The 56,604-nt window shown below is 72.5% G+C and carries 54 protein-coding genes (1 of these 54 only partly in view); 31 read left to right on the top strand and 23 right to left on the bottom strand.

Annotated features, from left to right (window positions below):
• Positions 1–274, top strand: partial view of a spore-associated protein gene (locus ABZ386_RS12560; RefSeq protein WP_351333187.1) — the 3' portion only. Its footprint begins 176 nt before the window's first position; the window shows 274 of its 450 coding nt (coding positions 177–450); its start codon lies off the left edge, out of view; it ends in the stop codon at positions 272–274.
• A 92-nt stretch (positions 275–366) separates the two neighbouring features.
• On the opposite strand, the gene ABZ386_RS12555 is transcribed toward ABZ386_RS12560, so the two are convergent.
• The 6 genes from ABZ386_RS12555 to ABZ386_RS12530 are packed head-to-tail and all read right to left on the bottom strand — an operon-like array spanning position 367 to position 5,708.
• A complete protein-coding gene (locus ABZ386_RS12555) occupies positions 367–1,353 on the bottom strand; it encodes an ABC transporter substrate-binding protein (protein ID WP_358964705.1) in 987 nt (328 codons plus the stop codon).
• A 38-nt stretch (positions 1,354–1,391) separates the two neighbouring features.
• Positions 1,392–2,156, bottom strand: a complete 765-nt coding sequence (locus ABZ386_RS12550; protein WP_358964704.1) for an amino acid ABC transporter ATP-binding protein — start codon at positions 2,154–2,156, stop codon at positions 1,392–1,394.
• The gene (locus ABZ386_RS12545; protein WP_358964703.1) at positions 2,153–3,118 is read right to left on the bottom strand and encodes an amino acid ABC transporter permease; all 966 of its coding nucleotides are present in this window, start codon (positions 3,116–3,118) and stop codon (positions 2,153–2,155) included. Before ABZ386_RS12545 ends, ABZ386_RS12550 begins: the two co-directional genes overlap by 4 nt.
• Before the next feature lie 3 nt (positions 3,119–3,121).
• A complete protein-coding gene (locus tag ABZ386_RS12540; RefSeq protein ID WP_358964702.1) occupies positions 3,122–4,072 on the bottom strand; it encodes an ABC transporter substrate-binding protein in 951 nt (316 codons plus the stop codon).
• Positions 4,069–4,584 carry a GNAT family N-acetyltransferase gene (locus tag ABZ386_RS12535; protein WP_358964701.1) on the bottom strand — a complete coding sequence of 172 codons (516 nt, stop codon included), beginning with the start codon at positions 4,582–4,584 and terminating at the stop codon, positions 4,069–4,071. Before ABZ386_RS12535 ends, ABZ386_RS12540 begins: the two co-directional genes overlap by 4 nt.
• Positions 4,581–5,708, bottom strand: coding sequence for an LLM class flavin-dependent oxidoreductase (locus tag ABZ386_RS12530; protein WP_358964700.1), 1,128 nt, complete (start codon positions 5,706–5,708; stop codon positions 4,581–4,583). The genes ABZ386_RS12535 and ABZ386_RS12530 overlap by 4 nt, the downstream gene beginning before the upstream one ends.
• Positions 5,709–6,298: 590 nt before the next feature.
• On the opposite strand from ABZ386_RS12530, the gene ABZ386_RS12525 reads away from it, so the two are divergent.
• The 10 genes from ABZ386_RS12525 (at position 6,299) to ABZ386_RS12480 (ending at position 16,762) form a co-directional block, all read left to right on the top strand.
• Positions 6,299–7,306 (top strand): amino acid ABC transporter permease, encoded by a 1,008-nt coding sequence (locus ABZ386_RS12525; RefSeq protein WP_358964699.1) that lies wholly within the window; start codon positions 6,299–6,301, stop codon positions 7,304–7,306.
• Positions 7,303–9,327 carry an FAD/NAD(P)-binding protein gene (locus ABZ386_RS12520; RefSeq protein WP_358964698.1) on the top strand — a complete coding sequence of 675 codons (2,025 nt, stop codon included), beginning with the start codon at positions 7,303–7,305 and terminating at the stop codon, positions 9,325–9,327. Before ABZ386_RS12525 ends, ABZ386_RS12520 begins: the two co-directional genes overlap by 4 nt.
• A gap of 297 nt (positions 9,328–9,624) precedes the next feature.
• Positions 9,625–10,854 (top strand): acyl-CoA dehydrogenase family protein, encoded by a 1,230-nt coding sequence (locus tag ABZ386_RS12515; protein WP_358964697.1) that lies wholly within the window; start codon positions 9,625–9,627, stop codon positions 10,852–10,854.
• Between the two features lie 69 nt (positions 10,855–10,923).
• Positions 10,924–11,823, top strand: a complete 900-nt coding sequence (locus ABZ386_RS12510; RefSeq protein WP_355724356.1) for a TauD/TfdA family dioxygenase — start codon at positions 10,924–10,926, stop codon at positions 11,821–11,823.
• 91 nt (positions 11,824–11,914) lie between these two features.
• On the top strand, positions 11,915–12,373 hold the full coding sequence (locus tag ABZ386_RS12505) for an Rrf2 family transcriptional regulator (protein WP_351333215.1): 459 nt from the start codon (positions 11,915–11,917) through the stop codon (positions 12,371–12,373).
• Between the two features lie 138 nt (positions 12,374–12,511).
• On the top strand, positions 12,512–12,613 hold the full coding sequence (locus tag ABZ386_RS12500; protein WP_351333218.1) for a putative leader peptide: 102 nt from the start codon (positions 12,512–12,514) through the stop codon (positions 12,611–12,613).
• Between the two features lie 200 nt (positions 12,614–12,813).
• Entirely contained in the window at positions 12,814–13,920 is a 1,107-nt protein-coding gene (locus ABZ386_RS12495; protein ID WP_356502477.1) for an aliphatic sulfonate ABC transporter substrate-binding protein, read from the top strand.
• Positions 13,921–14,121: 201 nt separating this feature from the next.
• Positions 14,122–15,090 carry an ABC transporter ATP-binding protein gene (locus tag ABZ386_RS12490; RefSeq protein WP_351333223.1) on the top strand — a complete coding sequence of 323 codons (969 nt, stop codon included), beginning with the start codon at positions 14,122–14,124 and terminating at the stop codon, positions 15,088–15,090.
• A complete protein-coding gene (locus ABZ386_RS12485; RefSeq protein WP_351333226.1) occupies positions 15,087–15,938 on the top strand; it encodes an ABC transporter permease in 852 nt (283 codons plus the stop codon). Before ABZ386_RS12490 ends, ABZ386_RS12485 begins: the two co-directional genes overlap by 4 nt.
• A 62-nt stretch (positions 15,939–16,000) precedes the next feature.
• Positions 16,001–16,762 carry a ZIP family zinc transporter gene (locus ABZ386_RS12480; RefSeq protein WP_355724363.1) on the top strand — a complete coding sequence of 254 codons (762 nt, stop codon included), beginning with the start codon at positions 16,001–16,003 and terminating at the stop codon, positions 16,760–16,762.
• Between the two features lie 56 nt (positions 16,763–16,818).
• Here the strand turns inward: ABZ386_RS12480 and ABZ386_RS12475 are convergent, their stop codons facing one another.
• On the bottom strand, positions 16,819–17,484 hold the full coding sequence (locus tag ABZ386_RS12475; protein WP_351333232.1) for a TetR family transcriptional regulator: 666 nt from the start codon (positions 17,482–17,484) through the stop codon (positions 16,819–16,821).
• A gap of 197 nt (positions 17,485–17,681) precedes the next feature.
• Here ABZ386_RS12475 and ABZ386_RS12470 point away from each other — a divergent pair, with 197 nt between their 5' ends.
• From ABZ386_RS12470 to ABZ386_RS12460, 3 genes are all read left to right on the top strand, one after another.
• Positions 17,682–19,004, top strand: a complete 1,323-nt coding sequence (locus tag ABZ386_RS12470) for a UDP-glucose/GDP-mannose dehydrogenase family protein (RefSeq protein ID WP_356502479.1) — start codon at positions 17,682–17,684, stop codon at positions 19,002–19,004.
• A 74-nt stretch (positions 19,005–19,078) separates the two neighbouring features.
• Positions 19,079–20,290 carry a glycosyltransferase gene (locus tag ABZ386_RS12465; protein ID WP_358964696.1) on the top strand — a complete coding sequence of 404 codons (1,212 nt, stop codon included), beginning with the start codon at positions 19,079–19,081 and terminating at the stop codon, positions 20,288–20,290.
• Positions 20,291–20,381: 91 nt separating this feature from the next.
• Positions 20,382–21,998 (top strand): MDR family MFS transporter, encoded by a 1,617-nt coding sequence (locus ABZ386_RS12460; protein ID WP_351333240.1) that lies wholly within the window; start codon positions 20,382–20,384, stop codon positions 21,996–21,998.
• A gap of 4 nt (positions 21,999–22,002) precedes the next feature.
• On the opposite strand, the gene ABZ386_RS12455 is transcribed toward ABZ386_RS12460, so the two are convergent.
• From ABZ386_RS12455 to ABZ386_RS12440, 4 genes are all read right to left on the bottom strand, one after another.
• The gene (locus ABZ386_RS12455; RefSeq protein WP_358964695.1) at positions 22,003–24,018 is read right to left on the bottom strand and encodes an FtsX-like permease family protein; all 2,016 of its coding nucleotides are present in this window, start codon (positions 24,016–24,018) and stop codon (positions 22,003–22,005) included.
• 30 nt (positions 24,019–24,048) lie between these two features.
• A complete protein-coding gene (locus tag ABZ386_RS12450) occupies positions 24,049–24,732 on the bottom strand; it encodes an ABC transporter ATP-binding protein (protein WP_351333245.1) in 684 nt (227 codons plus the stop codon).
• A gap of 20 nt (positions 24,733–24,752) precedes the next feature.
• On the bottom strand, positions 24,753–25,124 hold the full coding sequence (locus tag ABZ386_RS12445) for a DUF4333 domain-containing protein (RefSeq protein ID WP_351333247.1): 372 nt from the start codon (positions 25,122–25,124) through the stop codon (positions 24,753–24,755).
• 166 nt (positions 25,125–25,290) lie between these two features.
• Entirely contained in the window at positions 25,291–26,679 is a 1,389-nt protein-coding gene (locus ABZ386_RS12440) for a glycoside hydrolase family 43 protein (RefSeq protein WP_358964694.1), read from the bottom strand.
• Between the two features lie 242 nt (positions 26,680–26,921).
• Between ABZ386_RS12440 and ABZ386_RS12435 the strand changes: the two genes are divergently transcribed.
• The 4 genes from ABZ386_RS12435 to ABZ386_RS12420 all read left to right on the top strand — a co-directional run bounded on the left by ABZ386_RS12435 (position 26,922) and on the right by ABZ386_RS12420 (position 30,677).
• A complete protein-coding gene (locus ABZ386_RS12435) occupies positions 26,922–28,346 on the top strand; it encodes an amidase (protein WP_358964693.1) in 1,425 nt (474 codons plus the stop codon).
• A 20-nt stretch (positions 28,347–28,366) separates the two neighbouring features.
• A complete protein-coding gene (locus tag ABZ386_RS12430) occupies positions 28,367–28,585 on the top strand; it encodes a hypothetical protein (protein ID WP_114257754.1) in 219 nt (72 codons plus the stop codon).
• A gap of 133 nt (positions 28,586–28,718) precedes the next feature.
• A complete protein-coding gene (locus ABZ386_RS12425; RefSeq protein WP_351334187.1) occupies positions 28,719–30,188 on the top strand; it encodes an SPFH domain-containing protein in 1,470 nt (489 codons plus the stop codon).
• 42 nt (positions 30,189–30,230) lie between these two features.
• Positions 30,231–30,677 carry a type II toxin-antitoxin system PemK/MazF family toxin gene (locus ABZ386_RS12420; protein WP_114256738.1) on the top strand — a complete coding sequence of 149 codons (447 nt, stop codon included), beginning with the start codon at positions 30,231–30,233 and terminating at the stop codon, positions 30,675–30,677.
• Here ABZ386_RS12420 and ABZ386_RS12415 read toward each other — a convergent pair.
• Positions 30,662–31,603 (bottom strand): TIGR02452 family protein, encoded by a 942-nt coding sequence (locus tag ABZ386_RS12415; protein WP_358964692.1) that lies wholly within the window; start codon positions 31,601–31,603, stop codon positions 30,662–30,664. The two genes, ABZ386_RS12420 and ABZ386_RS12415, sit on opposite strands and share 16 nt — an antisense overlap.
• Before the next feature lie 292 nt (positions 31,604–31,895).
• On the opposite strand from ABZ386_RS12415, the gene egtA reads away from it, so the two are divergent.
• From egtA to ABZ386_RS12390, 5 genes are all read left to right on the top strand, one after another.
• The gene (gene egtA / locus ABZ386_RS12410) at positions 31,896–33,209 is read left to right on the top strand and encodes an ergothioneine biosynthesis glutamate--cysteine ligase EgtA (protein ID WP_358964691.1); all 1,314 of its coding nucleotides are present in this window, start codon (positions 31,896–31,898) and stop codon (positions 33,207–33,209) included.
• On the top strand, positions 33,206–34,543 hold the full coding sequence (gene egtB / locus ABZ386_RS12405; protein ID WP_356502489.1) for an ergothioneine biosynthesis protein EgtB: 1,338 nt from the start codon (positions 33,206–33,208) through the stop codon (positions 34,541–34,543). The genes egtA and egtB overlap by 4 nt, the downstream gene beginning before the upstream one ends.
• Entirely contained in the window at positions 34,543–35,322 is a 780-nt protein-coding gene (gene egtC, locus ABZ386_RS12400; protein WP_351333259.1) for an ergothioneine biosynthesis protein EgtC, read from the top strand. Before egtB ends, egtC begins: the two co-directional genes overlap by 1 nt.
• Positions 35,319–36,281 (top strand): L-histidine N(alpha)-methyltransferase, encoded by a 963-nt coding sequence (gene egtD, locus ABZ386_RS12395; RefSeq protein ID WP_351333262.1) that lies wholly within the window; start codon positions 35,319–35,321, stop codon positions 36,279–36,281. Before egtC ends, egtD begins: the two co-directional genes overlap by 4 nt.
• Positions 36,282–36,394: 113 nt before the next feature.
• Complete coding sequence (locus tag ABZ386_RS12390; RefSeq protein WP_031120079.1) at positions 36,395–36,610, top strand: dodecin; 216 nt, start codon at positions 36,395–36,397, stop codon at positions 36,608–36,610.
• Between the two features lie 13 nt (positions 36,611–36,623).
• On the opposite strand, the gene ABZ386_RS12385 is transcribed toward ABZ386_RS12390, so the two are convergent.
• Both ABZ386_RS12385 and ABZ386_RS12380 read right to left on the bottom strand, forming a co-directional pair.
• Complete coding sequence (locus tag ABZ386_RS12385) at positions 36,624–36,872, bottom strand: hypothetical protein (RefSeq protein ID WP_351333266.1); 249 nt, start codon at positions 36,870–36,872, stop codon at positions 36,624–36,626.
• Positions 36,873–36,961: 89 nt separating this feature from the next.
• Positions 36,962–37,456 carry a hypothetical protein gene (locus tag ABZ386_RS12380; RefSeq protein WP_351333269.1) on the bottom strand — a complete coding sequence of 165 codons (495 nt, stop codon included), beginning with the start codon at positions 37,454–37,456 and terminating at the stop codon, positions 36,962–36,964.
• A 102-nt stretch (positions 37,457–37,558) separates the two neighbouring features.
• Between ABZ386_RS12380 and ABZ386_RS12375 the strand changes: the two genes are divergently transcribed.
• The 6 genes from ABZ386_RS12375 (at position 37,559) to ABZ386_RS12350 (ending at position 44,867) form a co-directional block, all read left to right on the top strand.
• The gene (locus tag ABZ386_RS12375; protein ID WP_351333272.1) at positions 37,559–38,758 is read left to right on the top strand and encodes a right-handed parallel beta-helix repeat-containing protein; all 1,200 of its coding nucleotides are present in this window, start codon (positions 37,559–37,561) and stop codon (positions 38,756–38,758) included.
• Positions 38,759–39,096: 338 nt separating this feature from the next.
• Positions 39,097–39,552, top strand: coding sequence for a DUF485 domain-containing protein (locus tag ABZ386_RS12370; protein ID WP_355723815.1), 456 nt, complete (start codon positions 39,097–39,099; stop codon positions 39,550–39,552).
• Entirely contained in the window at positions 39,546–41,141 is a 1,596-nt protein-coding gene (locus tag ABZ386_RS12365) for a cation acetate symporter (RefSeq protein WP_356502493.1), read from the top strand. Before ABZ386_RS12370 ends, ABZ386_RS12365 begins: the two co-directional genes overlap by 7 nt.
• 105 nt (positions 41,142–41,246) lie before the next feature.
• Complete coding sequence (rpmF, locus tag ABZ386_RS12360; RefSeq protein ID WP_031120085.1) at positions 41,247–41,417, top strand: 50S ribosomal protein L32; 171 nt, start codon at positions 41,247–41,249, stop codon at positions 41,415–41,417.
• 91 nt (positions 41,418–41,508) lie between these two features.
• Complete coding sequence (locus ABZ386_RS12355; protein WP_358964690.1) at positions 41,509–42,507, top strand: LLM class flavin-dependent oxidoreductase; 999 nt, start codon at positions 41,509–41,511, stop codon at positions 42,505–42,507.
• 11 nt (positions 42,508–42,518) lie between these two features.
• Positions 42,519–44,867, top strand: coding sequence for an excinuclease ABC subunit UvrA (locus ABZ386_RS12350; RefSeq protein ID WP_358964689.1), 2,349 nt, complete (start codon positions 42,519–42,521; stop codon positions 44,865–44,867).
• A gap of 91 nt (positions 44,868–44,958) precedes the next feature.
• Here the strand turns inward: ABZ386_RS12350 and ABZ386_RS12345 are convergent, their stop codons facing one another.
• From ABZ386_RS12345 to ABZ386_RS12325, 5 genes are all read right to left on the bottom strand, one after another.
• Positions 44,959–45,774: a lysophospholipid acyltransferase family protein gene (locus ABZ386_RS12345; protein WP_351333289.1), complete on the bottom strand. Its 816-nt coding sequence runs from the start codon at positions 45,772–45,774 to the stop codon at positions 44,959–44,961.
• Entirely contained in the window at positions 45,774–46,541 is a 768-nt protein-coding gene (locus ABZ386_RS12340; RefSeq protein WP_351333291.1) for a GNAT family N-acyltransferase, read from the bottom strand. Before ABZ386_RS12340 ends, ABZ386_RS12345 begins: the two co-directional genes overlap by 1 nt.
• 191 nt (positions 46,542–46,732) lie before the next feature.
• Positions 46,733–47,482, bottom strand: coding sequence for a succinate dehydrogenase/fumarate reductase iron-sulfur subunit (locus ABZ386_RS12335; protein WP_356672815.1), 750 nt, complete (start codon positions 47,480–47,482; stop codon positions 46,733–46,735).
• On the bottom strand, positions 47,479–49,428 hold the full coding sequence (locus ABZ386_RS12330; protein ID WP_355726544.1) for a fumarate reductase/succinate dehydrogenase flavoprotein subunit: 1,950 nt from the start codon (positions 49,426–49,428) through the stop codon (positions 47,479–47,481). Before ABZ386_RS12330 ends, ABZ386_RS12335 begins: the two co-directional genes overlap by 4 nt.
• A 1-nt stretch (position 49,429) precedes the next feature.
• Positions 49,430–50,098, bottom strand: a complete 669-nt coding sequence (locus ABZ386_RS12325; RefSeq protein ID WP_114256722.1) for a succinate dehydrogenase — start codon at positions 50,096–50,098, stop codon at positions 49,430–49,432.
• A gap of 119 nt (positions 50,099–50,217) precedes the next feature.
• On the opposite strand from ABZ386_RS12325, the gene ABZ386_RS12320 reads away from it, so the two are divergent.
• Together ABZ386_RS12320 and ABZ386_RS12315 are read left to right on the top strand one after the other, a co-directional pair.
• Positions 50,218–51,102, top strand: coding sequence for a LysR substrate-binding domain-containing protein (locus ABZ386_RS12320; RefSeq protein ID WP_114256721.1), 885 nt, complete (start codon positions 50,218–50,220; stop codon positions 51,100–51,102).
• A gap of 68 nt (positions 51,103–51,170) precedes the next feature.
• Entirely contained in the window at positions 51,171–51,491 is a 321-nt protein-coding gene (locus ABZ386_RS12315) for a hypothetical protein (protein ID WP_351333300.1), read from the top strand.
• A gap of 16 nt (positions 51,492–51,507) precedes the next feature.
• Here ABZ386_RS12315 and ABZ386_RS12310 read toward each other — a convergent pair whose 3' ends face one another.
• From ABZ386_RS12310 to ABZ386_RS12295, 4 genes are all read right to left on the bottom strand, one after another.
• A complete protein-coding gene (locus ABZ386_RS12310; protein ID WP_358964688.1) occupies positions 51,508–51,978 on the bottom strand; it encodes an ester cyclase in 471 nt (156 codons plus the stop codon).
• Positions 51,979–52,072: 94 nt separating this feature from the next.
• Positions 52,073–54,217: an EAL domain-containing protein gene (locus tag ABZ386_RS12305; RefSeq protein ID WP_356502500.1), complete on the bottom strand. Its 2,145-nt coding sequence runs from the start codon at positions 54,215–54,217 to the stop codon at positions 52,073–52,075.
• Entirely contained in the window at positions 54,214–55,026 is an 813-nt protein-coding gene (locus tag ABZ386_RS12300) for an SAM-dependent methyltransferase (RefSeq protein ID WP_351333309.1), read from the bottom strand. The genes ABZ386_RS12305 and ABZ386_RS12300 overlap by 4 nt, the downstream gene beginning before the upstream one ends.
• 332 nt (positions 55,027–55,358) lie before the next feature.
• Positions 55,359–56,342, bottom strand: coding sequence for an SCO0930 family lipoprotein (locus tag ABZ386_RS12295; protein ID WP_114256716.1), 984 nt, complete (start codon positions 56,340–56,342; stop codon positions 55,359–55,361).
• Positions 56,343–56,604: the final 262 nt, after the last annotated feature.

The following is a 56,604-nucleotide window of genomic DNA, read 5'->3' as shown; positions in this document are numbered from 1 at the left end:
CCTGACCTACAACGCCTCCAACGGCCAGAACTGCGTCGCGACCATCCGCAACAACCCGGGCACGGCCGTGAACATGTCCGCCTGGATCTACGTCCCGGACACCGACGAGAGCCACTACGACGAGGGCCTCTTCACGTCGTACGCCGGTCCGTCCTACGCCTACGGCAAGGGCCACTGCGTGGACTGGGGCGGCAGCATCAACAACACGTACGTCCAGGTGTACGGCTCCAACTGCGGCTCCCTGAAGGAACACCGGGTCACCTTCACCCGCTGACCCCCCTCCAGCCGGGCCACCGCACTCCCCCGCCGCGCACTCGCGGGGCAGGCGTGGTGGCCCGGTCTCCGTCGTTCCGCCACGGGCCTCGGCTACGTGCCGCTCCTGGGCAGGCCGGGCGGGTTGATCCCGGACTCGGCCACGGCCTCGTCGGACAGACCCCAGCGCCGGAGCACCTTCGCGTACGTGCCGTTGCGGATGATGTGGTCGATGGCGTCGGCGAGCGGCTCGACCAGGCCGTTGTCCTTCTTCGTGGTGGCCGCGATGAGGCCCTGGAGGGTGGCGCCGGCGCCCGAGTAGGTGCCGACGACTTCCGTCTTCCCGCTGGTGGCCGCGTGGTAGGCGGCGGTCGGGTTGGGGCCGAGGTAGAGGTCGATGCGGCCGGACTGGAGGGCCAGGTAGGTGTCGCTGTCGTTCTGGTAGTACTTGATGTCCACCGGCTTCCGCCCGGCCTTCTCGTTCTCCCTGCTCCACTCGATCAGCAGCTTCTCCTGGTTGGTGCCGCTGCCCACGGCGACCGTCCTGCCCGCGACGTCCTCCGGCCCGGTGACCTTCAGGCCGCTGCCCTTCTTCGCCTCGAAGCCCAGGTTGTCCTCGCGGTAGGGGGCGAAGTCGTACTTCTCCTTGCGTTCCTCGGTGACGGTGATGTTGCTGAATCCGACGTCGTACTTGGCGCTGTCGAGGCCGACGAAGATGTTCTCCCAGGAGACGGTGTTGAAGTGCGGCTCGAGGCCGAGGACGTCGGCGACCAGCGAGGCGAGGTCGGGCTCGACGCCGATGACGGTCTTGTTGTCGGTGGCGCGGAAGGTCAGCGGCGCGGCGGAGCCGGAGGAGTCGACGATCTCCAGGGTGCCTCTCCTGCGGATCTCCTCCGGGACCTCGGCGGCTATGGAGTCGACCTTGGCGGTGGTGACGCGGTGCTGGTCGGGACTGGTGTTGATCCTCGTCGTCCGGCCCGACGCGTCCGCGACCTCGGTCGTGCCGCCGTCGGCGGGGTCGGCGCAGGAGGCGAGGACGAGGGCGGAGGCGAGTCCGAGCACGGCCGCGGTGACGCGGCGGCGGGCGAGGATGGCGGGCACGGTGGTTCTCCTTGCGGGGGCTTCGGAGCGAGGGGCGGTCAGAGGACCTTGGAGAGGAAGGCGCGGGTGCGCTCGTGGCGCGGGTCGTCCAGCACGGCCGCGGGCGGCCCCTGCTCCACGACGACACCGCCGTCCATGAACACCACGGTGTCGGCGACCTCCCGGGCGAAGCCGATCTCGTGGGTCACCACGATCATGGTGGTGCCGGTGCCGGCCAGGTCCTTGATGACGTCGAGGACTTCACCGACCAGCTCCGGGTCGAGCGCCGAGGTGGGCTCGTCGAAGAGCAGCACCTTCGGCTCCAGCGCGAGGGCCCGGGCGATGGCCACGCGCTGCTGCTGGCCGCCGGACAGCTGCCGCGGGTAGGCGTCCGCCTTGTCGGCGAGGCCGACCCGGTCGAGGAGCCGGCGGGCCGCGCGTTCCGCGTCCCCGCGCGGGCGGCGCAGGGCGGACACGGGGGCCTCGACGAGGTTCTCCAGCACGGTCAGGTGCGGGAAGAGGTTGAAGTTCTGGAAGACGAACCCGATATGGGTGCGCTGCTTCAGGACGTCCTTCTCCTTCAGCTCGTGCAGCTTGTTCCCGGAGCGGCGGTAGCCGATGAGTTCGCCGTCGATGCCGACCCAGCCGCTGTCGACCTTCTCCAGGTGGTTGATGGTGCGCAGCAGCGTGGACTTGCCGGAGCCGGACGGGCCGAGGATCACGGTGACCTCGCCGGCGCGGACCTTCAGGTCGACGCCGCGCAGCACCTCCAGCGGGCCGAAGCTCTTGTGGACGCCGTGGACGTCGACCATGACGTCGTTCATGTCTTCTCCGTCGGTTCTCGGGTCGTCGCCGCGCGCCGCTGTGCGGCCACGAAGCGCCTGACGCGCTGGATCGGGGTGGGCGGTGGGGTGCGGTCGGCACCGCGGGCGTAGTGGCGCTCCACGTAGTACTGGACGACCGACAGCACGGAAGTGAGGACGACGTACCAGGCGGTGGCGACCAGCAGCAGCGGGATCACCCGGCCGTTGCGGCCGTAGATGACCTGCACCTGGTAGAAGAGCTCGCCGATGGACATGACGTAGACCACCGAGGTGCCCTTGAGCAGGCCGACGATCTCGTTGCCGGCCGTGGGCAGGATCGCGCGCATGGCCTGCGGCAGCACGATCCGGCGGATCTGCCGCAGCCGGGGGATGCCCAGCGCCGCGGCGGCCTCCGACTGCCCGTGGTCGACGGCGAGGACGCCGCCCCGGACGATCTCGGCGGCGTAGGCGGCCTGGTGCAGCGACAGCCCGATGACGGCGGCGCCGATGGTGCCGATGAGGGTGTTGCTGTCGACGGACCAGAACACCGAACCGAAGGGGATGCCGACCCCCAGCTCCTTGTAGAGGGCGCTGAGGTTGAACCAGAACACCAGCTGGACGATCATCGGGATGGACCGGAAGATCCAGATGTAGCTCCAGGCGACGGTCTGCAGCAGTGGGCTGCGCGAGAGCCGCATGAAGGCCAGCACGGTGCCGAGGAGGAAGCCCAGCACGGTGGCGTAGGCGGTGAGTTGGAGGGTCACCCACACGGCCTGGACGATCGTCTCGGAGAAGACGTAGGCGCGGAACACGTCCCACTCCCAGACGGGGTTCGTGGCCAGGCCGTGGGCGAACTGGGCGACCAGCACGAGCACGGCGGCGGCTGCGGCCCAGCGGGCGTAGTGGCGGGCGGGCACGACCCGCAGCGCGGCCGGGTCGCCCGCACGTTCCGTGGCCGGTGGGGTGAGGGTGTCGATGGTCATGGGTCACCTGTGCTCTGGCGGGTTGATCCGCGATGTCTCGATCGCGGAGGCGGAGGTGCCCCACTTGTCGAGGATCCGGGCGTAGGTGCCGTCCTTGATCAGCTGGTTGACGGCGGCCTGGAAGGCCTTGGTGAGCGGGGAGCCCTTCCTGAAGGCGAACCCGACGTCGAGGCGGTGGTACTCGCCGAGGAACGCGGTCCGCGAAGCGGGCTGGGCCGCCTGGTGGCGCAGGCCGTTGATGGTCGACATGATGACGTCGATGCGGCCCTGCTGGAGTGCGGTGAGGCTCGCCCCGTTCTCCGAGTAGACCTTCACGTCGTACGGCTTCCGGCCCGCCTTCGCGCACACCCCGCGCTGCGCGGTGAGGGTCGCCTCGAAGGTGGTGCCGGCGCCGGTGCCGATGGTCAGGCCGCACAGCTGGGTGAGGTCGGTGACCTTCGTCTTCAGCCCGGGGCCACCCTTGCGTACGGCGAAGCCCTGGCCGTCGTTGATGTAGGTGACGAAGTCGATGGTCTTCAGGCGTTCGGTGGTGACGCCGAAGTTGCCGGTGCCGACGTCGTACTTGCCGCTGCCGAGGGCGGGCAGGATCGACTCGAACGACGCGTCCTGGCGCCGTATGCGGACCCCGAGGACCTTGGCGACGGCGTCGGTGAGGTCGATGTCCTGGCCGGCGGGCGCCTTGTCCGGGCCGTTCGGGTAGTACGCGCCGGGCGGAGACCCGATCGAGCTGCCGACACGCAGGGTGCCGGCCTCGCGCACCCCGGCGGGCAGCAGGGCGGCGACGGAGTCCACCTTGCGTACGGCGGCGACCGGGTCGTCGGCCGGTGCGGCCCGGGCACCGGCCGCCGCGGTGTCCCCGGGGCCGGCACCGCAGGCGGTCAGCGCCGGGAGGGACAGCAGGGCGACGGCGGCGGCGCACAGCCGGGTTCTGGTCACGAAGCGCACGGAGGTCATGGGGCGGGGGCCTTTCCTGGGTGTGCCTCGGGCGTGAGGTGTTTCTCGAAGGACAGCGGGCCGATGGTCTCCGGGTCGGCGTCCGTGTCGAACAGGGGTGTGTAGCCGGTGGCCAGGTACAGACCCCGGGCCTCCGGCTGGCGCGGTCCGGTGGTCAGGTGGATCCGCCGGTACCCGCGTGCGGCCGCCTCCCGCTCCAGCAGCGCGATGACGCGCCGCGCGAGGCCGCGTCTGCGGTGGGCGGAGTGCGTCCAGATCCGCTTCAGTTCGGCCGTGGTCGCGTCGTACCGGCGGAAGGCGCCGCCTGCGACGGGCTCGCCGTGCTCCAGCAGCAGCAGGAGCAGGCCGCCGTACGGTTCGGTGAACTCCTCGTCGGGGTAGCGGGAGATCTCGGCGTGCGCGTCCTTGCCGTAGCGCGTGGAGTACTCGTGGCCGAGTTCGCGCAGCAGGGGCCGGACCCGGGGGTCGGACACGGTCACCTGAATGACCGTCAGTTCTGGTGCGGAGGTCACGCGTTCACCGCCGCGGGGGTCCGTGTGCCGCGTGCCGCGCGCTCGGCGTCGCGCTTGGCGACCTCCTCGCGGACGATCGGGATCACGTACCGGCCGAAGTCGATGGCGTCGTCCAGCAGGTCGTAGCCGCGGGCGGAGAGGATGTCGACGCCGAGGTCGTAGTAGTCGAGGAGGGCCCGGGCGACCGTCTCCGGGGTGCCGACGAGCGCGTTGGAGTTGCCCGCGCCCCCGGTCGCGGCCGCGGTCGGCGTCCACAGGGCGCGGTCGTAGCGCTCCCCCGCCTCGGCGATGGCGATCAGCCGCTGCGACCCGGTGTTCTCCGGGGCGTCGCCGCGGTGGTGCCGTACGAGCCCCGCCGCGCGCCGTTCCCGGATGGCGCCGACCGTGCGGTGGGCCTTCTCCCAGGCCAGTTCCTCGGTCGGGGCGATGATCGGGCGGAACGCGACCTGGATGCGGGGGACGTCGGTGCGGCCCGCGGCCCGCGCTGCGGCCTTCACGTTCTCGATCTGCTCGGCGGTCTTCGCGAGGGGCTCGCCCCACAGGCAGTAGATGTCGGCCTCGGCGCCCCCGGCGGCGTACGCGGCCGGTGACGAGCCGCCGAACGAGACGTCCGGGCGGGGCTGCTGGACGGGGAAGACATCGCTGACGAAGTCGTGGAAGCGGTAGTGCTCGCCCTCGTGGTCGAAGGGTTCGCGGGTGGTCCAGATCTTCTTGACGAGCCGGATGTACTCGCGGGTGCGGGCGTACCGCTCGTCCTTGGTGAGGGTGTCGCCCTCCCGGCCCTGTTCGTGGTCGTTGCCGCCGGTGATGAAGTGCACGGTCAGCCGGCCCTCGCTGATCTGGTCGAGGGTGGCGAAGGTCTTCGCGGCGAACGTCGGGTACGAGACGTTGGGCCGGTGGGCGAGCAGGATCTGCAGCCGGTCCAGCCGGCTCGCGATGTACGCGGCCGCCGGCGCCGGGTCCGGTGAACCCGAGCCGTAGGCGAACAGCACCCGGTCCCAGCCGTGCTCCTCGTGCGCGCGGGCGAGCCGGAGCGTGTACTCCTTGTCGAAGGCGGCGCCGGAGCGCGGGGTGGTTTCGGAGCCGTCGTTGGTGGCGGCGATGCCGAGGAATTCCACGGGCATGACAGTGGGGCCCCTTTCGGAAGCGACCGGACGCGGGCATGGCGGAACAGCCCTGCGTACGGGCATGGGTGAGGGAGCGTCAGGAAGACGCGGCGGTGCGGGCGTGACGACGCCGGGCGTCGGAGGAAGCAGGGGTGCGGCAGCGCGCGTGACGAAGAGAGAACTCGGCCCGCGACGGGGTCACCGAGGGAGGGAAGGGCCGGTCAGACGGCCCGCTGCCGAGTCAGGCGCAACACGCCGCGGACCACACCCGACCGAAGTCGATGTGGTCGCGCGAGACCAAGCGCTGCTGGGCGTTCATGCGATTACTTGAGCAGTACATCCTGCTCCGCGTCAAGCGTCGCCCGGATGCCGGACTGCCGTGCGCCCAGGCGTTGTTGACACATCCGCGCGGTGGGCCCGTACGATCGGTGGCGGATCGGCTCCGCCCCGCGCGGCAGCCCTCCGGCCGCGTTGAGGGACGCGGCGACGTGACGACGCCGGCTCCCGGCGGCACGCTGTCCGCGCAGTCCCCGTGCGTCTGCGCTCTGTGCGAGTGCCTCCGGGTGGTCCCCACGTCCGCGATCCCCTCGCCCCCGGAGAGCCTTCCCATGGTCACGCCTTCCGATGTCACCTCCGCCCCCGCCGCGAAAGCCCCCGAGCCGGCGGCTGCCCTCGCCCCGGACCTGCCGCGGATCGTGCCGCGCCGGCACCTCGGCCGACGGCTGACCGCCGCCGTCGCGCTGCTCGTGTTCGCGATGGTGCTCAACTCCGTCGTCCGCAACGACGCCTTCCAATGGGACGTCGTGGGCCGGTACTTCACCACCGCCGCCGTGCTCGACGGACTGCTGCTGACCCTGTGGCTGACCGGTGCCGTGATGGTGCTCGGCTTCCTGCTGGGCACCGTGCTGGCGGTGGCGCGGCTCTCCGCCAACCCGGTGCTGCGCACCCTGAGCTGGGGTTATGTGTGGGTCTTCCGCTCCACACCGCTGCTGGTGCAGCTGCTGTTCTGGTTCAACATCGGCGCGCTCTACCCCACGCTGGGTCTCGGCATCCCGTTCGGTCCGCAGCTCGTCACCGTCGAGACGGTGAACCTGCTCGGTCCCACGCTCACCGCCGTCATCGGTCTCACCCTGCACGAGGCCGCCTACGCCGCCGAGGTGGTGCGGGGCGGGATCCTCTCCGTCGACCCGGGGCAGACCGAGGCGGCGCAGGCACTGGGCCTGAGCCGGCACCGCACCCTGCGGCGCATCGTCATCCCCCAGGCGATGCGCTCCATCGTGCCGGCCGCCGGGAACATGCTGATCGGCACGCTCAAGGGCACCAGCATCGTCAGCGTGCTGGCCGTGCACGACCTGCTGTACTCGGCGCAGCTCATCTACCACCAGACCTATCAGGTCATCCCGCTGCTGATGGTCGCCACCCTCTGGTACGTCGCCGTCACCAGCCTGCTCAGCGCGGGTCAGTACCACGTCGAGCGGTACTACGCGCGCGGCGCCTCCCGTGCGCTGCCGCCCACCCCGCTGCAGCGGCTGCGCCGCCGGATCTCCGCCGTACGCGTCCGGTGGGGCGCGGTGACGGCCGCCGACGCCCGTCCCGCGATCGGCGGTGACCGGTGAGCGGCGTCCCCTCCGCGGCCGTCCTGGTCGTCGTCGGCGCGGGCCCGCGGGCCACCGGCCTGCTGGAGCGGGTCGCGGCCAACGCCCCCGAACTCTGGGACGAAGGCCGGGAGTTGCGCATCCATCTGGTGGATCCGTATCCGCCCGGCCCCGGCCGGATCTGGCGGCACGATCAGTCGCCCCTGTTGCGGATGAACTCCATGGCGGAGGACGTCACCCTGTTCACCGACGAGTCCTCCACCATCGAGGGCCCGGTGCGGCCCGGCCCCTCACTCGCCGAGTGGGCCGCCCAGCTCTCCGGCCGGGGCCCGCGCTTCACGCCGCATGCCGAGCCCGCCGACCCGGACGTGCTCGCCGAACTGCGCGCGCTCTCGGGATGCGACTTCGCCACCCGCCGGGCCCAGGGCGCCTATCTGGACTGGGTGTTCCGCCGGGCGCTGGCCGAACTGCCGCCGTCCGTCACCGTCGAGTGGCACCGCACCACGGCGACGGCGGTCACCGGCCCCCCGGACGGCCCGCAGCGGGTGCGCCTGGCCGACCGCGCCACCCCGCTCACCGCCGACCTGGTGGTGCTCACCCAGGGCCACCTCGGCGCCGCACCGGACGCCCGGCATCGCGACCACGCCGCGTTCGCCCGCCGCCACGGCCGCTTCCACCTCCCGCCGGAGTTCTCCTCCGACGCCGACCTGTCGGCACTGCGGCCCGGCGAACACGTCCTCGTGCGCGGCTTCGGGCTGGCGTTCATCGACCTGATGTCCCTGCTCACCGAGGGCCGCGGCGGCACGTACCGCACCGAGTCCGACGGCTCCCTCACCTACCTCGCGTCCGGCCGGGAGCCCGTCCTGCACGTGGGATCCCGGCGCGGGGTGCCGTACCACTCCAAGACCCGGTACCGGCTCCAGGGCCCCCGGCCCGCGCTGCCGCGGCACTTCGGCCCCACGGCGGTCGACGCCCTGCTCGCCGAGGGCCGCCCGCTGGATCTGCGGCGCGACGTGTGGCCCCTGATGGCCAAGGAGATCGGGTTCGGCCACTACCACGAGCTGTTCCACGCCCATCCCGAGCGCACGACCCTGCCCTGGCCGGACTTCGCCGCCACCTACGACCGGCTCGACTGGTACTCCGAGGCCATGACCGCCCTGGTCGCCGACGCCGTGCCCGGCCCGGCGGACCGGCTGGACCTGGAGGCGCTCGACCACCCCCTGGACGGCGTTTCCTTCCCCACCCCGCACGCCTTCCAGGACCATCTGCGCGACCACATCGCCCAGGACGTCGCCCGCCGCGAGGACCCGGAGTTCAGCGCCGACCTCGGCGCGTTCCTCGCCCTGCTCTCCGTCTACGGCCAACTGCCCCGCCTCGTCGCCTCCGGCCGCCTCACCGCCCGCTCGGTCGCCGAGGACCTCGACGGCTGGTGGCACGGCTTCTTCAGCTTCCTCGCCTCCGGCCCGCCCGGCTTCCGGCTGCGTCAGCTCCTGGCGCTGTCGCGGGCCGGTGTCGTGCGCTTCGTCGGCGCGGGCATGCGGATCGGCACCGACGAGGCCACGGGCACGTTCACCGCCACCAGCCCCACCGTCCCCGGCAGTTCCGTGCACGCCACGGCCCTCATCGAGGCGTACCTGCCCGGCCCGTCCCTGGCCCGCACCGAGGACCCGCTGCTGCGCGGCCTGTACCGGCAGGGCGCGCTCGCCGAGGAGGTCATCGCCGACCCCTCCCACACGCACCGCTCCGGTCTGCTGGCCGTCTCCGCCGACGGCCACGTCATCGACCCGGCCCTCGGCGGCCCCCATCCGCGCCGCATCGCCCTCGGCGCCCCCACCAACAGCCGGGCCGTCGCGGCGTTCGCCCGCCCCCGCACGGATGCCCCGGCCTTCCGCCAGAACGACGCGGTGGCCCGGGCGCTGCTGCGGACCTTGAGCGCCACCGAGGCCGGAACGGCGACGCGCGCGGAGGGCAGCCGGACCCTCGCGGCGTGCGCCCCATCCGATCTTCCTACTTTTCCTATCGATTTACTAGGGAAGCCTTGACGGCGTCCGACGGGGGTGCGCAGGATGATGTACATGTCCCGTACGCAGCAACGACTCGTTCGTCGTCGGCATGTCGACTTCGGTCACGTCGGCAGCGCCGCCTGCTGTCGCGGATAGAGGCACGCCGCTCACGCGTTCGCCCGCAAGGCTCCGCTCCTCCTTTTCCGGGACATCTCCATGACCACAGCCCTGTCGGCTCCGGCCGCTTTACCCCGTCGCGCGGGCCACCCGCACCTGCCCGACCGGTGGGAAAACTCCGGCGCCGCACCCTGCCACCGACCTTGAGGAGCCCACGCCATGGGCGTTGCCACCGCGCCGTCCGGCCCCGCCGCGGAACCCGACCTGCCCGTGCCCGGCCGTGCGCACTGGCTGCGCGTGGCCCAGGAGGCGGCGGACGACCTGGCCACGGACGCGGTGACCAGGGAGCAGGCGGGCAAGGCCCCGTTCGACGAGGTGTCCCGGCTGCGCGAGGCGGGCCTGCTGACGCTGCTGATACCGGCCGAGTCCGGGGGCGGCGGCGCGGACTGGGCCACGGCCTACGCCGTGATACGGGAGATCGGCGCGGCCGACGGCGCGATCGGCCAGCTGCTCGGCTGTCACTACGTCACGTCGTGGAGCGCCGGTTTCTTCGCGGAGCCCGACCGGGCCGCACGGACCGAGCGGCGGTCCGCTGCCGAACTGTGGTGCTGGGGGGCCGGTTTCGGCCCTCAGGAACCACCTCTGACGCTCGTCAGGAAGGCCGGCGGCCATGTCCTCGACGGCCGGCAGAGCTACGCCACCGGGGCCCTGGTCGCCGACCGCCTCGCCGTGCGGGCCGTACGGGCCGGCACCGGCGAACCGCTCGCCGTCGTCGTGGATCCCGCGCGTCCCGGCGTGCGGATCGACGACGACGCCGACCCCTTCGGCCAGCGGCTCGCCGCCGGCGCCAGCGTGGAGTTCGACGCCGTGCCGGTCAGCGCCGACGACCTGCTCGGCCCCCTGCCCGTGGACGAGGACACGCTGTCGCCCCGGGCCGCCCTGGCGGCTCCGGTCGGGCGTCTCGTCTCCGTGCAGCTGCTGCTCGGCATGGCCGAGGGAGTGCTCGCCGAAGCCCGCGAGTACAGCAGGGCGGGCCACGCCCCCTGGCATCCCGCCTGGCCGGTCGGCACCCCCCACGACCCCCAGGTGCTGACCGCCTACGGGGAACTCACCGTCCTCACCCGCTCGGCGGCCGCACTCGCCGACCAGGCGCTGGAAGCCGTGCACAGCGGGCTGGCCCGCGGTGAGGACCTCACCCACGACGCGTACGCGGAGATCTCCGTCCTCGTCGCCATGGCCGAAGCCGCCGCCTCCAGGGCCGCGCAGGAGTGCACCACCCGCGCCCTCGACATCGTCGGCACCCGCTGCACCTCCGCACGGCTCGGCTTCGACCGCTTCTGGCGCAACGCCCGCACCCACACCCTCTACCAGCCCGTCGCCCACCGGCTGCGCGAAGTCGGCGACTACCACCTCAACGGCGCCCACCCTCCCTTCGGCCTGCCCGTCTGAGCCGGCCGGCCCGAACGGCGGTCGTCACCGGGTTCCGGCCCCTCCCCGAACTCTGAAAGGACACCGCACATGACCACCGGCACCCGCTTCGGCATCCGCAGGATCGGCGGCCGCGTCGGCGCCGAGATCCTCGGCGTGGATCTCGGCACCGACCTCGGCCCCGACCTCGTCGGCGAGATCAACTCCGCGCTGCTGGAACACAAGGCGCTGGTCTTCCGCGACCAGCACCTCGACGACGCGGGCCAGCTCCGCTTCGCCGCCCTCTTCGGCGAGCTCACCACCGCGCACCCGACCGTGTCCTCCGTCGAGGGACAGCCCCGGATCCTGCCCGTCGACAGCGACGAGGGCATCCGCGCCAACCAGTGGCACACGGACGTCACCTTCGTCCGCACGCCCCCGAAGGCGTCCACGCTGCGCGCCATCGTGATCCCGCCCTACGGCGGCAACACCCTCATCGCCGACGCCGGTGCCGCCTACCGGGACCTGCCCGGACCGCTGCGCGAGCTGGCCGACAAGCTGTGGGCGGTGCACACCAACGACTACGACTACGCGGCTCCCAGGAACGAGAAGGCGGCCGAGTACCGCAGGCGGTTCGTCTCGCGGAAGTACCGCACCGCGCACCCCGTCGTCCGCGTCCACCCCGAGACCGGGGAGCGCGGCCTGTTCATCGGCGGCTTCGCCCAGAGCATCGTGGGCCTCGGCCCCTCCGACTCCCGCGACCTGCTGCGCCTGTTCCAGTCGTACGTCACCCGCCCGGAGAACATCGTGCGGGTGGCCTGGAACCCGGGCGACGTCGTCCTGTTCGACAACCGCATCACCCAGCACTACGCCCCGGACGACTACGGCGACCTGCCCCGGCTCCTGCACCGGGTGACCATCGCGGGCGACGTCCCCGCCGGCGTCGACGGCACCCTCAGCCACGTCATCGAGGGCGACGACGCCGCCCACTACACCCCCGCCGCGGCCTGAGCCGCCCGGCCGGGCCGGGATTCCCACCCCTGCCCGGCCGCCCGCCCGCCCGGAGCGGATGCCGGCCGGGCCCCTACGCGATAATGGACGCATGCGGATCTCAGCCAGGGCGGACTACGCGGTACGTGCCGCGCTGCAGCTCGCCGCGTCCCGGGACGACCTGCCCCTGAAGGCCGAGGCCATCGCCGACGCCCAGGACATCCCGCACAAGTTCCTGGAGAGCATCCTGAACGACATGCGCCGGGGCGGCCTCATTCTCAGCCAGCGCGGCGGCAACGGCGGCTACCGGCTGGCGAAGCCCGCGGACTCCATCAGCATCGCCGACGTCATCCGCGTCGTGGACGGACCGCTGGTGTCGGTGCGCGGCGTCCGCCCGCCGGACCTGTCGTACACCGGCCCCGCCCAGTCGCTGCTCCCCCTGTGGATCGCGCTGCGGTCCAATGTGCGCGAGATCCTCGAAGGTGTGTCCCTCGCCGATGTCGCCTCGGCCCAACTGCCCCCCGATGTCTCCGCGTTGACCGACACACCGGGAGCCTGGACCAACCCCTGACAGACCCGACCCGACGGCCGGCGTCCCATACACCGAGATCATCTCGTCCACTATGTGAATGCCCTCTTGGGATGGGCGCGGCCTTCTGCCACGATCCCTATCAGCCAGGTAGGAAAACTAGGGATCCAGGAGGTGGCCATGGGCACGCACTGCCGCGCTGACCGGTCGTTCCTCCTGCTGACCTCGCGTCGCCACATCGACCTGGGCCGGACGTCCAGCGCCATCTGTCGACGCGGCTGAGACCGCCCGCCGAGCCCTGCTCCGGGCGGCAGCGCCTCCCGCGCCTCCCCCCCCACACCGCACACCTCCGCTCCCGAGCCCCTCGGCGGCGTTCCCGCCGCCGGGCGCCGGTGAGCGGAGCACCGGCACGTGCCCCCGGGCCGCACGCCTCGCACAGCCGCTCCTCACCGATCCACCCGTCACCCCGAGAGGACACCTCCGTGTCTGCCGCCAGACCGCTCACCACCCTGCGCATCCTCGCCGCCGCAACCGCGCTCCCGCTGCTGCTCACCGCCTGCGGCTACGGTTCCCAGTCCACCGACGACGGCAAGCAGAGCCAGGTCGCGGCGGGCGCGAAGAAGCTCTCCGCCGACGAAGTGAAGATCGGCTACTTCCCCAACCTCACGCACGCCACCGCGCTCGTCGGCGTCCAGGAGGGCATCTTCCAGAAGGAACTCGGCGGCACGACCATCAAGCCCTCGACGTTCAACGCCGGGCCCTCCGAGATCGAGGCGCTGAACGCCGGCTCCCTCGACATCGGCTGGATCGGCCCCTCCCCCGCCATCAACGGCTACACCAAGTCGAACGGCCGGAACCTGCGCATCATCGGCGGCTCCGCCTCGGGCGGTGTGAAGCTCGTCGTCAACCCGGAGCGGATCAAGTCCCTCCAGGACGTCAAGGGCAAGAAGATCGCCACCCCGCAGCTCGGCAACACCCAGGACGTCGCGTTCCTCAACTGGGTCAAGGACCAGGGGTGGAAGGTCGACGCCGCGAGCGGCAGGGGCGATGTCTCCGTCGTCCGCACGGACAACAAGGTCACGCCCGACGCCTACAAATCCGGTTCCATCGACGGCGCGTGGGTACCGGAGCCGACCGCGTCGAAGCTGGTCGCGGAGGGCGGCAAGGTGCTGCTCGACGAGTCGACGCTGTGGCCCGACAAGAAGTTCGTCATCACGAACATCATCGTGCGGCAGGAGTTCCTGAAGCAGCACCCGGACGTGGTCGAGGCCGTGCTGCGCGGTTCGGTGAAGACCAACGCGTGGATCAACGCCCACCCGGACCAGGCGAAGGCCTCCGCGAACAAGGCCCTGGAGACCCTGTCCGGGAAGGCGCTGCCCGCCGACGTCCTGGACCCGGCCTGGAAGTCCATCGCCTTCCTCGACGACCCGCTCGCCTCCACCCTCCGCACCGAGGCGGACCACGCGGTCAAGGCCGGACTGCTGGAGAAGCCCGACCTGAAGGGCATCTACGACCTCACCCCGCTCAACAAGGTCCTCAAGGCCGAGGGCCGGAAGGAGGTCGACGACGCCGGTCTCGGCACCGGGTGACGACGCAGCCGGCCGGGCCTTCCACCGGACCGGCCCGGTGGAACCGTTCGGTAATGTGTTCGCCCGGAGGGGGCCCGAACGACCGCTGCCAGGTGGCAACGGCAGCCACAGCCGTCGCCGACGTCCCCTGACCCCGGACGTCGGCGCGGCCCCGGCCCCTGATCCCACAGGACGGCACACGAGACGGACGGGGGACCGCGGATGACGACCGGTCACGCGTTACCAGGGGCCGGCGGCCCACCACCAGAGGGCGACACGGTCATCGCCGTACGCGATCTGCGGATGCGCTACCGCAGCCAGGACGTGCTGAAAGGCGTCGGCTTCACGGCCCGGCGCGGCGAGGTCCTGGTGCTGCTCGGCCCGAACGGCGCCGGCAAGACGACCACGATCGAGATCCTGGAAGGCTTCCGGATGCGTTCGGACGGCGATGTGACCGTCCTCGGCACGGATCCGGCTCGCGGGGACGAGCGGTGGCGGGCGCGCCTGGGCGTCGTGCTGCAGTCCTGGCGGGACCACGGCAAGTGGCGGGTACGGGAGTTGCTGGCCCATCTCGGCTCGTACTACGTGCCGTACTCCACCCCGCTGCTGCGGCGTCCGTGGGACGTCGACGAGCTCCTCGCCGCGGTGGGGCTGACCGAGCAGGCGGACAAGCGGGTCGGGACCCTGTCCGGGGGGCAGCGCAGGCGGTTCGACGTGGCCGTCGGCATCGTGGGCAGACCCGAGCTGCTGTTCCTCGACGAGCCGACGGCCGGTCTGGACCCGGAGGCGAGGAACGAGTTCCACGGCCTGGTACGCGGGCTCGCGGACGAGAACACCACGGTCCTGATGACCACGCACGACCTCGCCGAGGCGGAGCGGCTCGCCCACCGGATCCTCATCCTGGCCGGTGGCCGGATCGTGGCCGACGGTCCGGCCGAGGAGCTGTCCCGGCGGGCGTCGGCCGAGGCCACCGTGCGCTGGACGCGGGACGGGCGGCGTTTCGAGGAGTCGACGGCCGAGCCCACCCGGTTCGTCCGGCGGCTGTTCGAAGAGCACGGCGAGGCGATCGGCGGGCTGGAGGTGCGCCGGGCGAGCCTGGAGGACACCTACCTGACCATGGTGCGGGAGCTGGAGACGGGGAGCGTTCCCGAGGAACGGGCGGCGCACGCTTTCGGGGAGGGAACGCGATGAGTCCGGTGTGGTACGCGGCCGGGGTGGGGGTGCGGCGCGGCTGGACGGAACTCCGGCACACCTTCACCACCGGCCAGGACGTGTTCGGTTACGTGCTCTGGACGGTCCTGCTCCTCGTTCCGCTGTTCCTCGCCGGGGACGACCGGCTGAAGGGGACCGACATCTCCACCGGCGCGTTCATCCTGCCGAGCATGCTGGGGATGACGCTGGCGTTCACCGGGATGATGACCACGGCCCAACTGCTCGCGACCGAGCGCGAGGACGGCACGCTGCTGCGGGCCAAGGCCGTGCCCCACGGCATGGTCGGCCACCTCGTCGGCAAGATCGTCATGGTGTCGGGTACGGCTCTGGCGTCCATGGCCCTCCCCTTCGCCGTGGGCGTGTTCCTCGTGGACGGGGTCGCCCGGCAGGGCGGCGGAGCGCTGCTGACGCTGGTGTGGGCGCTCCCGCTGGGTCTGCTGGCCACCCTGCCGGCCGGCGCCGTCATCGGCTCGCTCGTCGACAACCCGCGCACGGTCGGGTTGCTGATGCTTCCGGTGATGGGGCTCGTCGTGATCTCCGGGATCTACTTCCCGCTGTCGAAGCTGCCCGAGTGGCTGCAGACCGTCGGGCAGGTCTTCCCCGTGTACTGGCTCGGCCTCGCCCTGCGGTCCGCGCTGCTGCCGGCCGACGCGGTCGCCGTCGAGATCGGCGCGTCCTGGCGGCACCTGGAGACAGCGGGTGTGCTGGGCGCCTGGACGGTCGCCGGGCTGCTCCTCGCCCCGTCCGTCCTGCGCAGGATGGCACGCCGCGAGTCCGGGGCGGCGATGGCGGAGCGGCACCGGAAGGCGATGCAGCGGGTCGGCTAGTACCGCGTCGGGCGCCCGCACCGGCAGGTGACGCCGGAACGGCTCCGGGTACCGGTAGCGGCATGGCTGAAGTGGTGCAGGCGGGACTGTGGGGACTGCTGGCGGGCTCGGCGCTGCTGCTCGGCGCCGCGCTCGGGTACGGGCTGCGCGTGCCGCAGAAGGTGATCGCCACGGTGATGGCCTTCGGTGCCGGGGTCCTGCTGTCGGCGGTCTCCTTCGAGTTGGTCGGTGAGGCGTACGAACAGGCCGGGATCGCCCCGGCCGCGATCGGCACGCTCGCCGGCGCGATCGCCTACACCGTGGGCAACCTCTGGCTGGCCGGGCGCGGGGCGCGGCACCGCAAACGCTCCGGCCACCGGTCGTCACAGTCCCAGCCGTCGGAGGCGGAGCAGGGCGGGTCCGGGACGGCGCTGGCTCTCGGAGCGCTGCTGGACGGCATCCCGGAGTCGGCGGTCATCGGGGTCAGCCTGCTCGACGGCGGGGCGGTCAGCCTGGTGACCGTGGCGGCCGTGTTCCTCAGCAACGTGCCGGAGGGACTGTCCAGTTCGGCGGGCATGAAGCGGGCGGGGCGCGGCAAGGCGTACGTCTTCGGGGTGTGGACGGCGATCGCCGGTGCCAGTACCGTCTCGGCCGTCCTCGGGTACGCCGTCGTCGGGGCGTTCTCCCCCGCTGTGATCGCGGCGGTCACGGCGGTGGCCGCCGGGGCGATCCTCGCCATGATCGCCGACACGATGATCCCCGAGGCGTTCCAGGACGCCCACCTGGCCATCGGGCTGATCACCGTGTGCGGGTTCCTGGTCTCCTTCGCCCTGTCCCACACCTGACCGAGGCCCCGTGCGCACGACGGCTCCGGCGGTCGTGCGGACGTGGTGCGGCAGCGTCAGCCGTCGCCGGCGGCGCCTTCCTCGTCCCCGGCCCCTGACGCCCCGTCGTCCTGTGCCGGTGCCGGGCCCAGCAGGACCTCGATGCCCGCCCGCAGGTACCGCTCCAGCGTGGCGTCCCGCGCCGCGGCCAGGGCGGGTGGGCGTATCTCGGTGAGCATGAGGCTCGTGCCGAGCATCCAGGCGGCGAGGAGCTCCGCCCGCAGGTCGGCGTCGGGGCCGCCGAGACGGGCGGCCAGCCGGCGGGAGAACACGTCCGTGAAGTCCGCGCGCAGCCGCGCCACCGCCTCGTCCCGGCCGGAGGACCGCAGTACGGAGAGCACCGGATGCGGGAAGTCACCCTCCTTCGGCGGCCCCATGAGCAGCGCGCAGAACCAGTCGGGGATCGTCTCGACCGGCTCTTCCAGCAGCGGCTCGAACATCCTGCCGGTACCGGAAACGTCGTTGAACAGGGCTTCTTTCGAGCCGAAGTAGCGGTAGACGAGTGCGGCGTCCACTCCCACGTCGCCCGCGATGTCGCGCACGCTGGTGCCCTCGTAGCCGTACTTGCCGAAGCGGAAGGCCGCGGCGGCCCGCAGCGCCGTACGCGTCGCCGAGGCCGAGCGTTTGCGGTCGGGCCGGCGGGCCGCCGCCTTCGCCGCCTCACCGTTGTGTACTCCGGTCACGTACCGCACCTCCTGGTCCACGGCCCTCTGGCCATCCGCCCATGTTCCAGTCTGCGGTGGCTGTCTCAAAGTCACCGACCGTTGTCATCAAACGTTGACTTGTCTTTTGGCCGCATGCGATACCTGACTCCGGTCAACGCTTGGTGACTTGAGTCCTCGCTGTGCCCTCCCCCACCGACCGGAAAAGGTGATCTGCTGTGCCTGCTCGACGCGTCGCCGTGATCGGAACCGGCTACGTCGGACTGACAACCGGCGCCTGCCTGGCCTCACTCGGGCACTCCGTGGTGTGCGCGGACGCCGACCCGCACAAGGTCGAGCGCCTGCGCGAGGCCCGGGTCGACATCCTCGAACCCGGCCTGCCCGAGACCGTCCGGGACGCCCTGGACGCGGCCCTGCTCGACTTCACCGGCGACACCGCGGCCGCCGTCGCCGAGGCCGGGGTCGTGTTCCTGTGCCTGCCCACACCCATGGGGGCGGGCGGCGCGGCCGATCTCGCCGCCGTGGAGGCCGTCGCCGCGCAGATCCGCGAGGAACTGCCGCCCGGCTGTGTCGTCGTCAACAAGTCGACCGTGCCCGTCGGGACGAGCGAGCGCGTCGCCACGCTGCTCGGCCGGGACGACGTGGCCGTGGTCAGCAACCCGGAGTTCCTGCGCGAGGGCCGCGCCGTCCACGACTTCCTGCACCCCGACCGGATCGTCATCGGCGCCGCCGACCGGGACGCCGCCCGGCGCGTCGCCGACCTGTACGCCGGACTGGACGCCCCGCTGGTGCTCACCGACCCGGCGAGCGCCGAACTGACCAAGTACGCGGCGAACTTCTTCCTCGCCATGAAACTGTCCTTCGCCAACAACCTGGCCACCGTCTGCGAACGCTTCGGCGCCGACATCGACGACGTCACCGAGGGCATCGGCCGCGACCCGCGCATCGGCTCCGCGTTCCTTCGGCCCGGGCCCGGCTGGGGCGGCTCCTGTCTGCCCAAGGACACCCACGCCCTGCTGACCGTGTGCGAACTGGCCGGGGTCGACTTCCCCCTGCTGCGCGCCACCATCGAGACCAACGTCGCCCACCAGCGGCAGCTCGTCGACCGGGTCGCCGCCTCGTGCGGAAGCGGCGCGGACGGCTCGCTGCACGGCGTACGACTCGCCCTGTACGGCCTGACCTTCAAGGCCGGCACCTCCGATCTGCGCGACTCCCCCGCGCTCTCCGTCGCCCGGCTGCTGCGCGAGCGCGGCGCCGAACTCACGGCGTACGACCCGGCGTTGCGCGAGGAGCGGCCCGACCTGAGCGATCTGCTCGACCTCGCCGACGACCCCGTGCGGGCGGCGGAGGGGGCGGCGGCCTGTCTCGTCCTCACCGAGTGGCCGGAGCTGCGCGACCTCGACTGGGCGGCGATCGCCGCGCGCATGGCCGGCCGGGAAGTCCACGACTTCCGCAACCTGCTGGACGCGGACCGGCTCGCGCGGGCCGGGCTGAGCCGGCACGGCATCGGGCGCGCGGACACACCGGCCCGGGTGGCGTGACGCCCGCGCGGGCACCGATGCCGGCTTCTGCTCCCCTTCCCTCCAGAAAAGAAACCGAGAGAAAGGTTCACCCCATGCGGGTTCTGTGCACCACGCTCGGCAGTCCCTCCCACGGGCGCGCCCAACTGCCCCTGCTGCGCGCCCTGGCCGGGGCCGGGCATCAGGTGCTGGTGGTCACCACCGAGACGCTCGTCCCCGTGTTCCGTGACGACGACGTACAGGTGAAGGCCGCTTTAGCGGAGTTCGATCCGCTCGCCGCGGCGGCCCCGTACCTCGCCGAGCTCCAAGGCAGCACCGTCGACCTGACGGAGCCGACCGAGGCGCTGGACCGGCTGCTGATGCGCCACGTGGCCGGGCCCGGAGTCAAGCCGTACCTGGAGGTCCTGCTCCCCCTCGCCCGTGACTTCGGGCCCGACGTGATCCTGCGGGACGGCATGGACATGAGCGCGGTGCTCACCGCCGAACTGCTCGGCGTGCCGCAGTTGCCGACGCCTTCCGGGTTCAGCAACATGCTGGACCCCGCCGAGGTGCTGCCGCAGCTGAACGAGCGGCGCGCGGAGCTGGGACTGCCCGCAGGGGACGACCCGCTGTCCATCGCACCGCACGGCCGGGTCGACTACGTGCCGCCCGCCTTCTCCTTCACCCGTCACCTGTCCCGGGCGTGGTCCTACCGGCAGACGGTGGACGTGGAGCGCGGTGGGGTGCTGCCTCAGTGGGCCGCCGGACTGCCCACGGACCGGCCGCTGGTGTACGCCGCGATCGGTACCGCCCTGCCGCAGCTCCGTGAGCGCACGGCGGACGAGGAGACGCCTCTGCCCGTGCGGCTGCCGGACCCCGCCGAGAGCCTGCGCGCGATCCTGGGGGCGGCGGCCGAGCTGGACGACTGCACGGTGGTCGTGTCGACCTCCGGGGTTCCGGTGGACACCGAGGGACTGCCCGGACACGTCCATGTCACCGAGCGGGTTCCGCAGCCGCTGCTGCTGGAGTCGGTCGACCTGTTCGTCACCCACGGCGGCTTCAACAGCATCCGCGAGGCCATGCGCACCGGCACGCCGCTCGCGGTCCTGCCGCACTTCGGGGACCAGCCCGCCAACGCGCGGCGCGTGGAGGAACTGGGCCTGGGCCGTCACATCACGGACCGGAGCGCGAGGGGCATCGCCGACGTGTGCCGCGAGCTCCTCGCCGATCCCGGGCCCCGGGCACGGGCCCGCTCGGCCCAGCTGGCGATGCTGTCACTGCCGGAGATCGGACAGGCGGTCGGCGACCTGACCGGCATCGCCGGCTAGCCGCCCTCTCGCCGCGGGCGCGGACCGTACCGCCGGTCGCCGGACGGCCCGCGCCCGCGCGCCGTATCCGCCCCCACCCCGAGGACGACACGTGACCTTCTCCGACACCCGAGATCAGGGCGCGGCCGGGGACATGCCCCCGCGGCTCAGTCACCGGCAGATCACCACCGTCATGTCCGGGCTGGTGCTCGGCATGTTCCTGGGCGCGCTGGACCAGACCGTGGTCTCGTCCGCGCTGCGGACCATCGCCGACGACCTGCACGGGCTGACCGCCCAGGCGTGGGTGACCACCGCGTATCTCATCACCGCCACCATCGCGACGCCGCTGTACGGCAAGCTCTCCGACATCCACGGCCGCAGGCCCGTCTACCTCGCCGCGATCGCCCTGTTCACCGTCGGCTCGCTGCTGTGCGGATGCGCCACGTCGATCTACGAGCTGGCGGCGTTCCGTGCCGTGCAGGGGCTCGGCGGCGGCGGGCTGATGTCGCTAGCGATGACGATCGTCGCCGACATCACCACTCCGCGCGAACGGGGCCGCTACCAGGGTTACTTCATGGCCGTGTTCGGCGGCGCCAGCATCGTCGGCCCGCTCGTGGGCGGTGCCTTCGCGGACCGGGCCGAGCTGCTCGGCATAGCCGGCTGGCGCTGGATCTTCCTGATCAACGTGCCGCTCGCCGCCGCGGCCGCGGTGGCGATCACGCGCGTGCTGCGCTTCCCGCACCGGCGGGCGCGGCACCGGCTCGACTACGCCGGGGCGCTCACCCTGGCCGTGGGGCTGGTCCCGCTGCTGACGGTCGCCGAGCAGGGCCGCGTCTGGGGGTGGGACTCGCCCCGGGCCCTGGTGATGTACGCGGTCGGCGTGGCAGGGCTCGCCGTGTTCGTCCTGGTGGAGCGCCGGTCCGGTGACGCCGCGCTGCTGCCGCCGCGCCTGTTCCGCGTCCGGACCTTCCGGCTGGGCGTCGGACTGCACTTCGTCGTCGGCATCGGCATGTTCGGAGCGATGACGACGCTGCCGCTCTACCTCCAGCTCGTCCGTGGCATGAGCCCCATCGCGGCGGGCCTGGCGACCCTGCCCACGGTCGCCGCGAACCTCGCGGTGACGTTGCTGACGGGCCGGATGATCGCCCGGACCGGCCGGTTCAAGGTGCATCTCGTCGCCGGTGTCGGCTCGTTCACCGCCGCGATGCTCGTGTTCGCCACGCTGCGTGTGGACAGCCCGCTGTGGCACCCGGCGCTCGGCATGGTCCTGATGGGCGCGGGGCTCGGCGCGTCGATGCAGACGCTCACCACGCTCGCGCAGTGCGAGGTGCCCCGTACGGACATGGGCGCGGCGACGGCGTCGGTCAACTTCTTCCGCTCCAACGGCGGTACGGTCGGCACCGCGGCGTTCCTGTCGATCCTGTTCACCACGGCGGCCGGCCGGATCGCCGAGCGACTGGCCGAGGCCCGCAGCGACCCGGCCTACCGCCACCTCCTGGCCCAGCCCGACAGCGCGCGGGCCCTGTCCGGCGTCCTCCGTCCCGGCGGCGGGGTGAACCTGGAGGACTCCGCCTTCCTGCACGTCCTCGACCCGGGCGTGGCGCTGCCGTTCCTGGAGGGCTACGTCACCTCGATGCGCCTCGTGTTCCTCACGGGCGCCGCGGTGTCCCTGGTCGCCTTCGCGCTGGCGGCGTGGCGGGTTCCCGACCTCACGCTCTCCGACGAGTAGCGCGTCAGTCCGCCGTCTGTGCCGGGCCCGCCGTCACCTTCCGCAGCAGCGGCCTGCTGCCGGCGATCGCGGCGAGCACGGCCAGCGCGCCGACGGCCACGCAGACCACCAGTTGGACGGCACCGGAGGCGTCGACGGTGGTGCCGGCCGCCTTGTTGAGCTGCATCGCGCCGAAGGCGCCCATCGCGGTCGTGCCGCCGGCCAGGACGGTCAGGGGGATGACGGTCTCGCGGATCCGGGCCCGTTCCAGCACCTCAAGCGGGGTACCGGCCAGCCGCAGCAGGCCGTAGACGCGGCGCCGGTCGAGGACGTTCGCGGCGGCCGTGAGTCCGGCGGAGGCGGCCGCGACGAGGAAGCTCAGCACCAGGGTGGCGGTGCTGACGGTGGCGAGGCGGGTGGTGACCGTGTCGTCCGGCGCGGACACGTACTCCTGCGTGATCGGGTACCTGCCCAAGCCGAGGGGCGTCAGGGCGGTGACGGCGGTGTCGATCTGCTCCTGCCCGCCGGAGACCTGGGCGGTCACGCCGTCGACGCCGCCGAGCAGGCTGTCGTAGTCGTCCTCGCGCGTGACGGCGACGGTCGCCGTGACGCCCGCCTCGCGCAGGAGCGTGCGGGCCTCGGCCGCGGTGTGCCGGGCGTCGGCGGCGTTCGCGGTGATCACCGCCACCTGGCCCTCGTGGCGCGGGCCTTCCAGGCCGAGTGTGCTGACGGAGAAGAACCCGGCCACGAAACCCGCCAGGACAAGGCCGCTGACGGTGCGCCAGGCCCCGCGCGGGTCGTCGCTGAGGCGCCGCGCGGCCAGCAGCGTGGCCGGGCGTTTGGCGTGGCGGCCCACGATCCGTCCGAGCCGGTCCACGACCCAGGGGCCGAGCAGCCAGAACGCGCCGTAGAAGAGCACGAGCAGGGCGGCCAGCTGACGGGGCTTCAGCTGGCCGCTGCCGTCCGTGGTCGCCCAGATGTAGAGCAGGACCGCGACGAACAGCAGCAGGCGGAGCACGCGGGTACGGCGTGGGTCGGCCTGCTGGGCGACGCCCAGGGGCGAGGTGGCCACCCGGCGCAGCGTCGTCACCGCGCTGACGGTGATCAGTGCCGTGACGGCCGCCACCACCGCGGCGAGCCACGGCAGCCCCACCCACAACCGGTCCGTGTACCAGGCGCCGACGCCGTACGGGAGTCGGGCGAGCGCGGGCAGCAGCGCCGTGTGGGCGAGCGCGCCCGCCAGCGCCCCGGTCGCGCCGACCGCGGCCGCCTCGACGGCGGTCATGGCGAGGATCTGCCGTGGGGTCGCCCCGGCCAGCCGCAGCGCGGCGAGCCGCTGCTCGCGCCGCGCGGCGCCGAGCCGTCCGGCGGCCGAGGCCAGCACGACGACCGGCATGACGAGGAGCACCACTCCGAGGAGCACGGTCCCCTGGTCGGTGCCGGTGAACACGCTCGCCTCGGTGGCGGAGAAGCCGGCGATCGGGGCGCGCTCGGTCAGGTGCTCGTCGTAGTGGTTCTGCTTCCCGGCGGCCGGGGAGACAGCCGCGTCGCCGGGCGCCCGTCCGACCACCGCGACCAGTTCGTCCGGGGAGGCGAGACCGGCGGCGCCGACGGTGCCGTAGGACCTCACCTCGGGGAAGCGGCCGGCGAGCCGGCCGGGGGGAAGGTCGTGCAGCAGGTCGGCCAGGGCCGGGGAGACGTACACCTGGCCCGGTTCCGGGAAGTCGCGCAGGCCGGGCGGTGCGGGGGCCGGCCCCCGGCCGGGCAGCCGGGCGAGGTTCACGACGGTGACGGGTTCGTGGCGGACGTACGTCGTGGTCGTGGCCTGGACGGCCGTCGCTTCCTTGGCCGGGACGGCGTCGGGGGTGCGCCACGTGGTGTGGTCGGCGCGGGTGCCCGCGCCGAGGGTGGCGGCGATCATCAGCAGCAGGAGGAAGGAGCCGACGGCGGCGGCACCGGCCGCGAGCAGCCGGGAGTGCAGACCGCGGCGGCCGGAGGACCGGGCGAGGTGCCAGGTCAGGGGCAGGACGGGGGAACGCATGCGGACTCCGGGGGCTTCGGGCGGGTCATCTCAGGCGACGGTGAACTGGCTGTGGCCGCTGATGAGGCCGTCGCGGACGTGCAGGACGCGGTCGCAGAGGGCGGCGACGTCGGCGTCGTGGGTGACCATGACCAGGGCGGCTCCCGTCTCCCGGGTGGCGAAGGTCAGCAGCTGTACGACCTCCGTGCTGGTGCGCTGGTCCAGCGCCCCGGTCGGCTCGTCGGCGAAGACCACGTCCGGCTCGGCGACCAGGGCACGGGCGATGGCGACCCGCTGGGCCTGGCCGCCGGAGAGCCGGCCGGGGCGGCGCTGCTCCAGCCCCTCCAGGCCGAGCGGTGCGAACCAGCGGCGGGCCCGGGCCACGGCCTCGCCGCGCGGCATGCCCTCCAGCATCAGCGGCAGGGCGACGTTCTCCTCGGCGGGCAGCTCGGGCAGCAGCTGGCCGAACTGGAAGACGAAGCCGAAGCGCTTGCGGCGCAGGGCGCTCAGCCGGTTCTCCCCCAGGTTGTCGAGGCGCTCGCCGCGCAGCAGCACCTGGCCGCCGTCGGGGCGGACGATCCCGGCGAGGGTGTGCAGCAGGGTCGACTTGCCGGACCCCGAGGGGCCCATGATCGCCAGGGAGTCGCGTTCACGGACCTCCAGGTCCACGCCGGCCAGGGCGGTGGTGGAGCCGTACTTCTTGACGAGGCCGTGTCCGGCCAGGACGGTGCTCATGGTGTGTCCTGGCTCCTTCGTCAGCGCTCGAAGGTCCAGGTGACGCTCTTGGCGCCGGCCCTGGTCACGCGGACGGGGATCTCGACGGTCTTGCCGTCGCTCTTCTTGCCGGTGCAGGTGAGGGTGGCTCCGGCCACGGCCTTGAGACCGGTCGGGCAGGAGACGCCGGAGAGCTTGTCGCCGACCCAGGGCAGCGGGTGGTACTTGCTCTCGGTGCGGCCCGCGACGATGTTCGCGGCGAGCGCCTTGTGGCCGTCCACCGACGCCGTGCTGTGCTCGTCCAGGCGGCTGGTCGACTCGGTGCCCGAGAGGAGATAGGTGCCGAGACCGCCCAGTGCGACGACGGCGGTCGCGGCGCCGACGGCACCGACGAGGAACGTGCTGCGCTGCATGGTGTGCTCCTGAGGTCCGGGGGGGGGGGGAGGATGCGGCTCCACCCTCGCCCGCCGGACCGCACGCGCGCCTCGGCCGAACGGTCGGCATCCGGGCCGTCTCCCCCGGGTCCCTCGACCGTTCGGCCGATACCGCTGCCGGGGGGTCTGGCCGCCCCCGGTGCGCTCAGGCCCAGGCCGCCACCGGCACGAACGAGCTGTCCTGGCGGAACAGGTCCGTTCCGTTCGAGCGCTCCACGCGGAGCTGGTAGGAGTAGTGGCGCAGGTAGTACCCCGGGTAGTTGTACGACTCGAAGCGGACGGAGCCCGACGCCGTGCCGGCCCTCAGGACGAACGTGGCGTCCTTGGCGAACGTGCTCGTGCCGTCGTTCGGGTCGAAGCGGGCGCGGAAGTCCCAGTGCCGCAGGTAGTTGCCGGCGGCGTCGCGGAAGGAGTAGCCGCTGCCATCGGCCAGGCCGGCGACGACCGTGAAGGTGGCGGCCTGCTTCTCGGCGGCGGTGCTGGAGCCGCTCACCACGGGCAGGTTGAGCAGTGAGGACTGCTGCTGCCAGTAGCGGGTGGAGTAGTTGGCCGAGCGGAAGGAGCGCGTGACGTTCTTCGCCAGGCTCGGGCCGCCCGCGACCGTCTCCTTGACCACCGTGAAGTGCCGGGCGGTGCCGGAGATCCCGGGCAGCGCGGCCGGCGCCGACCAGGTGGCGAAGGTGTCGTAGCTGTCGCTGTAGTAGTAGTTCCCGTCGCCGTAGCCGTCGAAGAACATCCGCCAGCCGCCGTTGTCGAGCCGGACCAGCGCCGGGCCCTCGCGGTAGCTGCCCCAGCCCGCCCAGTCGCCCGTCCGGCGGATCGTGTACGGGCCGGTCAGGTTCGAGGCCGTGGCGTACTCGATGTACTTCGTCGTCTCGTTCTTCGGGAACGCGTGGTACGTCGAGCCGATCTTCACGATGAACGTGTCGATGTGGTTGGCGCCGATGCCGGAGAGCGGCACCGGTGAACTCCACGCCGTGAGGGCCGAGTTCGTGGCCCGCAGCAGGTACGGCGTGAAGATCCACTGGTCGTTGGTGGTGGAGCAGGACACGATGATGCTGACGCTGCCGTCGCTGTCGACGAACCACTCGGGCGCCCACGCGCGGGACAGGTCGGCCAGGGGGACGGTGTAGTCGTAGAGGAAGGTCCAGTTGACGCGGTCGGAGCTGCGGGCGAAGCCGATCGTCGTGGTGGTGTCCTGCCAGGTGCGCGTGGTGTAGGTGACGTAGTAGTAACCGTCGGTGTGCCTGATGACGCTCGCGTCGCGGATCCGGCCGGCGGGCGGTGTGTACGCGGAGGCGCGCAGCAGGCGGAAGTCGGTGGCGTCGTCCGACTGGTAGACGTTGACCGTGCCGTCGTCGCTGTTGAGGAACGGGACGATGGTGTAGCGGGTGGCGGAGCCGTTCGGGGGCGCGGCGGCCAGGGCGCTGCCGAGCAGTCCCGGTGCTTCGCCCAGCAGCATGGCCGAGGCGGGCAGGGCGGCCAGGGCGCGCAGCAGGGTGCGGCGGGACGGGGCGGCGGGGTGTGGGGTCACGGGCGGCTCTCCCTTGAGCAACCGGGAGTCGATATACCGAACAAGGTTCGGCAAACCGATCAGGAAGTGGGGCTCAGAAAGTAAGGGGGAGGCGGGGGGCCGTCAATGGTTTGAACAGGAGCGGATGAGCCCAGTGAGGAAGATGTGGCCTGTGGGTGAATTTCCACTCCTGCCGTCGACGTTCCCCCGCCGGCCACCGGACGTTACCGTTCGGTAGAGGAGCTGCTTCCGGAGGTGTCCGTATGACGCTCGACCGTGCCGCAGGCCTGGCGGAGACCGCCCGCGCGCTGGCCGCCGGGGAGGTGACGTCCCGGGCGCTGGTCGAGCGGACGCTGGCGCGGATCGAGGCGGCGCAGGGCAGCATCAACGCCTTCCGGATCGTGCGGGCCGAGGCGGCACTCGCCGAGGCCGACGCGGCCGACCGGGAGCTGGCCGCGGGCGGTCGCAAGCCGCTGCTCGGGGTGCCCGTGGCGGTGAAGGACGACATGGACGTGGCCGGCGAGCCGACCGCCTTCGGCTGCTGCGGGGAGTTCCCGCCGGTCGCCGAGGACGGCGAGGCGGTCCGGCGGCTGCGCGCGGCCGGGGCGGTGATCGTCGGCAAGACCAACACCTGCGAGTTCGGGCAGTGGCCCTTCACCGAGGGTCCCGCCTTCGGCGCGACCCGCAATCCGTGGAGCACCGAGCACACGCCCGGCGGTTCCTCGGGCGGCTCGGCCGCGGCGGTCGCCGCCGGTCTCGTGCCCGCCGCGCTCGGCTCGGACGGGGCGGGGTCGGTGCGGATCCCGGCCGCGTGGACCCATCTGATCGGCGTCAAACCGCAGCGCGGCCGCATCTCCACCTGGCCGCGCGGCGAGTCCTTCCAGGGCATCACCGTCAACGGCACCCTCGCCCGCACGGTCGCCGACGCGGCCCTGCTGCTGGACGCGGCGAGCGGCAACCACGCGCTGGACCCGCACCGGCCCCCGGCCGTCGACGTCTCGGGAGCCGTCGGCCGCGACCCGGGGCGGCTGCGCATCGCGCTCTCCCTCAAGCCGCCGTTCACGGCGGTGCCCGCCCGCCTCCTGCCGGAGGTCCGCGTCCGGGTCGTCGAACTCGCCGAGCGGCTCGCCGCCCTGGGGCACCGGGTCGAGGAGGCGGACCCGCCCTACGGGCAGATCGGGCTGACGTTCGTGCCGCGCGCGACGGCCGGGATCGCCGAGCGGGTGGGCGAGGCGCCCTTCCCGGCGCTGCTGGACCGGCGCACCCGGGACGCGGCCCGGCTGGGCCGGCTGCTGGGCGGGGCCCCGCTGCGGGCGGCCCGGCGGGCGGAGGCCGTGCTGCACCGCCGTATCGGCGGGTTCTTCGCCTCGTACGACGTCGTCCTCGCCCCGACGACCGCCGCTCCCCCGCCCCGGATCGGCGCCCTGCTCGAACTCAGCGGGTTCGCCACCGACCGGGCGATGATCGCGGCCTGCCCGTACGCCTGGCCGTGGAACGTGCTGGGCTGGCCGGGGGTCAACGTGCCCGCCGGTTTCACACCGGACGGCCTCCCGGTCGGGGCGCAGCTGCTCGGACCGGCGAACAGCGAACCGCTGCTGGTGCGGGTGGCCGCGCAGTTGGAGGCGGAGCTGCGCTGGCACGAGAAGTGGCCGGCGCCGCCGGTCACGGCCCGTTCCGCCGCCGCCTGAGCGACCGTACGCTGTCCCTCATGGCGGACGCGTCGATGGTCGGACTCATGGGACGGGTCACCGGAACGGTGGGGCCCGGACTGGTCGGCGAGGTGATCGTCCGCGTGCGCGGCGGCGCCGAGCACTTCCTCGCCCACCCCGCGTCCGCGACGGACCGCATCGAGCCGGGCACGATCGTCATGGTGGTCGAGTACCTGCCCCCGAGAACCGTCTACGTCACGGCGGCATACGACAGTTGAGCCCGCTGCGACGCAGGGGAGAGCCGTACGCGTCAAGCTTTGGGCAAGGTTGGGCAGGTGTCTGGCCCGGGGCTCCGCCGAGGAGCACACTCCCCTCGTTCGGTGCCGAGAGGGCACCATGCAGAGGGGGCGAATGCCGATGGTCGTCGGCGTCGTGGCGGGGGTGGCGGTTGCCGCCGTCCTCGTCGTCATCGGTCTGTTCAAGCTCATGTGGCGGGTCGCCGAACCCAACGAGGCACTGATCATCTCCGGTTCCAAGCACCGCACGGAGGGCCTCGAGGAGGGCATGGGATTCCGCATCGTCACCGGGCGGGGCACGCTCGTGCTGCCCGGTGTGCAGGCGGTGCGCAGGCTCTCGCTCGACCTGAACGAGACGGAACTCCACGTGGACTGCGTGACCCATCAGGGCATCCCGCTGAAGGTGCGGGGCGTGGTCATCTTCAAGGTGGGCGACGACTTCGTGTCGATCGCGAACGCGGCCCGCCGGTTCCTCGACCAGCAGAAGCTGATGGCGGAGCGGGTGCACAACGTCTTCGCCGGTCATCTGCGGTCCATCGTGGGCGGGTTGACGGTCGAGGACATGATCCGGGACCGGGAGAAACTCACCGGGCAGACACGGGCCGCGTGCGGCACGGAGATGGAGAAGCTGGGGCTGATCGTGGACTCGCTGCAGATCCACGAGATCGAGGACCCGACCGGGTACATCCAGAACCTCGCCATGCCGCACGCGGCGGCCGTGCAGCGGGACGCGCGGATCGCGCAGGCCGAGGCGAACCGGCTGGCCACCGAGGCGGAGCAGCAGTCGTTCGCGCGGATGGCGGAGGCGACGCGGGACAGCGAGATCCTCCAGGCCGGCTACCAGGCAGAGCGGGACAAGGCGGCCGCCAAGGCCCGGCAGGCGGGACCGCTCGCCGAGGCCGGTGCCCGGCAGGAGGTCGTCGTCCAGGAGACGCGGGTGGCGGAGCTGGAGGCGCACCGGCGCGAGCAGCAGCTCCAGGCGGACGTCCGCAAGCCCGCCGACGCCGCGGCCTACGAGAAGCGCACGCTGGCGGAGGCCGAGCGCGACGCGCGGATCTCGGCGGCCGAGGCGCGGGCGAAGGAGACGGAACTCGCGGCGGCGGCCGAGGCGACCCGGGTCAAGACGGCCGCGGGCGCCGAGGCCGAGGCGACGACGGCGCGGGGTGCCGCGGCCGCGCGGGCCACTCGGGCGACCGGTGAGGCCGAGGCGGCTGCCGCGCAGGCCAGGGGGCTGGCCGAGGCCGCGGCGGCCAAGGCCAAGGGGCTCGCGGAGGCGGAGGCCATCAAGGCGCGGGCCGCCGCCCTCGCCGAGAACCAGGAGGCCGTCGTCGCCCAGCAACTCGCCGAGAACTGGCCGGAGATCGTGAAGGCCGGCGCGTCCGCCTTCGGCAACGTCGACAACATGGTGCTGCTGAACGGCGCCGACGGCATGGCGGACCTGTTCGCCAAGGCGCTCACCATGGGCGGCACGGGGCTGGGCCTCGCCCGTCAGCTGCTCGCGTCGATGGACCGGAACGGGCAGGCACCGCAGGAGACCTCGTCGCCCAACGGACTGGCCCAGAAGGTGCCGATGGACGACAGGTGACCCTGCGGACGCACCCACGGGGGCAGCCCATAGGGTGCCCCCGTGACCGCGTTTACCGACGAGAACGTCCCCGGCCGCCACGGCCCGTCCGCCACCGTCCAGGCCGACCCGCGCCGGGTGGGCCGGGTGCGCACCGAGTACTCACCCGCGCACGACGGTGACCCCGACCCCGGCGAGATCGTCTGGACGTGGGTGCCCTTCGAGGAGAACGACGGCCGGGGCAAGGACCGCCCGGTGCTCGTGGTCGCCCGCGAGGCCGGCGGCACGTTCCTGGCCGTGCAGCTGTCCAGCAAGCGGCACGACGGCGACCGGGAGTGGGTGCCGATCGGCAGCGGTCCGTGGGACCGGTCCGGCCGGGAGTCATGGGTCGACGTCGACCGGGTCCTGCGCCTGCACGAGGACGGCATGCGCCGGGAGGCCTGCGCCCTGGACCGCATGCGGTTCAACCTGGTCCGGCACCGCCTGCGGGAGCGCTACGGCTGGACCTGAAAGGTTTTCTCGAAGGCGGCCCGCACCACCTGGCCGGGCGTGCGGTCCAGCACCCCGAACACCACGTGCTCGAAGGTGTCCGAGAACCGTCCGCCCGGCCCCAGCAGCCCCCGGAACGCCCCCGCCACCCGGTCCGGGTCGTTGCGGAACACCCCGCAGCCCCAGGCGCCCAGGACGAGCTTGCGGTAGCCGTGCGCCGCCGCCGTCTCCAGGACGCGTTCGGCCCGGACGGCGAGGGCCCTCGGCAGCTCGGACGCCTGCTCGGGGGCCGTACGGAGCACCACGCCCGCGTTGGGCGCGGCCGAGGTGAGGAAACCGACGGTGTAGGGCTCCGCCAGCAGGTCGCCCCGGTCGTCGCGGAAGACGGGCACGGCGGGTGAGTGGATGACACGGTCGGTGTAGAACGGGTCGCGGTGCGCGCGGTGGTGGTCGTAGAAGGCGCGGGCCCCGAGCAGGCAGGTGTAGAGCGCGGAGGCCCGGCACAGGGCCTCCTCCTGGGCCTGGGCGCCGTTCAGGTAGCCGCCGCCGGGATTGCGCGCGGAGGCGAAGTTCAGCACCGCCGTGTCGCCCCCGGGATGGCGCGCGGAGGCGTTCAGGACCGCCGTATCCCCGCCGGGATTGCGTACGGAGGCGTTCAGGACCGCCGTATCCCCGCCGGGATTGCGCGCGGAGGCGTTCAGGACCGCCGCGTCGCCGCTGAGCCGTCGCGCGGCCTCCAGGCTGCTCTCGCCCGTGACCTCGACCAGCGTCCGCGTCACCCGGACGGAGGGCACCGGCACCGGTTCCGGCCCGAACACGCGCGTGCCCTCGCGCGCGGCCCGGAGCGCCGCCGCGATCGACACCTCGCGCCCGTCGGGAGCCCGGTAGGCCCCGGCCGCCACGATCTGCTCGGTCTGCCGCGCGACACCGCGCAGGCGCGCGCTCACGGCGCCACCCCCGTACGCGCCGCGAGCACGCGCCGCGCGGTCCTTCTTGTCGTGCTCACGCAGGCATCCTGGGTGACGTCGGATCCCCGGCGCAACACAGTTTCCCGCGGCCGGAAAACACCGGGAAAAGCGCCGGGAAACGCCCGGCCCACCCGGATGACCGGCCCGGAACGCCCCGGTTCGCACCCTTGTGCCGAGCGACGGGAGGGGCTTGGGTGGGACGGGTGTACCCGGTTCGGGCCGCCGGAGTGCCCGGACCGGTGGCATGGTGGAATCTCAGGAGGATCCCTATATGCCCGATTCGCCCACAGCAGCGGCGGGAGGCTGTACCCAGCCACACGCCGCCCTGTCCGAAGCAGACGTCGAGGCCCTCGTCCGCGGCATCTGCTTCAAGACCGGCCCGCCGCGCCGCCTCGGGGTCGAGGTGGAATGGCTCGTCCACGAGCTGCGCGCACCGCAGCTCCCCGTCACACCCGAACGACTCGAAGCGGCCTACGCCGCACTGCGGACCCTGCCCCTGAGGTCGGCGCTCACCGTGGAGCCCGGCGGCCAGCTGGAGCTGAGCTCGCCCCCCGCCGCCTCGCTGACGGAGCTGGTCCGCACCGTCTCCGCCGACCTCGACGCCGTCCGCGCGGTGCTCCGCGAGGACGCCCTCACCCTCGTCGGCATCGGCCACGACCCCTGGCACGAACCCCGCCGGTTCCTGCGCGAACCGCGCTACGACGCCATGGAGGCGTGCCTGGACCGCACGGGTCCCGCGGGCCGGGCCATGATGTGCACCTCCGCCTCCGTGCAGGTCTGCCTGGACGCCGGCCACGAGGAGCCCGGGCCCCTCGGCCACGTGCGGCGCTGGTGGCTGGCCCACCATCTGGGTCCGGTCCTGGTGGCCGCGTTCGCCAACTCCCCGCTCGCCGGCCACCGGCCGACCGGCTGGCTGTCCACCCGGCAGCTGCTGTGGACGCGGATCGGCGCCGGCCGGGCGGGCGGACCGCCGCTGGACGCCGAGCCGCGCGCCGCCTGGGCCGGTCACGTGCTGGACTCCCCCGTGATGTGCGTACGGCGGGACGGCGCGCCCTGGGACGTCCCGGAGGGGCTGACCTTCCGGGAGTGGATCCGTACGGGCGTGCCGAGACCGCCCACGCGGGAGGACCTCGACTACCACGTCACGACGCTGTTCCCGCCGGTCCGACCGCGCGGCCACCTCGAACTGCGCATGATCGACGCGCAGCCGGGGGACGACGGCTGGATCGTGCCGCTGGCCGTGACGGCCGCGCTGTTCGACGACCCGGAGGCCGCCGAGACCGCCTACCGGGCCGTGAAGCCGCTGGCCGAGCGCACGCTGGGGATGCCCGCGCCGCACAACCCGCTGTGGCTCGACGCGGCCCGGCGCGGCCTGGCCGACGCGGAACTGCGCGAGGTGGCCGTCACGTGCTTCACCACCGCGCTGGACGCCCTGCCCCGGCTCGGCGCCGCGACCGAGATCACGGACGCCGTCACCGCCTACCTGGACCGCTACGTCGTCCTGGGCCGCTGCCCCGCCGACGACCTGCTCGACCGACAGCGCGGCACGGACGGTCGCGCCCACGGGAAGGACTTCCGCCCATGACCCAGACCGAGCCCGCCGCCGACACCGGGACCGTGGACCCCGAGGCGCTCCGTGAGCGGGCGGTCGCCTCGCTGGTCGTCGCCCGCGAGCGCACCACCCTGCTGACGAGCTGCGTCGAGGACCCCGACCTGACCGCGCAGCACTCGCCGCTGATGTCGCCGCTGGTGTGGGACCTCGCGCACATCGGCAACCAGGAGGAGCAGTGGCTGCTGCGGGCCGTCGCCGGGCAGGAGGCGATACGGCCCGAGATCGACAGCCTCTACGACGCCTTCGAGCACCCGCGGGCCGAGCGGCCCAGGCTGCCCCTGCTGTCGCCCGCCGAGGCCCGACGCTACGCCTCCGACGTGCGCGGCCGGGCGCTGGACGTGCTGGAGAAGGCCGCGTTCCACGGCACGCGGCTGACGGAGGCGGGGTTCGCCTTCGGCATGATCGCGCAGCACGAGCAGCAGCACGACGAGACCATGCTGATCACCCATCAGCTCCGCAAGGGCCCGCAGGCCCTGACCGCCCCGGACCCGGAGCCCGTGCCGCTGTTCACGGGGCGCTCCGAAGTCCTCGTGCCCGGCGGCCCGTTCACGATGGGCACCTCCACCGAGCCGTGGGCCCTGGACAACGAACGTCCCGCGCACCGGCGCGAGGTGGCCCCCTTCTTCATCGACACCACGCCGGTGACGAACGCCGCCTACCAGGCGTTCATCGAGGACGGCGGCTACGACGACCCGCGCTGGTGGGCCCCGGAGGGCTGGGCGCACATCCGCAGGCACGGCATCACCGCCCCGCTGTTCTGGCGGCGCGACGGGAAGCAGTGGCTCAGGCGCCGCTTTGGCGTCACCGAGGTCGTCCCGCCCGACGAGCCCGTCCTGCATGTGTGCTGGTACGAGGCCGACGCCTACGCCCGCTGGGACGGCCGCCGGCTGCCGACCGAGGCCGAGTGGGAGAAGGCCGCGCGGTACGACCCGGCCGCCGACCGCTCGACGCGCTACCCGTGGGGCGACGCCGACCCGGGCCCCGAGCACGCCAACCTGGGCCAGCGGCACCTGCGTCCGGCGCCCGCCGGGAGCTACCCGGCCGGTGAGTCGCCGCTCGGCGTACGGCAGCTGATCGGCGACGTGTGGGAGTGGACGGCGAGCGACTTCCTGCCGTACCCGGGGTTCAAGGCCTTCCCGTACAAGGAGTACTCGGAGGTGTTCTTCGGCCCCGAGTACAAGGTGCTGCGCGGCGGTTCCTTCGCCGTGGACGCCGTGGCCTGCCGAGGCACGTTCCGCAACTGGGACTACCCGATCCGGCGGCAGATCTTCTCCGGGTTCCGCACGGCCCGTTCGGAGGGCATCTGATGTGCCGTCATGTGGCTTACGTGGGGCCCGAGGAGCCGCTCGGCCGGTTCCTGGTGGAGCCCCCGCACGGCCTGTACCGGCAGTCGTGGGCACCCCGGCAGCAGCGGTACGGGACGGTCAACGCGGACGGTTTCGGCGTGGGCTGGTACGCGGCGGGCGACCCGGTGCCGGCCCGCTACCGGCGGGCCGGGCCCATCTGGGCGGACCTGTCGTTCGCCGATCTCGCCCGGGTCGTACGGAGCACCGCGCTGCTCGCCGCGGTGCGGGACGCGACCCTGTCGGGCGCGGACGCGGAGGCCGCGGCGGCCCCGTTCGCGGCGGGGACCTGGCTGTTCAGCCACAACGGCGCGGTCCGGGGCTGGCCCGGCTCCCTGGCCGCCGTGTCCCGGACGCTGCCGCACGAGGACCTGTTGTCGCTGGAGGCCCGCAACGACTCGGCGCTCGTCTGGGCGCTGGTGCTGGCCCGGCTGCGCGGGGGCGACGAGGAGGGCCAGGCCCTGGCCGACACGGTCCTGGAGGTCGCCGCGGCGGCTCCCGGTTCCCGCCTCAACCTCCTGCTCACCAACGGCGACACCATCACCGCGACCGCCTGGGGCGACACCCTCTGGTACCTCACCCGGCCCGGCGGCGGCACCGTCGTGGCCTCCGAGCCCTACGACGACGACCCGCACTGGCAGGAGGTCCCCGACCGCACCCTGCTCGCGGCGAGCCGCACGGACGTGCTGCTCACCCCGCTCAAGGACCTCCCGGACGCAACTGGCAAGGAGCCCCGTACGTGAGCCCGTTCCACCTCACCCGCACCCTGCCCGAGGACGCCACCGAAGCCGCCCTGCGCGCCGACGTCCACCGGGGCCTGACCCACACGCCCAAGACCCTGCCGCCGAAGTGGTTCTACGACGCGCACGGCAGCGAACTGTTCGAGCGGATCACCGAGTTGCCCGAGTACTACCCCACGCGCGCCGAGCGCGAGATCCTCGTCGCCCGCTCCGGCGAGATCGCCGCCGCCACCGGCGCCCGCACCCTGGTGGAGCTCGGTTCCGGCTCCTCCGAGAAGACGCGGCACCTCCTCGACGCCCTCACCGCTCTGCACACCTACGTCCCCGTCGACGTCAGCGGGAGCGCCCTCACCCAGGCCGGGCAGGCGCTCGCCGCCGAGCGGCCGGGGCTCGACGTGCACGCGCTGATCGCCGACTTCACCGCGGAGCTGACCCTGCCGGAGACGCCGGGGCCCCGGCTGGTGGCGTTCCTCGGCGGCACGATCGGCAACCTGCTGCCCGCCGAGCGCGCCGCGTTCCTGGCCTCCGTGCGGGCCCGGCTCGCCCCGGGCGACGCGCTGCTGCTGGGCACGGACCTGGTGAAGGACGAGGGGGTGCTGGTCCGGGCCTACGACGACGCGGCCGGGGTGACGGCCGCGTTCAACAAGAACGTGCTGACCGTGATCAACCGTGAGCTCGGCGCCGACTTCGAGCCCGGCGCGTTCGACCACGTGGCCCTGTGGGACGCCGAGCACGAGTGGATCGAGATGCGGCTGCGCTCCCGTACGGCGCAGACGGTGAAGGTGCCGGCGCTCGATCTGGCGGTCGACTTCGCGGCGGGAGAGGAACTGCGCACGGAGGTGTCGGCGAAGTTCCGGCAGGAGGGGGTGCGCGCCGAACTGTTCGCCGCGGGCCTGGATCTGGCGCACTGGTGGACGGACGGCGCGGGCCGGTTCGCGCTGTCGCTGAGCGTGGCGCGCTGACCCCGGCGGGCCCCACGTCGGCGGCGGGGCGGGAGGTGACGTCTCGCGCTTCGCCGCCGCGTGGGGCACGGTGGAGTGACGCGCGACACACTCGCCAGAACAGGAGCAGCGGCATGTCGAACCACACCTACCGGGTCACGGAGATCGTCGGCACCTCGCCCGAGGGCGTCGACCAGGCCATCCGCAACGGCATCGGCCGGGCCTCGCAGACCCTGCGCAACCTGGACTGGTTCGAGGTGACGCAGGTGCGCGGCCAGCTCGAGAACGGGGAGATCGCGCACTGGCAGGTGGGGCTCAAGGTGGGCTTCCGGCTGGAGGAGTCCGAGTAGGAGCCCCCGGGGCTCAGCCCGGCAGCGGTCGTGAGGTGGCGCGGCCCGGCTGCCTGCCGTCCGGCGGGTAGTCGCAGTCGATGCTGGTCACCTCGCGGTCGCTGTCCTCGGAGTCGACCACGGCCACGCCGGTGCAGGCCCGGCCGTGTTCGTCGGTCCAGGTGACGATCTCGCTGCGGTCGGGCTTGGCGCAGCCGGTGAGCAGCAGTGCGGCGCCGAGCAGCACCCCGCCCGCGAGCACGCCCTCGCGACGTCCCTTCATGGCATCCCCCGTATGTCCGCGCACGTGCGCGCCGGTGCTTGTGGTTCGGGGATACCCGGCGGAGGTGAACACTCCGTCAACCCCGGGTCTCAAGTCCGCCCTTCGCGCTCCTGGGCCGCCTTCATCTCGGCGGACCGCGCCGCCCAGTCGGCCCGTACGACGGTGAAGCCCGCGCGCCGGGCGTCCTCGCAGACCAGTTCGTCGTCGTCCACCAGGACGCGGACCTCGCGCGTGCGGGCGAGCCGCTTGAGGATCTCCAGCTTGGTGAACCGGGCGGGCCGCCGGTCGGCGTCCCTGCGCATGTACACGCGCCCCTCGGGGAGCCCCTGGGCCGCCAGCCAGTCGAGCGTGTCGCGCCGGCAGCGCTCGGGGCGCCCGGTGAGGTAGACGATCTCGCACTCCCGCGCGCTCTCCTTCACCAGCGCGATGCCCTCCGGGAGCGGCCCGTCCTGCGGCGCCGCCGAGAAGAACCCGTCCCAGTCCTTCGGCCTGCGCTCCAGGAACCGCTGCCGGTGCGCGGTGTCGGCGAGGGTGTTGTCCAGATCGAACACGGCCAGCGGGGCTTTGCTGCGGTCGTCACTCACACCGCCCACCCTAGGCCGAGGCACCTGCCCGCGCCCCGGCAACCTTCACTCCCCCGGCGGCCACTGCTGTGCGACACCCACGTGGGAGAGGCAGGAGGCCGTATGCGCAACGCACGGATCTGGTCGGCGGCGATGGCGGGGGCCGCGCTGGCCATGGCACTGACGGGGCCGGCCGCCGCCGCGGGCACGACCCTGGTCGTGGCACCGAACGGCGACGACGCCGCCCCCGGCACACCCGCCCGGCCGCTGAGGACCATCCAGCGGGCGGTGGACCTGGCCGGGCCCGGCGACACCGTCACCGTGCGCGGCGGGACGTACGCCCTCACCGACAACATCACCATCACCACCTCGGGGACCGCCTCCCGGCCCATCACCCTTACGGCCCACCCGGGCGAGCGCGTGGTCGTGGACGGCGAGAAGCTGCCCGCGAGCCACACCCCGGTCGGCGGCAGCATCCCGCGCGCCGAGCGCGGGGCGGTCCACATGGAGGCGTCGTACTGGCGCATCTCGGACCTGGAGATCGTCAACGGCCCGTACGGGGTGTACTGCGACGGCTGCGACGGCAACGTCTTCGCACGGCTGCGCACCCACGACAACTACGAGTCCGGCTTCCAGCTCCAGGGCGATTCGAGCCACAACCAGATCCTGGACCTGGACAGTCACGGCAACCGCGACCCGCGCAAGAACGGCGAGAGCGCCGACGGCCTGGCCATCAAGGAGGGCAGCGGCACGGGGAACGTGGTGCGCGGCGCCCGGCTGTGGAACAACGTCGACGACGGCTTCGACGCCTGGGAGTTCGCCTCGCCCGTGACGATCGAGAACACGGTGGCGTACGGCAACGGCTTCAACCGCTGGAACTTCCCCGACTTCGCGGGCGACGGCAACGGCTTCAAGCTCGGCGGCGGCAGTCCGGCCCCGGCGGTGGCCCACACCGTGCGGGGCAGCGTCTCCTTCAAGAACGCGAAGCACGGCCTCACCGACAACGGCAACCCGGGCTCCCTCGTCCTCGGCCGCAACTCCACGTACGGCAACGGCGGTACGGGCTTCGACGCCGACGTCCCGGGCGGGACCGCCCGGCTCACCGGCAACCTGTCCGTCGCGGACCGGCGCGCGGCGGCCGTCGGCGCGAAGACCGTCGCCGACGGCAACTCCTGGAACCTCGGCGGCACATGGGACGCCGCCTCGGTACGGAGCACCGATCCGGGTCCGCTCATCGGGCCCCGGGCGGCGGACGGTTCGCTGCCGAAGGCACCGGAGTTCCTCGTGCCACGATCCGGCACGGCGGTCGGGGCGCGTTTCTGATCCGGCCGGTCATTCTGATCCGGCCGGTCATGGCGACACGTTTGAGACAGCCTCAGAAGCCAATTGATCCTCACAGTTGATGGCTCAAGCAGAGCACTGACATACTCCGCTCTCAGCCTCGCCACCACCCGTGGCCGGGGCTGGTCGGGGATCTCCACACAGAACCCCGAAGCCGTCCGCGTGATTCCGAACAGGAAGTTTTCCGGTTTCACGAACCCCTCACAGAGCCCGCACCCCCTCAGCGTGTCCGGCACCCTTCCACCCTGCCGGAAAGCCGGACGCGCCACTGACTCGACGGGGTCGAGTGCGGGGCACGAAGCAGCGAAGAAGGTGCGCCTGTGCCCGAATTTCCACCGCGTCGGGAGGACACTCCCACATTCCCGCTCCCGCACATCGAACATACTCCGCCGTCTCGTATATCCGACCATCCCGAATTTCACTCGCTGCGTCGCGCGCAGCGCCGGTTCGGCACTCGGGCGACGATCTTGTCCGTCGGCGGATTCCTGCTGTATGTGCTGCTGTCGAGTTTCGTCCCCGCGGTGATGAACCAGCCGCTGTTCGGCCACCTCACGATCGGGCTCGCCCTGGGCCTCGGGCAGTTCGTCGTCATGGGCGTGACCGCCTGGTGCTACGTGCGGCACATGCGCACCCGGGTCGATCCGCTCGCCCGCGGCCTGCGGTCGCGGCTGCACGAGAACGAGAACCGCCGCGCCCGCTCGGCCGTCCCGCCCCAAGGGGCCGGGCACTCCGGGCAGCCCCTCCAGCAGGGCACGAGGGGGTTCCGCACGTGGTGACCGCCGCCGCCATCGACGACAGCAGCCTGCAACTGACGTTCGTGCTGTTCCTGACCGTGGTCGTGATCACCTTGTTCACGGCTCTGCTGACGGCCCCTCAGCGCGACGAGATCAGCGAGTTCTACCTCGGCAACCGCGCGATGTCCCCGCTGCGCAACGGCCTCGCCATGTGTGGCGACTACCTGTCCGCCGCCACCCTGCTCGGCAGTACCGGCCTGGTCGCCCTGACCGGGTACGACGGGCTGATGTACCTCGGCGGCACCACCGTCGCCTGGATGATGGTGCTGCTGCTGATCGCCGAACCCCTGCACCGCACGGGGAAGTTCACCCTCGGCGACACGGTGGCGCTGCGCCTGCCCCGGCAGCAGCGGCCGGTGCGGGTCGCGCTGGCGGTGTGCATCCTGGCGATCGCGACGCTCTACCTGGTGGCCCAACTGGTGGGCAGTGTGGCCCTCCTGACGCAGTTCACCGGTGTGCCGAGCGGCACCACCCGCACCCTGTGCGTGGTCGTGATCGGCGCCTTCGTGATCCTGTACGCCTCCCTCGGCGGGATGCCCGGCGCGACGGTCATCCAGATCATCAAGGCCGTGATGCTGATCGTGGGCGTGCTGTTCACCGCGGGCTGGGTGCTGCACCGCTTCGACTGGAACCCCAACGCCCTGCTCGAGCGGGCGGCCGAACGCAGCGGTACCGGCCTGACGTTCCTCGAACCCGGACTGCGCTACGGCGGCACCGTCAGCAACAAGCTGGACTTCCTCAGCCTCGAACTGGCCATCGTGCTCGGCCTCGCCGCCCTCCCGCACGTCCTGATGCGGCTGCTCGCCCCGCGCAGCAGCGGCGTGCTGCGCTCCTCGGTGCTGTGGGCGATCGGGCTGGTCGGCGCGGTCTGCTTCGGGGCCGGCATCCTCGGCCTCGGCGCGACCGCGCTGCTGGGCCGGGACACCATCCTGGACACGGACCGCACCGGCAACGCCTCCGTCCTGCTGCTCGCGCACGAACTCGGCGGCAGCCTCCTCACGGCGCTGCTGACCTGCCTGGCGTACCTCACGCTGCTCGCCGTGGCGGTCGGTCTCACCCTGGCGGCGGCCTCGTCCCTGGCGCACGACCTGTACAGCGAGGTGATCCGCAAGGGCCGGGCCAGCGAGACGGAGGAGCTGACCGTCGCGCGGCTGTCCGGGGCGGTCATCGGCGTCCTCGGCATGCTGCTCGCCCTCGTCGCCTGGAGCGCCAACACCGCCACGCTCGCCTTCCTCGCCTTCGCCATCGCGGCCTCCGCGATCCTGCCGACGATCATCTACACCCTCTTCTGGCGGCGCTTCTCGGCGAAGGGCGCCCTGCTCAGCCTCTACGGCGGCCTGCTCTGCTCCGTCCTGCTCGCCGCGTTCTCCCCCGTCGTCTCCTCCGCCCCCGCCTCGTTCTACCCCGAGGCCGACTTCGCCTGGTTCCCGCTGCAGAACCCCGGCATCGTCTCCATCCCGGTCGGCTTCCTCCTGGGCTGGCTGGGCACGGTGCTGGACAAGGGGCCGGGCCAGGAGGCGGGCACCCACGAGGAGTTCGAGGTGCGGATGCTCGTGGGCGCCGACGACTGAGGCACCCCTTTCGGGACAGTCGGGGCAGCCACCGGGGACGCGCATTGTTAATGGGATCCATTTTCATGTAGCGTCCTCGGTGCCGGTCCACCGAGGAGGAGTCCCATGGCTGTCCCGAAGCGGAAGATGTCCCGCAGCAACACCCGTCACCGCCGCGCGCAGTGGAAGGCCGCCACGCCGACACTGGTCCCGGTCACGATCGACGGCGTCCGACACCTCGTCCCGCAGCACCTGGTCAAGGCCTACGAGCGCGGCCTGCTGCGCCCGGAGGGTTAGACCTCGACGCCGCGTGCGACCGTGAGCACGCGGCGTGACGGCCGGCGCGGAACGGGGAATGCCGCGGCCCTTCAGGCGTGTTGGACTCCCTGTGAGCTCCCTGATCGCCTCGACCCGCTTCTCCGTCCTCGACCGCTCCCGCACCCGCGAGGGCCATACGCACCCCGAGGCCCTGCGCGGCACCGTGCGGCTCGCGCGGGAGCTGGAGCGGCTCGGCTACCACCGGCTGTGGGTCTCGGAGCACCACGGTGTGCCCGGGGTCGCCGGTTCCGCGCCGACCGTGCTGGCCGCCGCCGTCGCTGCCGCGACCCGGACGATCCGGGTCGGCACCGGCGGGGTGATGCTGCCCAACCACCGGCCACTGGTCGTGGCCGAGCAGTTCGGGGTGCTGGAGTCGCTGTTCCCCGGCCGGATCGACATGGGCCTCGGCCGCTCCGTCGGCTTCACGGACGGCGTGCGCAAGGCTCTGGCCCGTGACAAGGAGGACGCCGAGGACTTCGAGGCCCAGCTGCGGGACCTGCTCGGCTGGTTCCGGGGCACCTCCCCCACCGGCGTGCACGCCCGGCCCGCCGAGGGCCTGAGCGTGCCGCCGTTCGTCCTGGCCATGGGCGAGGGCGCCGGCATCGCCGCCCGCGCGGGCCTGCCCATGGTCATCGGCGACCTGAGGAACCGGGAGAAGATGCTCCGCGGCATCGACCACTACCGCGACCACTTCCGGCCCTCGCCCTGGGCGCCGGAACCGTACGTCGTCATCTCCGGCACGGTCGCCGTGGCGGCCACCCCCGACGAGGCGCGGCGCCTGCTGGTCCCCGAGGCCTGGTCCATGGCGTACTCCCGCACGCACGGCACCTTCCCGCCCCTGCCGCCCGCCGAGCGCGTCGAGGCACTCGCCATGACCGCCAAGGAGCGCGGCTTGTACGAGTCCGGGCTCACCGGGCACATCGCGGGCACCGAGGAGCAGGTCGCGCACGAGCTGGAGACGCTGCTGAAGGAGACGGCGGCGCAGGAGGTCCTGGTCACCACCAGCACCTACGACCGCGAGGCGCTGCTGGACTCCTACCGGCGGCTGGCCGCGATCACCTCCGGTTAGAGTCGTCTCCCATGCACGACCCCCACAGCCCCCACGACCCGTACGTCCGCGTCAGAGGAGCCCGCGAGCACAACCTCCAGGGCGTGGACGTCGACATCCCCCGGGACGTGCTGGCCGTGTTCACCGGCGTGTCCGGCTCGGGGAAGTCGTCGCTGGCGTTCGGCACGATCTACGCGGAGGCGCAACGGCGCTACTTCGAGTCGGTCGCGCCCTACGCGCGCCGCCTGATCCACCAGGTCGGGGCGCCGAAGGTCGGGGAGATCACCGGTCTGCCGCCGGCCGTCTCGCTCCAGCAGCGCCGCGCGGCGCCCACCTCGCGCTCCTCCGTCGGCACCGTCACCAACCTCTCCAACTCCCTGCGCATGCTGTTCTCCCGGGCCGGCACCTACCCGCCCGGCGCCGAGCGGCTCGACTCCGACGCCTTCTCGCCCAACACGGCGGCCGGTGCCTGCCCGGAGTGCCACGGGCTCGGGCAGGTGCACGGCACGACCGAGGAGTCGCTGGTCCCCGACCCGTCGCTGTCGATCCGCGAGGGCGCGATCGCCGCCTGGCCGGGCGCCTGGCAGGGCAAGAACCTGCGGGACGTCCTCGACGCGCTCGGGTACGACGTGGACCGGCCGTGGCGGGAGCTGCCCGCCGAACAGCGCGAGTGGATCCTGTTCACGGACGAGCAGCCGGTGGTCACCGTGCACCCCGTACGGGACGCCGACCGCATCCAACGGCCGTACCGGGGCACCTACATGAGCGCCCGCCGGTACGTGATGAAGACCTTCTCGGACTCCAAGAGCCCGACCCTGCGGGCGAAGGCCGAACGGTTCCTCACCAGCGCGCCCTGCCCGGCGTGCGGGGGCAGCCGGCTGCGTCCAGAGGCGCTGGCGGTGACGTTCGGCGGGCGGACCATCGCCGAGCTGGCCGCGCTGCCGCTGGTGGAGCTGGGCGCCTCCCTCGACGCGCGGTCGCAGACCGCCCGGGTCCTGACCGACGACCTCACCTCGCGCATCGCCCCGGTCGTGGAACTGGGCCTCGGCTACCTCAGCCTCGACCGGCCCACCCCCACCCTCTCCGCGGGCGAACTGCAACGCCTGCGCCTCGCCACCCAGCTGCGCTCCGGCCTGTTCGGGGTCGTCTACGTCCTCGACGAGCCGTCGGCCGGGCTCCACCCGGCGGACACCGAGGCGCTGCTCACGGTGCTGGAGCGGCTGAAGACGGCCGGGAACTCGGTGTTCGTGGTGGAGCACCACCTGGACGTCGTACGCGGCGCCGACTGGCTGGTGGACGTGGGCCCGCGGGCGGGCGAGCACGGCGGGCGGGTGCTGCACAGCGGCCCGGTGGCCGGTCTGGCCGCCGTCGAGGAGTCCGCCACGGCCCGCTACCTGTTCGACCGCTCCCCCGCCCCGGCCCGGGAGCTCCGCGAGCCGAGGGGATGGCTGAAGACCGGCCCGGTCACCCGCCACAACCTGCGGGGCGTGACCGCCGCGTTCCCGCTCGGCGCGTTCACCGCGGTCACGGGCGTGTCCGGCTCCGGCAAGTCCACGCTCATCGGCGAGATCACGCAGGAGACGGCGGGGGTGGGCCGGCTGGTCTCGGTCGACCAGAAGCCCATCGGCCGCACGCCGCGCTCGAACCTCGCCACCTACACCGGCCTGTTCGACGTCGTGCGCAAGGTGTTCGCGGCCACCGACGGGGCGCGCGAACGGGGCTTCGGCGTCGGCCGGTTCTCCTTCAACGTGGCGGGCGGGCGGTGCGAGACCTGCCAGGGCGAGGGGTTCGTCAGCGTGGAGCTGCTCTTCCTCCCGAGCACGTACGCGCCGTGCCCGGACTGCGGCGGGGCCCGGTACAACCCCGGGACGCTGGAGGTGACGTACCGGGGGCGGAACATCGCGCAGGTACTGGATATGACGGTGGAGAGCGCGGCGGAGTTCTTCGCCGGCACACCGGCCGTCGCCCGCAGCCTCGCCGCCCTGCTCGACGTGGGCCTGGGCTATCTGCGCCTCGGCCAGCCGGCGACGGAACTGTCCGGCGGCGAGGCGCAGCGCATCAAGCTGGCGAGCGAACTCCAGCGCGGCAGGCGCGGCCACACGCTCTACCTCCTCGACGAGCCGACGACCGGCCTCCACCCGGCCGACGTCGACGTCCTGATGCGCCAGTTGCACGGCCTCGTCGACGCCGGGCACACCGTCATCGTCGTCGAGCACGACATGTCCGTCGTCGCGGGCGCGGACTGGGTGATCGACCTCGGCCCGGGCGGCGGCGACGAGGGCGGCCGGATCGTGGCGGCGGGCCGGCCGACGGAGGTGGCGCGCGCGACGGAGAGCCGGACGGCGCCCTATCTCGCGCGCACACTGTCCGGGACCCGCTGAGGCGCGCCCTGTCTCGCGCGCACACCGTCCGGGACCCGCTGAGGCGCGCCCTATCTCGCGTGCGCCCGCTGTCCGGCCCTGTTGCGGCGCCCTACGCCACCAGCACCGTGTGCGTCCAGGCCGGTGCGGCCGTCTCCGGCGACTGTGCGGCGCGGGCCAGGGAGCGGCGGTCGGGGGTGCTGCCCGGCGGGATCGCGGTCCGCACCTCGACCTCGGCGACCAGGCCGCGGGCCGTCGCCACCCGCCACAGGGAGGCGAGCAGCGTGTCCTCGCCGACGTACGCGGGGGCCGTGCTGGGCGCTCCGCCGTCGAGCCGGTAGCCGATGCGCACCGGCTGGACCGGCACGCCGGCGTCCAGGGCGGCCTGGAAGACGGCCCGGCGGAAGGTGCCCTGGGCGCGGCCGCACCAGGTGCTGCCCTCGGGGAAGGCGGCGACCGCGGCACCCTCGCGCAGGGCCCCGGCGATCCGGGCGACGGTGTCCGGGAGGGCCCGCAGCCGGTCCCGTTCGATGAACAGGGTGCCGCCGCGCGCGGCCAGCGGCCCGGCGACGGGCCACCGCCGCACCTCGGTCTTGGCCAGCATGCGGGCGGGGCGTACGGCGGCGAGCAGCGGGATGTCCAGCCAGGAGATGTGGTTGGCGACCAGCAGCAGTCCGCCGGTGGGGGCGGCGGCGCCGGTGATGCGGACCCGGACCCCTGCGGCCCGCACGATCCACCGGCACCACCGCCGGACCAGGGACGCGGGTATCCGGGCGCCGAACGGCGACAGCGCGATCCCCGCGAGGAGCAGCAGGACGACTCCGGTGAGCCGCAGCACGGCGCGCGGCACGGCCCGCGCCGACGCCGTGTCCGGCGCGTCGACACAGGCCCGCGGCGTGCAGGGCGCGGTGGGCAGCCAGGCGCTCATCAGGCCGGCACGAGGGAGAGGAAGTGCCGCAGGTAGCGCGGGTTGACCCGGCTCATCGGCAGCAGCACGTACAGGTCGGCGACGCCGAAGTCCGGGTCGTGGGCCGGTTCGCCGCACACCCAGGCGCCGAGGCGCAGGTAGCCGCGGAGCAGGGCGGGCAGTTCGACGCGGGCGGCGGGAGCGGGGCCCGGGATCCACGGCAGCAGGGGCCGGACCCGGTACTCCTCGGGCGCCAGGTGCTTGGCGCTCACCCGGTCCCAGGTGGCGGAGGCGAGGGTGCCGCCGTCGGCGAGCGGGACGGAGCAGCAGCCGGCGAGCCACTCGTGGCCGCGGTCGACCATGTAGCGGGCGATACCGGCCCAGATGAGGCTGATGACCGCGCCGTCGCGGTGGTCGGGGTGCACGCAGGAGCGGCCGACCTCGACGAGTTCCGGCCGGATCCCGGCGAGGGAACTCAGCTCGAACTCGCCCTCGGAGTACAGCCGCCCGGCGACCGCCGCGCGTTCCGGCGGCAGCAGCCGGTAGGTGCCGACGACCTGGCCGGTCGTCTCCTCGCGCACGAGCAGGTGGTCGCAGTACGCGTCGAACGGATCGACGTCCAGACCGGGCTGCGAGCCGGTCAGCAGGGCGCCCATCTCCCCGGCGAAGACGTCGTGCCGCAGCCGCTGGGCGGCGCGCACGTCCTCCTCGTTCCGGGCGAGGGTGACGGTGTAGCGGGTGGGGGCCGTGGGCTGGGCGGGGCGGTCGACGGTCAGTACGCCGGTCATGGCTTCTCCTGGTCACGGGCCGGAGGCGGCGAGCGGTGCCACCGCCCCCTGTTGTGCCCATGCCGCCTGACCGACGGGTGACGAGTGCCAGGAGCCCGGATGCCAGAAGATTGAATGCCAGAAGCTGCAACGCCTCTTCTCAGGGGCGCGGGGAACTGCGCGACAAGCCACAGACAACCCGCACCCGGAAACTACCGCCTACCCACCCGCCGAGTAGCCCGCAGCCACTCCTTGTTCATGTTGGTGATGGACATGAGCGGAATGCCCTTCGGGCACGCGGTGGCACACTCACCCGTCAGCGTGCACCCCCCGAACCCCTCCTCATCCATCTGCTCGACCATGTCCAGCACCCGGGTCTCCCGCTCCGGCGCCCCCTGCGGCAGCACGTTCAGGTGGTTGACCTTGGCGGACGTGAACAGCATCGCCGCCCCGTTCGGACAAGCCGCCACACACGCCCCGCACCCGATGCACTCGGCGTGCTCGAACGCGAAGTCGGCGTCCGGCTTCGGCACCGGCGTGGCGTGCGCCTCGGGCGCCGCGCCCGTCGGCGCGGTGATGTAGCCGCCCGCCTGGATGATCCGGTCGAACGCCGACCGGTCCACGACCAGATCCTTGATCACCGGGAACGCGGACGCCCGCCACGGCTCCACGTCGATCGTGTCGCCGTCCTTGAAGGACCGCATGTGCAGCTGGCAGGTGGTCGTCCGCTCGGGTCCGTGCGCATCGCCGTTGATCACCAGCGAGCACGCCCCGCAGATGCCCTCGCGGCAGTCGTGGTCGAAGGCGACCGGGTCCTCGCCCTTGAGGATGAGCTCCTCGTTGAGGGTGTCGAGCATCTCCAGGAACGACATGTCCTCGGAGATCCCGTCCACCTCGTACGTGGACATCGTGCCGTCGGCGTCGGCGTTCTTCTGGCGCCAGACGCGCAGGGTGAGCTTCATGCGTAGCTCCGCTGGGTGGGGTGGACGTACTCGAAGACCAGGTCTTCCTTGTGCAGGGTCGGAGCCTCGCCGGTGCCGTTGAACTCCCAGGCGGCCGCGTACGCGAACTCGTCGTCCTTGCGGGCGGCTTCGCCGTCGGGCGTCTGGGACTCCTCGCGGAAGTGGCCGCCGCAGGACTCGGAGCGGTGCAGCGCGTCGAGGCACATCAGCTCGGCCAGTTCCAGGTAGTCGACGACGCGGTTGGCCTTCTCCAGCGACTGGTTGAACTCCTCGCCGGTGCCGGGCACCTTGATGCGCCGCCAGAACTCCTCGCGGATCTGCGGGATGCGCTCCAGCGCCTTGCGCAGGCCCGAGTCGGTGCGGGCCATGCCGCAGAACTCCCACATGAGTTCGCCGACCTCGCGGTGGAAGGAGTCGGGGGTGCGGTCGCCGTCGACGGACAGCAGCAGGTTGATCCGGTCCTGCGTCTCGGCCAGCACTTCCTGCACGACGGGGTGCTCGTCGCTCACCTCGTCGTGGTGCGGGTTGCGCGCCAGGTAGTCGTTGATGGTGGCCGGGAGGACGAAGTAGCCGTCGGCGAGGCCCTGCATCAGCGCGGAGGCGCCGAGCCGGTTGGCGCCGTGGTCGGAGAAGTTGGCCTCGCCGATGGCGAACAGCCCGGGGACGGTGGTCTGGAGGTCGTAGTCGACCCACAGGCCGCCCATCGTGTAGTGCACCGCGGGGTAGATCCGCATGGGCACCTGGTACGGATCCTCGTCGGTGATCCGCTGGTACATGTCGAAGAGGTTGCCGTACTTGGCCTCGACGGCCTCGCGGCCCATGCGCCGGATCGCGTCGGCGAAGTCCAGGTAGACGCCCTGGCCGCCGGGGCCGACGCCCCGTCCCTCGTCGCAGACGTTCTTCGCGGCGCGGGAGGCGATGTCGCGCGGCACGAGGTTGCCGAAGGAGGGGTAGATGCGCTCCAGGTAGTAGTCGCGCTCGTCCTCGGGGATCTCGTTCGGGGGCCGGGTGTCGCCCTTGGCCTTGGGCACCCAGATGCGGCCGTCGTTGCGCAGCGACTCGCTCATCAGCGTCAGCTTGGACTGGTGGTCGCCGGTGCGCGGGATGCACGTGGGGTGGATCTGCGTGAAACAGGGGTTGGCGAAGTACGCGCCGCGCCGGTGGGCCCGCCAGACGGCGGTGGCGTTGGAGTTCATGGCGTTCGTCGACAGGTAGAAGACGTTGCCGTAGCCGCCGGAGGCGAGCACGACCGCGTCCGCGAAGTACGTGTCGATCTTCCCGGTGACGAGGTCCCGGGCCACGATGCCGCGCGCCCGCCCGTCGACGACGATCAGGTCGAGCATCTCGGTGCGCGGGTGCATCTCGATGTTCCCGGCGGCGATCTGCCGGCTGAGGGCCTGGTAGGCGCCGAGGAGGAGCTGCTGCCCCGTCTGGCCGCGGGCGTAGAACGTGCGCGACACCTGTACCCCGCCGAACGACCGCGTGTCGAGCAGCCCGCCGTACTCGCGGGCGAACGGCACGCCCTGGGCCACGCACTGGTCGATGATCTCGACGGAGATCTGCGCGAGCCGGTGCACGTTGGACTCGCGGGCGCGGAAGTCACCGCCCTTGACGGTGTCGTAGAACAGCCGGTGGATGGAGTCGCCGTCGTTGCGGTAGTTCTTCGCCGCGTTGATGCCTCCTTGCGCGGCGATGGAGTGGGCCCGGCGCGGGGAGTCCTGGTAGCAGAACTGGACGACGTGGTAGCCCTGTTCGGCGAGGGTGGCCCCAGCGGATCCGCCGGCGAGGCCGGTGCCGACGACGATCACGGTGTGCTTGCGCCGGTTGGCGGGGTTGACCAGCTTGGCCTCGAAACGGCGCTTGTCCCAGCGCTCGTTGACCGGCCCGGACGGTGCCTTGGTGTCGACGACCGGCTCACCGGTCGCGTAGTCGGCGTAAGAGGTCATGTCAGCTCACCACTCCGGTCATGACGCCCACGGGTACGGCGATGAACCCGGCCGTGAGCAGCAGCGCGAGGACGTTGGCGACGGTCTTCAGGGCGCGGTCACGCCGCCGGCTGCCGACGCCGAGGGTCTGGGCGGCGCTCCAGAACCCGTGCCGGATGTGCAGGCCGAGGGCGAGCATCGCGACGATGTAGATGACGTTGCCGTACCAGGTGGAGAAGGTGCCCACGACGTTCTGGTACGGGTGGCCGGGCTGGAAGCCGGGGTGCACGGTGCCGGTCGTGATGTCGAGGACGTGCCAGACGATGAACAGGCCGAGGATGATCCCGCCCCAGCGCATGGTGCGGGTGGCGTAGGAGGCGCGCGGCCTCTTGTGCACGTACTTGCTGGGCCGCGCCCTGATGTCGCGGCGGCTGAGCTGGAACGCCGACACGGCGTGGGCGACCACGGCGACCACGAGCACCACGCGGACCAGCCAGAGCGTCCACTCGTAGTGCATGAAGGGCTCGCCGACGGTGCGCAGCCAGTGGCCGTAGCGGTTGAACTCGCCCGCCCCGAAGAAGATCTTCAGGTTCCCGATCATGTGGACGACCAGGTACAGCAGCATGATCAGCCCGCTGACCGCCATCACGGTCTTCTTGCCGACGGTGGAGTCCCACACGGTGCGTGCCATGGACGGCCGTCGGTCCGTCCGCGTTGCCAGAGCCATGTCACAGCACGCTACGGACCCACGGCCGATCGGTCCAAGACATGGTCCGGCTTGATTCCATAGGCCGGGGCTATCGTAGGAGGATGCAGTTCCAGCAGCTCCAGTACTTCGTGGCCGTCGCCGAGACCCGGCACTTCACCCGGGCCGCCGATCTGGTCCATGTCGCGCAGCCGTCGCTGTCGCAGCAGATCAAGGCCCTGGAACGGGAGTTGGGGGCCGACCTGTTCCTGCGGGCGCGCGGCAACATCACGCTCACGGACGCCGGGGAGGCGCTGCTGCCCCTGGCCCGGCGCATCCTGGCCGACGCGGACACGGCCCGGCACGAGGTGCTGGAGCTGGTGCAGCTGCGGCGGGGGCGGGTGCGGCTGGGGGCGACGCCGAGCCTGTGCACGGGTCTGCTGCCGGACGTGCTGCGCGCCTTCCACGACCGCTACCCCGGGGTCCGGCTGCTGATCGAGGAGGGCGGCTCCCACGACCTGGTGCGGGAACTGGCCCGTGGCGCGCTGGACCTGGCGCTGGTGGTCCTGCCGCTGCCGACGCCCTCCCCCGCCCTGACGACGGTGGAGCTGCTGCGCGAGGACTTGGTCGTGGTCTCCTCCCCGGACGCGCCGAGGCCCGGGCAGGGGCGGCGGACCGTGCGCGTCGCCGATCTGGAGGGCGAGCGGCTGGTGATGTTCCGGCACGGCTACGACCTGCGGGAGCTGACCGTGGCGGCGTGCCGGGCGGAGGGCTTCGAGCCGGACTTCGCGGTGGAGGGCGGCGAGATGGACGCGGTGCTGGGCTTCGTACGGGCGGGGCTGGGCGTCGCCGTCGTCCCGCGGATGGTGGCGGCGCGCTCGGGGCGGGGCTTGCGGGTGACGCCCCTGGCCCGGCCCGGCCTGCACCGCACGATCGCCCTGGCCCACCGCAGCGACGTGGCACCACCGCGGGCGGCGCGGGAACTGCAGCGGATGCTGCTGGAGCGGTGACCCGCCACCCGGGGCGCGCCTGCGGATATTCACTGCGCCCGGCAGCCGTCCCTGCCTACCCTCGACCTGTGAGTGACGAGCAGTACGTCCGGTATCGGGACGACACGAAGGTGCTGGCCGCCATCGGGGCCTGCGTCGGCCGGCAGACGGGCCGGGTCGCGGTGCGGGTGCCGCGGGAGCTGGCGGAGGCGGCGGTGGCCGCCTGGGAGCGTACGGAGGACGGCGCGCCCGGCGCGGAGACCCCGGAGGAGTACGCGCTGCGGGACGGTGCCGCCGAGCTGGCGCTGATCGGCCTCGCGATCACCGAACGCGGCCGCTGGGAGGGCGAGGAGGTCGCCGTGGACCTGGACGTCGCCTCCGCGGGGGCGGCGCTGCGCGCGGCGCAGTGACAACGGCTCCCGCTCGTCACCCGCTCGCCGCCGCCCCCGCGCGGCGCGCGGCGGCGGCCGACCGGATCCGCTCCAGCGGGATGCCGGCCTGTTCGCACAGGCCGGCGAGATCGAAGTAGATCGCCTCGCCCGCCATCAGGCCGTCCCGGAAGGGGACGACGTTGGCGAAGGGCACCGCGAAGGCGCCCCCGCCGGGCGGCACGCCGAGCCACTCCCCCCGGCTGGTCCCCCGCAGCGTCCCCCACACGGCCAGGACGTCGTCGCCGTGGGCGATGCCCTCGTCCTCGGGGCTGAGGTCGGGGAACGCGGTGAAGTACTGCTGCCGGTAGGCAGCGCGCACCGCGTCCCTGCCCTGGCTGCGCAGCCCGAGCGCCTTGGTCTCGAGGAAGCAGTCCGGGACGAACGTGGCGAGGATGCTCTCGATGTCCCGGGCGGCCTCCGCCTCACGGTGGGTCTCGAAGAGCCGGCGCATCTCGGTGGTGTCCATACCCGTGCTCCCTCGGCCGGGGCCCGGTCGGGTCCTCTTCCTCGATCGTAGGGAGCGGTCCCGGGGCCGACCACCGGGACCGCTGTCCGTCCGCTCAGCCCGTGGCGTCCACCAGGGCCAGCTCGTGCAGCCGCTCCGGCGGGCCGGGGCGGGCGTAGTACCAGCCCTGTGCCGTGTCGCAGCCCAGTATCCGCAGCTGCTCGGCCTGTGCCCCGGTCTCCACGCCCTCCACCGTGACCGCGAGGTCCAGGCTGTGGGCCAGCGAGACGATCCCCTCGACGATCTTGAGGTCGACGGGGTCGGCCGGGAACTGCTGCATGCTCTGGGTGAAGGAGCGGTCCAGCTTCAGGATGCTGACGGGCAGGCGACGCAGGTTGGCGAGGTTGGAGTAGCCCGTGCCGAAGTCGTCCAAGGCGATGTCGACGCCCATCTCCGCCAGTCGGCGCAGCGGCTTCAGCAGGTCGTCGTCGGCACCGATCAGCGCCGACTCCGTGACCTCCAGGCAGAGGGCGTCGGGCTCGATGCCCGTGCGTTCCAGGATGTCGACGGTGTCCTGGACCAGGCCCGGGTGCGTCAACTGGCAGGGCGAGAGGTTCACGTTGATCCGCAGCGGGCCCACCGCCTCGACGCCACCCTGCAGTTCCCGCCACTCGCGGGCCTGGCGCACCGACTGCTCCAGGACCCAGCGGCCCAGCGGCACGATCAGCCCGGTGTGCTCGGCGAGCGGGATGAACCGGTCCGGGCCGAGCACGCCGTGCTGCGGGTGCAGCCAGCGCACCAGGGCCTCGGCGCCCCGGACGCTGCCGTCGCCGAGGTGCACCAGCGGCTGGTACTCGATGAAGAACTCGCCCCGCTCCAGCGCCGTCGGCAGCGCGGTGGTGAGGCCGTGCCGGGTGATGGCGCGGGCGTCCGCCTCCGGGTCGGCCAGCTCGAAGCGGTTGCCGCCCGCCGACTTGGCCCGGTACATGGTGATGTCGGCGCTGCGCAGCACCTCGGCGGGGCTGCGCTCCCCGGCGGGGCCCTCGACGATGCCGATGCTGCCGCGCACGGTCAGCTCGCGGCCGTCGACGCTGATCGGCGCGAGCAGCGCGTTCATGATGCGGGAGGCGAGCTCGTCGACCTCGCGCTGGGTGTCGGGGCCGGTGGTCAGGGCCACGAACTCGTCGCCGCCGAGCCGCGCGACCATCTCACCGGGGGCGGTGGCGCAGGACTGCAGCCGGTCGGCGACCTCCACCAGCAGCCGGTCGCCGGCCGCGTGGCCGAGGCTGTCGTTGACGGTCTTGAAGCCGTCCAGGTCGAGGTAGCACAGCCCGAAGCGCTGGCCTTCCCCGGCGGACAGCGCCTTCTCCAGCCGCTCGAAGAAGAAGGTGCGGTTCGGCAGGCCGGTGAGGGCGTCGTGCGTGGCCTCGTAGCGCAGCCGCAGGTTGAGCAGCCGCCGCTCGGTGGTGTCCTCCATGAGGGCGAGCTGGTACTGCGGATTGCCGTCGGCGTCCCGCAGCAGGGAGACCGTCAGGTTGGTCCACAGGACCGTTCCGTCGGGGCGGTAGAACGCCTTCTCCAGGTGGTAGTGCTCCCGGTCGCCGCGCACGAGTTCGTCGTAGAGCCGCCACGTCTGGGGCGCGTCGTCGGGGTGGGTCCACTCCCTGACCTTGCGGCTGCGCATCGTCTGCTCGGAGACCCCGAACATGCGCAGCAGCGCGCCGTTGACCTGGAGGATGTTGCCCTCCAGGTCGGCCATGCCGATGCCTATGGCCGCGCCCTCGAAGACGGCGCGGAAACGGGCCTCGCTCGCGTGCAGGGCCTGCGCGACCACGCCCTGCGCCTGAAGCGCGGCCTGCGCGATGGCCTCCTGTTCGGCCAGGGTCCGCTCGCGCAGCGCCCGTGCGAAGCCGGCGGCCATCGCGTGCTGCAGACGCGCGCACCGGGCCCGCAGGTCCTCCGGGTCGCCGTCGTTCCCGCAGTACAGGACGAGGTAGGCGTCCACGCAGTCCAGCGTGCGGCTGAGTGCCTCGGGGTCGGTGCAGTGCGCGTCCACGAGGGCGGCGCCGACCGCCTTGCCCGCGTCGGCGTCGAAGGCCCGGGCCAGCAGTGCCTCGCTCAACCGCCGGGCCAGCGGCAGCAGTTGCGCCTCGAACTCGGGGCGGGTCGACGACGTCGAGGTGACCGGAAAGACGGCCCGGCTCCAGATCGTCGCGAACCGGCGGAGTCTGTCCTCCGGCCCGTCCGGTTCCGCGATCACGCCGTACGCCCCACGCCCGCGAAACCGGAGAACGCGTACGGATCCTCGTCCTCCGGTGTGGTGTCGGGCCGCCAGCGCGGCATCGCCACCAGTCCGGGTTCCACCATGTCGTACCCCTCGAAGAACCGCGCGATCTCCTCGCGCGAGCGCATGATCAGCGGGTTGCGGATGTCCTCGTACACGTCCACCGCGCCCCCGGCCCGCTCCGGCGGCAACGGGATCCCCTCGTAGGAGGCGTGGGTGAGCACGAGCAGGCTGCCGGGCGCGAGCGCCTCGCGCAGTTCGGCCACCGCCCCGTACGGATCGTCCTCGTCCTCCACGAAGTGCAGTATGGCAACGAGGAGCAACGCCACTGGCTGATTCAGGTCGATCAGCCGCTCCACCTCGGGGCTGCGCAGGATCTCCTGGGGCTTGCGCAGGTCCGCGGCGACGACGGCCGCGTCCTCGTTGCCCTCCAGGACCGCCTGGCTGTGCGCCACGGCCACCGGGTCGTGGTCGACGTAGACCACGTGCGCGCCGGGGCTGGCGGCCTGGGCGATCTCGTGGACGTTGCCGAAGGTGGGGATGCCGGAGCCGATGTCCAGGAACTGGGTGATGCCCTGGTCCGCCGCGTAGCGCACGGCGCGGCGCATGAAGGCCCGGTTCGCCTGCATGATCTTGGGGAGTCCCGGCATGAACTCCATGGCCCTGCGGGCCGCTTCCCGGTCGACCTCGAAGTTGTGCGATCCGCCCAGGTAGTAGTCGTACATCCGGGAGACGCTGGGCACCGAGATGTCGATGCTCCGTGGGGCCCAGGCGGGACGCTCCATCTATCTCTCCAAGGCGTAGGCGATCCGGTGTTCGAGCAGAGGCTACTGATCGCCCGCCAATGGAGCGACCCGAAACGGAAATTGACCGTCCGTTCCCGGTCACTGCCTGCGGCACGTGCCGAATTGATACCCGTCCGCATGCCCTTCGAACATATGACGAACAGTGTCCGAGGCATTCCGGAGAGTTCCGGTCCGGAAGGGGAAGAGTGTCGAGAATTCGATGAGTTCAGGTGAAGCGCGGCAAAACGGTCCACCCCCTCCGTGGAGCACGGAGGGGGTGGACCGGGTCGACGCCGCCGGGTGACGAGATGATCAACCCTGGGGAGGTTTCTCTACTTCGCCGGGGCGCCGACCGGCTTTCCGTCGGGCCGCACCGCGTACCAGGTGCCGCCGACGCCCTGGCCGTTGGTGTCGCCGGGGGCCTTGTCACCGGCGAAGGTGTAGATGGGCGAGCAGTTGATCGTCTGCTGCTTGCCCTTGCCGTCGGTCCGCTCGAAGATCATGTAGCCCTTCTTCTGGATGCCCTTGGTGTCGTTGAAGTCGACGGGCTCCACCAGCGGCCACTTCTCCAGGCACTCCCCGGAGCAGTTGGAGACGGGCTTCGGCCAGGCCTCGTCCTTCATGAACCGGTAGACGGTCATGCCGTTCTTGTCGACGACGATCTCGCCGAGCTTGGGGTCGTTGCGGGTGGACAGCCCGGCCAGGTCCCCGGCCTCACCCGCGGCGGCGGCCCCGCCGCCCTGCGCCTTCTTGCCGTCGGGGGCGAGCGCGTACCACTTGCCGCCCACGCCCTGGCCCTTGACGTCACCCGCGTTGACGTCCTTGGCGTAGCGGTAGGCCGGCCAGCCGCCCACCGTCAGCTGCTTGGTGCCGTCGGCCCGGGTCACGGAACCGAGCAGCGACTTGTCGATGCCCTCTCCGGCCTCGGCGTCGTCCGCGGGCACCGGCGGCCAGGTCTTGGCGCAGTCGCCGTCGCAGTTCGACTTGGGCGGCTGGTCGGTGTCCTGGTCGAACCGGTACAGCGTGAGACCGAGGCTGTCGGTGACCACCTTGCCGACCTCCTCGGCGGTGGCGACCGACAGCTTGCCCGCGGGGTTGGACGGGCTGGAAGGACTCGGCGCGGCCGACTGGCCGCTCGCGATACCGCCCACCCCGTTCTCGGTGCCGGTACCGATGTTTCCGTAGTCCCCGGGCGCCGCCGTCGCGCCCACGTTCTGGCTGGCCGCCGGTGGGCTGTCCTGACCGCACGCCGTCGTCAGCGCCAGGACCGCCGCGGCGCTCGCCACGAGTGAGGCGCTCCGCCAGGAGGTCTTCATCGTCAACTCCCCATAATCGCAAGGGTGTTGCAGCGCCCTGCTGCGCCGCCGCACGGTCATGAGTACGCATGGGGGCGGTGCTCGTGTTCAACGTCCGGCCAAATTTCTTTCCGGAACCTGTGACAGCCGCCGCACACGCGTCCCGGCCCACAACCGCTACGCACGACCACGGGTCAAACCGGCATCCCCCGAATATCCCTCTTTCGAGGCAATCCCCTTGCGCTGCGGCCCGCCCGGGCGGCACAGGGCTCATGATCTTCGT

Source organism: Streptomyces sp. NPDC006140, from assembly GCF_040628815.1.
In the GTDB taxonomy this organism is placed as follows: Bacteria; Actinomycetota; Actinomycetes; order Streptomycetales; family Streptomycetaceae; genus Streptomyces.
The sequence above is the reverse complement of the archived record's forward strand: the minus strand, read 5'-3'. Positions and strand labels throughout refer to the sequence as shown.

Coding starts and splice junctions, on each gene's coding strand:
- ABZ386_RS12550 (WP_358964704.1), bottom strand. CDS start 2,156: ATGAACGACGTCATGGTCGACGTCCACGGCGTCCACAAGAGCTTCGGC.
- ABZ386_RS12545 (WP_358964703.1), bottom strand. CDS start 3,118: ATGACCATCGACACCCTCACCCCACCGGCCACGGAACGTGCGGGCGAC.
- ABZ386_RS12540 (WP_358964702.1), bottom strand. CDS start 4,072: ATGACCTCCGTGCGCTTCGTGACCAGAACCCGGCTGTGCGCCGCCGCC.
- ABZ386_RS12530 (WP_358964700.1), bottom strand. CDS start 5,708: ATGCCCGTGGAATTCCTCGGCATCGCCGCCACCAACGACGGCTCCGAA.
- ABZ386_RS12525 (WP_358964699.1), top strand. CDS start 6,299: ATGGTCACGCCTTCCGATGTCACCTCCGCCCCCGCCGCGAAAGCCCCC.
- ABZ386_RS12515 (WP_358964697.1), top strand. CDS start 9,625: ATGGGCGTTGCCACCGCGCCGTCCGGCCCCGCCGCGGAACCCGACCTG.
- ABZ386_RS12510 (WP_355724356.1), top strand. CDS start 10,924: ATGACCACCGGCACCCGCTTCGGCATCCGCAGGATCGGCGGCCGCGTC.
- ABZ386_RS12505 (WP_351333215.1), top strand. CDS start 11,915: ATGCGGATCTCAGCCAGGGCGGACTACGCGGTACGTGCCGCGCTGCAG.
- ABZ386_RS12500 (WP_351333218.1), top strand. CDS start 12,512: ATGGGCACGCACTGCCGCGCTGACCGGTCGTTCCTCCTGCTGACCTCG.
- ABZ386_RS12490 (WP_351333223.1), top strand. CDS start 14,122: ATGACGACCGGTCACGCGTTACCAGGGGCCGGCGGCCCACCACCAGAG.
- ABZ386_RS12485 (WP_351333226.1), top strand. CDS start 15,087: ATGAGTCCGGTGTGGTACGCGGCCGGGGTGGGGGTGCGGCGCGGCTGG.
- ABZ386_RS12480 (WP_355724363.1), top strand. CDS start 16,001: ATGGCTGAAGTGGTGCAGGCGGGACTGTGGGGACTGCTGGCGGGCTCG.
- ABZ386_RS12465 (WP_358964696.1), top strand. CDS start 19,079: ATGCGGGTTCTGTGCACCACGCTCGGCAGTCCCTCCCACGGGCGCGCC.
- ABZ386_RS12455 (WP_358964695.1), bottom strand. CDS start 24,018: ATGCGTTCCCCCGTCCTGCCCCTGACCTGGCACCTCGCCCGGTCCTCC.
- ABZ386_RS12450 (WP_351333245.1), bottom strand. CDS start 24,732: ATGAGCACCGTCCTGGCCGGACACGGCCTCGTCAAGAAGTACGGCTCC.
- ABZ386_RS12445 (WP_351333247.1), bottom strand. CDS start 25,124: ATGCAGCGCAGCACGTTCCTCGTCGGTGCCGTCGGCGCCGCGACCGCC.
- ABZ386_RS12435 (WP_358964693.1), top strand. CDS start 26,922: ATGACGCTCGACCGTGCCGCAGGCCTGGCGGAGACCGCCCGCGCGCTG.
- ABZ386_RS12430 (WP_114257754.1), top strand. CDS start 28,367: ATGGCGGACGCGTCGATGGTCGGACTCATGGGACGGGTCACCGGAACG.
- ABZ386_RS12425 (WP_351334187.1), top strand. CDS start 28,719: ATGCCGATGGTCGTCGGCGTCGTGGCGGGGGTGGCGGTTGCCGCCGTC.
- egtA (WP_358964691.1), top strand. CDS start 31,896: ATGCCCGATTCGCCCACAGCAGCGGCGGGAGGCTGTACCCAGCCACAC.
- egtB (WP_356502489.1), top strand. CDS start 33,206: ATGACCCAGACCGAGCCCGCCGCCGACACCGGGACCGTGGACCCCGAG.
- egtC (WP_351333259.1), top strand. CDS start 34,543: ATGTGCCGTCATGTGGCTTACGTGGGGCCCGAGGAGCCGCTCGGCCGG.
- ABZ386_RS12390 (WP_031120079.1), top strand. CDS start 36,395: ATGTCGAACCACACCTACCGGGTCACGGAGATCGTCGGCACCTCGCCC.
- ABZ386_RS12385 (WP_351333266.1), bottom strand. CDS start 36,872: ATGAAGGGACGTCGCGAGGGCGTGCTCGCGGGCGGGGTGCTGCTCGGC.
- ABZ386_RS12375 (WP_351333272.1), top strand. CDS start 37,559: ATGCGCAACGCACGGATCTGGTCGGCGGCGATGGCGGGGGCCGCGCTG.
- rpmF (WP_031120085.1), top strand. CDS start 41,247: ATGGCTGTCCCGAAGCGGAAGATGTCCCGCAGCAACACCCGTCACCGC.
- ABZ386_RS12350 (WP_358964689.1), top strand. CDS start 42,519: ATGCACGACCCCCACAGCCCCCACGACCCGTACGTCCGCGTCAGAGGA.
- ABZ386_RS12345 (WP_351333289.1), bottom strand. CDS start 45,774: ATGAGCGCCTGGCTGCCCACCGCGCCCTGCACGCCGCGGGCCTGTGTC.
- ABZ386_RS12340 (WP_351333291.1), bottom strand. CDS start 46,541: ATGACCGGCGTACTGACCGTCGACCGCCCCGCCCAGCCCACGGCCCCC.
- ABZ386_RS12335 (WP_356672815.1), bottom strand. CDS start 47,482: ATGAAGCTCACCCTGCGCGTCTGGCGCCAGAAGAACGCCGACGCCGAC.
- ABZ386_RS12330 (WP_355726544.1), bottom strand. CDS start 49,428: ATGACCTCTTACGCCGACTACGCGACCGGTGAGCCGGTCGTCGACACC.
- ABZ386_RS12325 (WP_114256722.1), bottom strand. CDS start 50,098: ATGGCACGCACCGTGTGGGACTCCACCGTCGGCAAGAAGACCGTGATG.
- ABZ386_RS12320 (WP_114256721.1), top strand. CDS start 50,218: ATGCAGTTCCAGCAGCTCCAGTACTTCGTGGCCGTCGCCGAGACCCGG.
- ABZ386_RS12310 (WP_358964688.1), bottom strand. CDS start 51,978: ATGGACACCACCGAGATGCGCCGGCTCTTCGAGACCCACCGTGAGGCG.
- ABZ386_RS12300 (WP_351333309.1), bottom strand. CDS start 55,026: ATGGAGCGTCCCGCCTGGGCCCCACGGAGCATCGACATCTCGGTGCCC.
- ABZ386_RS12295 (WP_114256716.1), bottom strand. CDS start 56,342: ATGAAGACCTCCTGGCGGAGCGCCTCACTCGTGGCGAGCGCCGCGGCG.